This window comes from Pseudomonas sp. Irchel 3E19 (assembly GCF_900187585.1).
In the GTDB taxonomy this organism is placed as follows: domain Bacteria; phylum Pseudomonadota; class Gammaproteobacteria; order Pseudomonadales; family Pseudomonadaceae; genus Aquipseudomonas; species Aquipseudomonas baetica.
The window spans coordinates 1-50,165 of the sequence record NZ_FYDT01000047.1; the positions used below are offsets into that span (position 1 = coordinate 1).

At 57.9% G+C, this 50,165-nt stretch carries 42 protein-coding genes, 1 tRNA gene and 8 pseudogenes; 24 read left to right on the top strand and 27 right to left on the bottom strand.

Annotation, left to right across the window (positions count from 1 at the left end; all coding sequences use genetic code 11):
* Positions 1-222, top strand: a 222-nt coding sequence (locus tag CKW18_RS30675) for a hypothetical protein (protein ID WP_170947309.1), incomplete at its 5' end; no start/stop codon positions are given.
* A 6-nt stretch (positions 223-228) separates the two neighbouring features.
* Positions 229-722, top strand: a pseudogene (locus tag CKW18_RS23215) (IS5 family transposase); the annotation flags it as partial.
* Here CKW18_RS23215 and CKW18_RS23220 read toward each other — a convergent pair.
* The 4 genes and pseudogenes from CKW18_RS23220 to CKW18_RS23235 form a co-directional block, all read right to left on the bottom strand.
* On the bottom strand, positions 712-1,893 hold the full coding sequence (locus CKW18_RS23220; protein WP_141233145.1) for a hypothetical protein: 1,182 nt from the start codon (positions 1,891-1,893) through the stop codon (positions 712-714). The pseudogene CKW18_RS23215 and the gene CKW18_RS23220 sit on opposite strands and share 11 nt — an antisense overlap.
* A 703-nt stretch (positions 1,894-2,596) precedes the next feature.
* A pseudogene (locus CKW18_RS23225) lies at positions 2,597-2,809 on the bottom strand (transposase); the annotation flags it as partial.
* A 15-nt stretch (positions 2,810-2,824) separates the two neighbouring features.
* A protein-coding gene (locus CKW18_RS23230; protein WP_095190936.1) for an IS5 family transposase occupies positions 2,825-3,681 on the bottom strand; the annotation gives its coding sequence in 2 pieces (ribosomal slippage) (positions 2,825-3,337 and positions 3,340-3,681; 855 coding nt in all).
* Positions 3,682-3,776: 95 nt separating this feature from the next.
* A pseudogene (locus CKW18_RS23235) lies at positions 3,777-4,445 on the bottom strand (transposase); the annotation flags it as partial.
* An 11-nt stretch (positions 4,446-4,456) separates the two neighbouring features.
* Here CKW18_RS23235 and CKW18_RS23240 point away from each other — a divergent pair.
* From CKW18_RS23240 to CKW18_RS23250, 3 genes and pseudogenes are all read left to right on the top strand, one after another.
* Positions 4,457-4,840 (top strand): annotated as a pseudogene (locus CKW18_RS23240) (transposase); the annotation flags it as partial.
* 428 nt (positions 4,841-5,268) lie between these two features.
* Positions 5,269-6,285 (top strand): LecA/PA-IL family lectin, encoded by a 1,017-nt coding sequence (locus tag CKW18_RS23245; protein ID WP_095190937.1) that lies wholly within the window; start codon positions 5,269-5,271, stop codon positions 6,283-6,285.
* A gap of 100 nt (positions 6,286-6,385) precedes the next feature.
* Positions 6,386-7,270, top strand: a complete 885-nt coding sequence (locus CKW18_RS23250; protein ID WP_095190938.1) for a LysR family transcriptional regulator — start codon at positions 6,386-6,388, stop codon at positions 7,268-7,270.
* Positions 7,271-7,317: 47 nt separating this feature from the next.
* On the opposite strand, the gene CKW18_RS23255 is transcribed toward CKW18_RS23250, so the two are convergent.
* Positions 7,318-8,421, bottom strand: coding sequence for an alkene reductase (locus tag CKW18_RS23255; protein WP_256587079.1), 1,104 nt, complete (start codon positions 8,419-8,421; stop codon positions 7,318-7,320).
* Positions 8,422-8,653: 232 nt separating this feature from the next.
* Between CKW18_RS23255 and CKW18_RS23260 the strand changes: the two are divergent.
* Both CKW18_RS23260 and CKW18_RS31160 read left to right on the top strand, forming a co-directional pair.
* A pseudogene (locus tag CKW18_RS23260) lies at positions 8,654-8,884 on the top strand (helix-turn-helix domain-containing protein); the annotation flags it as partial.
* Positions 8,885-8,921: 37 nt separating this feature from the next.
* Positions 8,922-9,035 (top strand): annotated as a pseudogene (locus CKW18_RS31160) (alpha/beta hydrolase); the annotation flags it as partial.
* 23 nt (positions 9,036-9,058) lie between these two features.
* Here CKW18_RS31160 and CKW18_RS23270 read toward each other — a convergent pair.
* The 4 genes from CKW18_RS23270 to CKW18_RS23285 form a co-directional block, all read right to left on the bottom strand.
* Complete coding sequence (locus tag CKW18_RS23270; protein ID WP_095190940.1) at positions 9,059-12,358, bottom strand: hypothetical protein; 3,300 nt, start codon at positions 12,356-12,358, stop codon at positions 9,059-9,061.
* A gap of 231 nt (positions 12,359-12,589) precedes the next feature.
* The gene (locus CKW18_RS23275; protein WP_256587080.1) at positions 12,590-12,958 is read right to left on the bottom strand and encodes a cupin domain-containing protein; all 369 of its coding nucleotides are present in this window, start codon (positions 12,956-12,958) and stop codon (positions 12,590-12,592) included.
* A gap of 388 nt (positions 12,959-13,346) precedes the next feature.
* Complete coding sequence (locus CKW18_RS23280) at positions 13,347-14,855, bottom strand: hypothetical protein (protein ID WP_095190942.1); 1,509 nt, start codon at positions 14,853-14,855, stop codon at positions 13,347-13,349.
* 3 nt (positions 14,856-14,858) lie between these two features.
* A complete protein-coding gene (locus CKW18_RS23285) occupies positions 14,859-15,665 on the bottom strand; it encodes a GNAT family N-acetyltransferase (RefSeq protein ID WP_170947310.1) in 807 nt (268 codons plus the stop codon).
* A gap of 139 nt (positions 15,666-15,804) precedes the next feature.
* On the opposite strand from CKW18_RS23285, the gene CKW18_RS23290 reads away from it, so the two are divergent.
* The gene (locus CKW18_RS23290; RefSeq protein WP_095190944.1) at positions 15,805-16,185 is read left to right on the top strand and encodes a RidA family protein; all 381 of its coding nucleotides are present in this window, start codon (positions 15,805-15,807) and stop codon (positions 16,183-16,185) included.
* Between the two features lie 211 nt (positions 16,186-16,396).
* A complete protein-coding gene (locus CKW18_RS23295; RefSeq protein WP_095190945.1) occupies positions 16,397-18,385 on the top strand; it encodes a U32 family peptidase in 1,989 nt (662 codons plus the stop codon).
* 114 nt (positions 18,386-18,499) lie between these two features.
* On the opposite strand, the gene CKW18_RS23300 is transcribed toward CKW18_RS23295, so the two are convergent.
* Positions 18,500-18,574, bottom strand: a tRNA-Gln gene (locus CKW18_RS23300).
* A gap of 318 nt (positions 18,575-18,892) precedes the next feature.
* On the opposite strand from CKW18_RS23300, the gene CKW18_RS23305 reads away from it, so the two are divergent.
* Positions 18,893-19,921 (top strand): alpha/beta fold hydrolase, encoded by a 1,029-nt coding sequence (locus CKW18_RS23305; protein ID WP_095190946.1) that lies wholly within the window; start codon positions 18,893-18,895, stop codon positions 19,919-19,921.
* 56 nt (positions 19,922-19,977) lie between these two features.
* Here CKW18_RS23305 and CKW18_RS23310 read toward each other — a convergent pair whose 3' ends face one another.
* The 6 genes and pseudogenes from CKW18_RS23310 to CKW18_RS23335 all read right to left on the bottom strand — a co-directional run.
* Positions 19,978-20,334 (bottom strand): DUF6124 family protein, encoded by a 357-nt coding sequence (locus tag CKW18_RS23310; protein ID WP_095190947.1) that lies wholly within the window; start codon positions 20,332-20,334, stop codon positions 19,978-19,980.
* 119 nt (positions 20,335-20,453) lie between these two features.
* Positions 20,454-20,819 carry a DUF6124 family protein gene (locus CKW18_RS23315; protein WP_007919069.1) on the bottom strand — a complete coding sequence of 122 codons (366 nt, stop codon included), beginning with the start codon at positions 20,817-20,819 and terminating at the stop codon, positions 20,454-20,456.
* 481 nt (positions 20,820-21,300) lie between these two features.
* A complete protein-coding gene (locus CKW18_RS23320) occupies positions 21,301-22,464 on the bottom strand; it encodes a hypothetical protein (RefSeq protein WP_095190948.1) in 1,164 nt (387 codons plus the stop codon).
* Between the two features lie 152 nt (positions 22,465-22,616).
* The gene (locus tag CKW18_RS23325; RefSeq protein WP_095190949.1) at positions 22,617-23,639 is read right to left on the bottom strand and encodes a GlxA family transcriptional regulator; all 1,023 of its coding nucleotides are present in this window, start codon (positions 23,637-23,639) and stop codon (positions 22,617-22,619) included.
* A 135-nt stretch (positions 23,640-23,774) separates the two neighbouring features.
* Positions 23,775-24,830 (bottom strand): radical SAM protein, encoded by a 1,056-nt coding sequence (locus CKW18_RS23330; protein WP_256587077.1) that lies wholly within the window; start codon positions 24,828-24,830, stop codon positions 23,775-23,777.
* A gap of 165 nt (positions 24,831-24,995) precedes the next feature.
* A pseudogene (locus CKW18_RS23335) lies at positions 24,996-25,445 on the bottom strand (LysR substrate-binding domain-containing protein); the annotation flags it as partial.
* A 176-nt stretch (positions 25,446-25,621) separates the two neighbouring features.
* Between CKW18_RS23335 and CKW18_RS23340 the strand changes: the two are divergent.
* The 6 genes from CKW18_RS23340 (at position 25,622) to CKW18_RS23365 (ending at position 31,370) form a co-directional block, all read left to right on the top strand.
* The gene (locus CKW18_RS23340; protein WP_095190950.1) at positions 25,622-26,023 is read left to right on the top strand and encodes a RidA family protein; all 402 of its coding nucleotides are present in this window, start codon (positions 25,622-25,624) and stop codon (positions 26,021-26,023) included.
* A gap of 234 nt (positions 26,024-26,257) precedes the next feature.
* Complete coding sequence (locus tag CKW18_RS23345) at positions 26,258-27,121, top strand: putative selenate ABC transporter substrate-binding protein (protein WP_095190951.1); 864 nt, start codon at positions 26,258-26,260, stop codon at positions 27,119-27,121.
* On the top strand, positions 27,118-27,915 hold the full coding sequence (locus CKW18_RS23350) for a phosphonate ABC transporter ATP-binding protein (RefSeq protein ID WP_095190952.1): 798 nt from the start codon (positions 27,118-27,120) through the stop codon (positions 27,913-27,915). Before CKW18_RS23345 ends, CKW18_RS23350 begins: the two co-directional genes overlap by 4 nt.
* On the top strand, positions 27,909-28,733 hold the full coding sequence (locus CKW18_RS23355; RefSeq protein WP_095190953.1) for an ABC transporter permease: 825 nt from the start codon (positions 27,909-27,911) through the stop codon (positions 28,731-28,733). The genes CKW18_RS23350 and CKW18_RS23355 overlap by 7 nt, the downstream gene beginning before the upstream one ends.
* Positions 28,730-29,497 carry a phosphonate ABC transporter, permease protein PhnE gene (phnE, locus tag CKW18_RS23360; protein ID WP_095190954.1) on the top strand — a complete coding sequence of 256 codons (768 nt, stop codon included), beginning with the start codon at positions 28,730-28,732 and terminating at the stop codon, positions 29,495-29,497. Before CKW18_RS23355 ends, phnE begins: the two co-directional genes overlap by 4 nt.
* 193 nt (positions 29,498-29,690) lie before the next feature.
* Positions 29,691-31,370: an MFS transporter gene (locus CKW18_RS23365; protein ID WP_095190955.1), complete on the top strand. Its 1,680-nt coding sequence runs from the start codon at positions 29,691-29,693 to the stop codon at positions 31,368-31,370.
* Positions 31,371-31,413: 43 nt separating this feature from the next.
* On the opposite strand, the gene CKW18_RS23370 is transcribed toward CKW18_RS23365, so the two are convergent.
* From CKW18_RS23370 to CKW18_RS23390, 5 genes are all read right to left on the bottom strand, one after another.
* Positions 31,414-31,644 carry a hypothetical protein gene (locus CKW18_RS23370; RefSeq protein WP_047302112.1) on the bottom strand — a complete coding sequence of 77 codons (231 nt, stop codon included), beginning with the start codon at positions 31,642-31,644 and terminating at the stop codon, positions 31,414-31,416.
* Positions 31,641-32,570, bottom strand: a complete 930-nt coding sequence (locus tag CKW18_RS23375) for a catalase family peroxidase (RefSeq protein WP_256587078.1) — start codon at positions 32,568-32,570, stop codon at positions 31,641-31,643. The genes CKW18_RS23370 and CKW18_RS23375 overlap by 4 nt, the downstream gene beginning before the upstream one ends.
* A gap of 98 nt (positions 32,571-32,668) precedes the next feature.
* Positions 32,669-34,126: an aldehyde dehydrogenase family protein gene (locus CKW18_RS23380; protein ID WP_095190970.1), complete on the bottom strand. Its 1,458-nt coding sequence runs from the start codon at positions 34,124-34,126 to the stop codon at positions 32,669-32,671.
* A gap of 19 nt (positions 34,127-34,145) precedes the next feature.
* Positions 34,146-35,657 (bottom strand): GMC family oxidoreductase, encoded by a 1,512-nt coding sequence (locus CKW18_RS23385; protein WP_095190957.1) that lies wholly within the window; start codon positions 35,655-35,657, stop codon positions 34,146-34,148.
* Between the two features lie 116 nt (positions 35,658-35,773).
* Positions 35,774-36,703 carry a LysR family transcriptional regulator gene (locus CKW18_RS23390; protein WP_095190971.1) on the bottom strand — a complete coding sequence of 310 codons (930 nt, stop codon included), beginning with the start codon at positions 36,701-36,703 and terminating at the stop codon, positions 35,774-35,776.
* 206 nt (positions 36,704-36,909) lie between these two features.
* Here CKW18_RS23390 and CKW18_RS23395 point away from each other — a divergent pair, with 206 nt between their 5' ends.
* Both CKW18_RS23395 and CKW18_RS23400 read left to right on the top strand, forming a co-directional pair.
* A complete protein-coding gene (locus CKW18_RS23395; RefSeq protein ID WP_095190958.1) occupies positions 36,910-37,845 on the top strand; it encodes a LysR substrate-binding domain-containing protein in 936 nt (311 codons plus the stop codon).
* Between the two features lie 86 nt (positions 37,846-37,931).
* Entirely contained in the window at positions 37,932-38,150 is a 219-nt protein-coding gene (locus tag CKW18_RS23400; RefSeq protein WP_095190959.1) for a hypothetical protein, read from the top strand.
* A 92-nt stretch (positions 38,151-38,242) separates the two neighbouring features.
* Here the strand turns inward: CKW18_RS23400 and CKW18_RS23405 are convergent.
* Both CKW18_RS23405 and CKW18_RS23410 read right to left on the bottom strand, forming a co-directional pair.
* Positions 38,243-38,709 (bottom strand): annotated as a pseudogene (locus CKW18_RS23405) (DUF72 domain-containing protein).
* Between the two features lie 67 nt (positions 38,710-38,776).
* Positions 38,777-40,564 (bottom strand): thiamine pyrophosphate-requiring protein, encoded by a 1,788-nt coding sequence (locus CKW18_RS23410; protein WP_095190960.1) that lies wholly within the window; start codon positions 40,562-40,564, stop codon positions 38,777-38,779.
* Positions 40,565-40,762: 198 nt separating this feature from the next.
* Here CKW18_RS23410 and CKW18_RS23415 point away from each other — a divergent pair, with 198 nt between their 5' ends.
* Positions 40,763-41,533, top strand: coding sequence for an APH(3')-II family aminoglycoside O-phosphotransferase (locus CKW18_RS23415; RefSeq protein WP_095190961.1), 771 nt, complete (start codon positions 40,763-40,765; stop codon positions 41,531-41,533).
* A 22-nt stretch (positions 41,534-41,555) separates the two neighbouring features.
* Here the strand turns inward: CKW18_RS23415 and CKW18_RS23420 are convergent, their stop codons facing one another.
* Positions 41,556-41,831 carry a DUF2798 domain-containing protein gene (locus CKW18_RS23420; RefSeq protein ID WP_095190962.1) on the bottom strand — a complete coding sequence of 92 codons (276 nt, stop codon included), beginning with the start codon at positions 41,829-41,831 and terminating at the stop codon, positions 41,556-41,558.
* A gap of 127 nt (positions 41,832-41,958) precedes the next feature.
* Between CKW18_RS23420 and CKW18_RS23425 the strand changes: the two genes are divergently transcribed.
* The 5 genes from CKW18_RS23425 to CKW18_RS23445 all read left to right on the top strand — a co-directional run bounded on the left by CKW18_RS23425 (position 41,959) and on the right by CKW18_RS23445 (position 47,937).
* Positions 41,959-42,927, top strand: coding sequence for a LysR family transcriptional regulator (locus CKW18_RS23425; protein WP_095190963.1), 969 nt, complete (start codon positions 41,959-41,961; stop codon positions 42,925-42,927).
* A gap of 105 nt (positions 42,928-43,032) precedes the next feature.
* The gene (locus tag CKW18_RS23430) at positions 43,033-44,076 is read left to right on the top strand and encodes an alpha/beta fold hydrolase (protein ID WP_095190964.1); all 1,044 of its coding nucleotides are present in this window, start codon (positions 43,033-43,035) and stop codon (positions 44,074-44,076) included.
* A gap of 49 nt (positions 44,077-44,125) precedes the next feature.
* Positions 44,126-44,509 carry a hypothetical protein gene (locus CKW18_RS23435; protein ID WP_095190965.1) on the top strand — a complete coding sequence of 128 codons (384 nt, stop codon included), beginning with the start codon at positions 44,126-44,128 and terminating at the stop codon, positions 44,507-44,509.
* Positions 44,510-44,645: 136 nt separating this feature from the next.
* Positions 44,646-45,485, top strand: coding sequence for a glutathione-dependent disulfide-bond oxidoreductase (gene yghU, locus CKW18_RS23440; RefSeq protein WP_095190966.1), 840 nt, complete (start codon positions 44,646-44,648; stop codon positions 45,483-45,485).
* A 280-nt stretch (positions 45,486-45,765) separates the two neighbouring features.
* Positions 45,766-47,937, top strand: a complete 2,172-nt coding sequence (locus CKW18_RS23445; RefSeq protein ID WP_095190967.1) for a TonB-dependent siderophore receptor — start codon at positions 45,766-45,768, stop codon at positions 47,935-47,937.
* Positions 47,938-48,164: 227 nt separating this feature from the next.
* Here the strand turns inward: CKW18_RS23445 and CKW18_RS23450 are convergent, their stop codons facing one another.
* The 3 genes from CKW18_RS23450 to CKW18_RS30680 form a co-directional block, all read right to left on the bottom strand.
* A complete protein-coding gene (locus CKW18_RS23450) occupies positions 48,165-48,656 on the bottom strand; it encodes a DUF2269 domain-containing protein (RefSeq protein ID WP_095190968.1) in 492 nt (163 codons plus the stop codon).
* Position 48,657: 1 nt separating this feature from the next.
* A complete protein-coding gene (locus CKW18_RS23455) occupies positions 48,658-49,785 on the bottom strand; it encodes a saccharopine dehydrogenase family protein (protein WP_095190969.1) in 1,128 nt (375 codons plus the stop codon).
* Between the two features lie 158 nt (positions 49,786-49,943).
* The coding region (locus CKW18_RS30680) for a hypothetical protein (protein WP_218274340.1) at positions 49,944-50,165 on the bottom strand (222 nt) is incomplete at its 5' end.

Here is a 50,165-nt window from a genome sequence, read left to right on the forward strand (position 1 = left end):
TTGGCACCCACCACAGGAAGGGAATCGGGTGGCGAGGGGTGTCAGATCGATCTGGAGGGCATCACCATCAGGCTTGATCGTGACGACAGAAAAGCCCTCCCAAAAAGGAAGGAAAGTATTAATATCGCGCATAAGAACGCCGGTTTGTTAGATGTGTTTGCTCGCACGAACATCATCAATCAAATCGGCGTTCTTGTTTCTGTGTTTCCCGGGATTCCGTGAAGAACCGAAAAAAGGGGGCCTGAAGAAGCGCAAGACCATGCGCTCGGGCGTAGCCGGGGCGGCCTGACGACGAAGACCCACATGTTATGCGACGCCAATGGCGTACCGCTAAACGTTCTACTGCCAGGTGGGCAAACCAGCGACATCAACTATGCGCAACCGCTGCTGGATAACGCTTACATGCCGAGTTTGCACGGTCGCCCCCGCAAGCACTGTAGTTGGTTGCTGGCCGAAAAGGGCTATGACGCCTAAGCGTTGCGTCGCTACTGCGACCACTATTGGATGCAGCCGGTAATCCCGCTAAGCACGATGAAGCGCAAACCCAAGCCGGGATTACCGAGACTGCTTGATCGCCCATGTACCGGCAGCGCAACATCATCGAGCGCATGTTCGGCGGGATGAAGGAGAACCGCCGCATTGTTACGCGCTTCGACAAACTTTCAAAAAGTTATGCGGCGATGGTCTCACTAGCTTGCACCATGCAGTATTTTAGACAGTAATTTTCGTACAACGCCTAGACTCAGCAAGGGTTGCAAGTTTGATTTTTTTGTTTCTCATGAAAGATAAATCCGTCACTAGTGGTTTCATGGCTGAACTACCGAAGCAATGCCGCTTAAATCCCAATCGTTCTAAAGCCATCAGAGCCTCGGCATCTTTTAACACATGTAAATACATATCAGGGAGATTGCCTTTGCCCGAAGACTCTTCAATATCTTGAGATCTTTTCGACACCATTGCGCGATCAGTTGCCCCCCAGCATCTGCCTCGAATTTCATTCAAACCCGCTGATAACAATGATAGAAAAACCTCCTCCAAAATTAACGACTTCGATGGCATGGCCTCTGTGCATGCTTGCATTTGCACAATCGTTTTTCCGTAATTGGTCGATATGCATTTCGAAAAACTCACCAGGACTACTTCATCTCCATCACCCACCCAGCGCATCACAAAATTATTTGAATCCAGTTGTCCGTGTAGTTCCATTGTATGCATTTCGACAACATGCACGTCATTTTTCCGAATGAAGTTCTCTGCATCCACGATTTTAAGAACAGCACTATCAGCAGCTATACCGACAACACTACCAAAATGATCGCACAGATCTTTCATCTTCTTGTTTGTCAGACAAATTTCACCCCGAATAAACTTTGGCGTATAACCAAAAACGGAACTGCTCTTTGATGACATAAACTCAACTAATTCCATCATAAAAAACTCCCCAAATTTCATATCCTTTGGAAAGCTCTTATTAACCGGCGTCGTATGAATTAATTTTTTTACGCCCGCCGAAATAATCGCAATATCCTCACTATAAACTGCCCGAACCGACTCTAATCCACTCTCGCCTCTTACTATACAAGCCGCTCTAAAAAAAATCCAAACACCTATAATAACTGGATGATCAATATCCCACGCAGCTTCTAGAATCATTGCTTGAGCATCACCACTAAAGAGGTTTCTAATCGATAAGTCGACGCTGTCATCGGTTGCGAAATCGTGTTTGGCTGCAACTACTTTGACGGCATCTTGCAGTGCTGTTTGAAGAGCCACTGGATGTTCCTCGCTTGTTCTATCAAAATATGAGACTCCAATAGTTAGGCCGGACGGCAGCACTCGACGAACCAACTCAAACACTCCATGTTTCATATAAACCCCTGCACTACTATTCATTGAGAAATGGTTAAGACCGAAAGTTGAAGCTTAAAGTGATACTGGTAAGTGCCCGGACAGAAATTTTCGCACTTAACTGTTCAAAGGATTAGAGCTTAAGACCTTGTGCAGCATGGCCTCCGCCAAAAACACTCACAGAGAAAACATGAAGACTTTTCTTCAGATACTTAGAGAGCTAGATACCTACATGAAATTTATCTTTATCGGCACCGTCAATTATTTCGCCTAGGAGAGTCAGTTTTGCTTGAATAGTCTCTAACTTTGAATCTAAGGCAGTATTGGTGTATGCGGTTAAGGCAAAGTATGTGGCTGACGTAACTATGGTTTTTTCTAGCGTTAAATTGATTCATTACCACTTCCTTGTAATTAGGTTCAAATTAGTTTGTAGCTAATTTCTAAGGTTAGACATTTCGACACGTTTAGGGAACTGTCATAAATGACAGGTAATAATAATATTTTTGATGGTTTTAGTGGTCAAACAGAAGAAAAAGGCATAAGCAGTTTTCGGGCACTTAGGGATTATCTGAAGTAGGCCGCTATTTTTCGACTGCTGAGCCATAGGTGCTTTCAAAAAACGGCAGCCGTTCAAAACCGATCAAGTCTGCTGCCTATTTCATCCATTTTTTCCGCTGAATGCTCCTCGCCAGACTGTGTGAAAACACGCTGATTGCTTTTGTGCTCACAGCCGACGAAAAAAGGCTTTTTAGCCCATCAACGCCATCAACTGACGTGCGCCAAGTACATTAATCGCTCTTTTCAGGTTGTAGGCGTTTACCGCCAAGGCCATTTCAGCCCTCGTGCCCTCAAGCTGTTGCAGCAAGAAGCGGGCGTTGCCAAATAACCACTGTTTAAGATTGCCGAAGGGATGCTCGACGATGGATCTTCTCCTGACCATCATTTCGGGATGCGCCTGCATTCACTGTTCTATTCGCTAGGCTCTGTACGAAAAGAGATGTCGCAAACACCGCATGGAACAAGCCAGCGAGACCATAGCGGCATAGCTTTTCGCGAGCTTGTCGAAGCGTGTCACGATCCGGCGGTTCTCTTTCAGCCAGCCAAACATGCGCTCGATGATGTTGCGCTGTCGGTACTTGGGCCGATCAAACAGTCTTGGTAAGCCCGGCTTGGGTTTGCGCTTCATCGAGCGCAGCGGGATGACGGGTTGCATTCGGTATTGGTCGCAGTAGCGGCGTAGCGCTTCGGCGTCATAGCCCTTGTCGGCAAGCAACCATCTACAGCGTTTACGCGGGCGGCCACGTTGGCTCGATGGAATGCTGACCTCGTTTAACAGGGGGTGGGCGTAGCTGATGTCACTGGCATGACCGCCAGAGAGGAGGAAGCGCAACGGTGTTCCGTTGGCGTCGCAGAGCATGTGGATTTTGGTTGTCAGGGCACCACGACTGCGGCCTAGAGCGTGATCGGCAGGCTCGTCAGGCCCCCTTTTTTCCCGGCGCCAGAGGAGGCTTGGGTTGCGCGTACTGCGGTTGAGTCGATCATCCAGGTTTGCAAATCGATCAAGCCTTGCTCATTCAATCTCAGGTGCAAGCGTTTGAGCATCTGATCGAATGTCCCCTGGTTTCGCCAGCCCCTAAATCGTTGATAGACCGTTGACCACGGGCCGAAGCGTTCCGGCATATCTCGCCACGCAGCACCTGAGCAGAGCACCCAGAGCACGCCATCGAGCATCAGGCGATCGCTCAGACGGGGTCGCCCCCGGCCATGTGTTTCGGTGAAGAGATCAGCAACCACAGCCCAGGCTTCATCCGAGAGTTCGTAACGCTTTGCCATCACAGGATTCCTTTCCGTAGATAGCTGGAAACTCTACAAAATTTCAGCTTCCGAGGGACGCCGATTGGGTTTCTCGGGATTTCGTACAGAACCTAGAAAGCCTTTTCGTGCAGATGGCGTGAGATATATCGGCGTTGGGCGTCGGTGCATTGCGCTTTTAACGGGCAGCTTGAGCAGTCGCTCACCGCCGCCTGGTAGATCCGGCCTTTCTGGCTGATCTGCTTAAAGATCAGCCAATTTCCGGCAGGGCATTGATATCGATCTTGCGACGCATCGTAGGCAAATGCTGTTCGATCAAAAAATGCCTGTTCCTTGCCGCAGGAGTTGAGTGATCGCGCCACAGGTACATAAGCCGTGATGTTCTCATCCTCACATGCCTGGAACTGCTTGCCATTGGAGAAGCCCGCATCCGCGGTGACCGTCAGTTCATCTTGTGAGAGTTGCTCCTTGGCGGCCTTGGCCATCGGTTCAAGTTGCTTGCGATCATCACTGTCCTGAGTCACTTCATGATGCACGATCATGCAGGTTTCAGCGTCCACGGCCGTCTGCACGTTGTACCCGACCCGAGGCCCTTTGTGCGTTCGTAGCATTCGTGCATCGCTTTCGTGGGTATTGAATTGCTCAAGCTCCATCGATTTCATCAGCGCCTGACAAGTCAGGTTATTGGAGTGCCTGACCTCAAGTTGCGCCAAAGTCGCTTTGATTGCGTTGCGGTCAATCTTCTCGCCGGCTTCAGTTCTATCTGCCTCATCCAGCTCTGCCAACTAGGGGGCTAGAGCCTGCCGATCACGCTCTAGGCCGCAGTCGCGGTGGCCTGACAACCAAAATCCACATGCTCTGCGACGCCAACGGGACACCGTTGCGCTTCCTCCTCTCTGGCGGTCATGCCAGTGACATCAGCTACGCCCACCCCCTGTTAAAAGAGGTCAGCATTCCATCGAGCCAACCGGGCCGCCTGCGTAAACGCTGTAGATGGTTGCTTGCCGACAAGGGCTACGACGCCGAAGCGCTACGCCGCTACTGCGTGCGACCAAGATCAATGCAACCCGTCATCCCGCTGCGCTCGATGAAGCGCAAACCCAAGCCTGGCTTACCAAGACTGTTTGATCGGCCCAAATACCGACAGCGCAACATCATCAAGCGCATGATTTGGCTGCGAAGCGCAGCCGGGCAACAGCCATTTGATACTCATGATCACCGTCCTTAGTCGTAAAAATGGCGTTGCGAGTTATCCGTAGAGACACGTTTTATTGCGCGTCAGTTCGCGTCGAGATTTAACTGCCCGGCGGGTCACGACGACAGCGACGTGGCAGGAAAACACCACAAAGGTGATCGTCTCCTTGCCGCCAGAAACGGACAATTGTTAACGATACAGCCTGATTTTTTGACAGCTCAAAATCAGCCCCTATATTCAGTTCGCGACCTGCGGGAAGGGATCCCAAACTGTCAGTATGAGCATGGAGCTAGCCAGTTCGTACCTTTGAAACGAGGGTTCCTTTACTAGTGAATACGCAGGTCACAACGCGGAAAAACGTTGTTGCCTCCCGGCCAATGCCACGGGAATCACTATAGAAAAGGAGCTTCACCATGTCTCAACCCGATATCTGGTCCGGCACGGTCGATGCGAAGCTGGAGAGCGGCAAAAAGACCGGTTTCAAGGTCAAGAAGGGAGACGTCATTACGATTATCGCCGCGGGCTGGGTGGAGCGAGGTTCAGGCAGGGCCTACGGCCCTCAAGGGGATGAGAGCCTCGTGGGTTCGTACAAGCCAGCCGGGTTGGTTTATCCGGACGGACTTGTCGGTGCGCTCTTGATGAAGATCGGCGATGACTGTCTCACCCCGATCAATAACGGAGTGTTCCGCTGGACAGTACCGACCGACGGAGAACTCACCTTTCTCATCAATGATTTGGCCGCAGATTACGGGAACAACAGCGGCTCATTCAACGTCAGCGTCGAGAAGAAAACGCTCAACACTGAGCCCAAGGCCGATGTCCTCAAATATGGTGACAAAGTCCGCTTTCTCAACGGTTATGCGGATTGGAACGGCGGCTATCTCTCGGTCTATGACGAGTCCAAGGAAGCCGGGGCCAAGTACGATGTTGTGTCCGTTCTATCACCAGAAAAAGAAGGCCCTATCGACACTTGGTTGATCGGATCCGCAACGGGTAAGCCAGACGGTGACAGGGTGCGCTCTGGCGACACCATCAGACTATTGAATCTGTACGGAGACGGTCCGGGATACAGCGACAAAAACGGCGGCGGTTACCTCGACACGAACAATTACGCCGCTGCACCAGAGCTTTACAACGTCTCCACCGCCGAAAAGGCGAATCGCGGAGTGGAAAAAACCGGTCACAAAACTCTCGATTGGGTCATTTTGTTCGGCGCTGTCGGCTCACAGATCTACATCGGAGACGCGGTCAGCCTCCGCAACGAATACAACAATTCTCAAGGTGGATACCTGGATACCTGTAATCATTTCGCAGGAAGAAAAAGTGCGGGTTATCAAGTCTATACAAACCGCTCTCCGAACAGGGCCGGCGTCGGTACCGGGAGCTGGAAGGTCTTGAGGGCCCTGACATCTGGCCCTACGGCACGATAGGCCTTGGTCGTGTCTCCCCTCAAGGTGCTTTGAGAAACGATTTCCCTGAATAATCTGGCGTAGAATCCAGCGCGCAATCCTGTTCAGGGAAATCCGAAACATGCTCATTGAAAACCTGGCGCTGTTTTTGTTGATTGTCGAGAAAGGCGGGTTGTCGGCGGCAGGCCGAGAGGCAGGGTTATCACCCACCTCGGTTTCGGAACGGCTCGCCGCTCTGGAGAAGCATTACGCAGCGACCCTTCTGACTCGCACGACGCGTTCCATCAGTTTGACCGATGAAGGGCGGTTGCTACTGGAGGGCGCGCGCCGACTGCTGGCAGACGCTGAACACATTGAGAGCAGTATCAAGCTGGGCACGGACCACATTTCAGGTCTGATACGGCTGAGTGCGCCCGTTGACTTGGGCCGAAACCACATCGTGCCGATTCTCGATCAATTTCTGGAGGAGAATCCTGAAGTCAGCGTTGACTTGAATCTGACTGACGGCGTCCTTGATCTCGCGGGTCAAGGCATCGACTTTGCCATTCGTTACGGGGCGTTGCCCGACAGTACGCTGCGCGTCAGAAAGCTCAGTGAGGGGCGCCGGGTCGTGTGCGCATCGCCTGCCTATCTCACGGCCCATGGCGAGCCTCAGCACCCGGCAGAACTGGCACAGCACCCGTGCATCCTGATGCGCTTCGGCAACAACATCCACCGTGAATGGCAGTTCCGCAGCGACGGTCGCTCTTTTAAGGTGTCGGTTTCGGGCAGGCGCATCGCCAACGACGGCGATCAGGTGCGGCAATGGTGTCTTGCCGGGCATGGCCTGTGTATCAAGTCGTACATCGATGTGCGCGAAGACTTGAACACCGGGCGGTTGATCGAGGTGCTGCAGGCCTATTCCTTACCGGGTGTGGACTTGCAAATTGTCTACCCGTCCGGCCACGCACTGCCACGTCGAGTCAAATTGCTGATGGACGAAATCGCCTTGAAACTGACGAACTGAGCCCGTTTCAAGGCGAGTTTCATTTATATCTGGCCGGGCCTGAGCTCTCAGGCCTGCCGAGACCAGGCGGGAAAATCAGAGTAACCCCGTTCGGTACCGCCAAATAACTCAGCGCCCTCCAGACCGGCCAGTGGATAGCCCTTTTCCAGACGCAGTGGCAGATCGGGATTGGCGACAAATTTTCGGCCGAAGGCGACAAAGTCTGCGTAGCCCTTGGTCAACACCCACTCTGCGCGATCCAGGTCGTACTTCCCGGCCACCACGATGGCGTTGCGAAAACGCTCGCGCACGGCCTGGCGAAACTCTTCTGGAAACGTCGGTGCATCGTCCCAGTCCGCTTCCACCAGATGCAGGTACGCAATGCCTTTATCCTGCAAATAAGTCGCCGCTTCCAATATCGTCGGCAGAATGTCCGGGCACGCCATGCCTCGCGCCGTCAGAAATGGCGCCAGCCGAATCGCTGTGCGCTCGGCACCCACTTCTTCGATCACGGCATCCATGACATCTTTGAGAAAGCGCAGGCGGTTTTCTCGCGAGCCGCCGTACTCATCCGTGCGCACGTTGGAGGTGGTGCGCAGGAACTGGTCGATCAGGTAGCCGTTCGCCCCGTGTACTTCGACCCCGTCAAAACCTGCCTTCAGGGCATTACGAGCAGCCTTGCGGAAATCATCGATGATGGCGTCTATGCCTTCACGACTCAGGGCTTGAGGCGTTGGACATTCAGCCATGCTGCCCACGCCGGTCTCGGGGTCGACTTTCCAGATGCTGCCCTCGAACGGGATAGCAGAAGGCGCAACCGGCAGCGCTCCATTGTGGAAGTCGGGGTGCGACATCCGCCCTACGTGCCACAGTTGCAGGAAAATACGACCGCCCGCGGCATGCACGGCGTCGGTCACCAAGCGCCAGCCTGCAACCTGTTCGTCGCTGTAAATACCCGGCGTATAGGAATAGCCTTTGCCCTGCGGCGAAATTTGCGTGGCTTCCGTGACGATGAATGCGGCCGATGCGCGCTGCGCGTAGTAGACCGCGTTCATGGCGTTAGGCACATCGCCAGGCTGAGTGCTTCGCGAGCGTGTCATCGGGGCCATGACCACGCGATTGGGAGTGCGCAGGTTACCAACAGCGCCAGGCGTAAAAAGTGTGGACATCAGCGTTTCCTCGGCAAGTTTGAATGGATCTTCTGCACGCCAGACTATTGCCAATGAGGATTTCTGATAATCGACCCGGTCGCGAAAACATATTGCGCTCAATCCGCATAATCGATACGCAAGCGTGCCGATGAGCTCCTCGCGCAAGATCGATGCCCGGTCAGACTACGCGACGGCGCAACCACCCGAACTGCAGGTGCCCTGCCCCCAAAACGATCGCCACCAGCACCAGCAGATGAGCAGGCGGACATTTACTCGGTATTTTCGATTGCACACCGGGGTCAGCTATATCGAATGGCGGCAACAGGCCTGTTTGCTCGCTGCGGTAGTCATGCTGGGTAAGGGGCAGTCGGTCACTCATGTCGCCATGACGTTGGGGTACAGCAGTTCAAGTGCGTTTGCCACAGTGTTCAAGCAATTGCTGGGGGAAGTGCCGAGTCGCTATTTAGCCGAGCAACAGGGTTAGGATTTTTCATACAAGGTCACTGCGAATATCACTTAGGTTGCCCTCCTCTCCCCACGGTTTTATCCCTTTCCCGACTGCCGTCGCAGACCGCGTGCTTGCCTGCAGTCGCGAATGGATCACCCGGCGAATCAACGCCACAGAAGCCGGGTGAGCGCGACGCACAGAATCAGACAATCAAGCCACAGGTTGTTGCGTTCGTAGGGCATCGCCCGGCCAGATGGCGTAAACCTCGCTGACCTTTTCCTTGCCCTGCTCATAAGCGAAAAAGCTCGCGCCGACGTGCCGCGGATGCCTGCGCCAATGCTCCGGGCTTTCACTGAGGTCAGTGCCCGCTGCATGACCGAACCCGTTCACAGTCTTTTGTGTGTAACGCTTGACGATGTCCTTTTGTATCGCGTCCTGGTTGGAGAGCAAATCAGCGCCGCCGTATCCGGGAAAGGCGACAGCCGCCAGTGAATTCTCTTCGGCGATCTGAATGGCGACATTGAAAAATGCGTCGACAATCGATGAGGCGGTATGGGCCGCCAGCATGTCATCCATCGGGTTGATCGCTCTGATGATCAGACACTTTTTGTCCCGGTGCAGCGCAGGGATCAACTCGATGTACACCAGTGCCATGCCCGCCAGGCGCCGATGCGCCGGGTCGAAGACCACGAGGTGAGCGTGCCTGGCCTCTTTCCACATCAGCGTATTGGACCGCGTGCAGAGAGCCGCCGCGTGTTTGGCAAAAAACGCCGCCGGATGCTTTGACAATGTCGCCGTCAATGCCGTGGACAGATTCTCGGTCTTTTCCTTCGCAAACTTCGCCTGTTCTCTGGCGACCCATCGCAAACAGGTTTGCAGAACCCTCTCCCTCACCAGTCTGAAAGCAGCGTGCAATTGCTCCCGGCCGCTGCCGGACAAACCCTCGGCAGACGGCACAAGCCGGTTGGCAAAAGACAAGGCGTCCGCCTCGCTGAACCGGGCAAGGAAGCGCTCGGCGTGTTCATCCAGTGCATCCGGCAAGGTGCTGCCGAACAACTTGTTCAGTTGTTCGAACCGCTCGAAAGCTTGCCTGCCCTCCCCGGCCATCTGGGCGACCACGTCCAGGTCGTCGCTGATCCAGCGCGCCACCGCAGAATCTTCCCGCGCCGCCGCCAACAACACGCCCAGATGCGCCGCCAGCGACCAGGGATCACGAGCAGCCTGATTCAAGCGCTTGGGAAACAGTGGTTTGCAGGCGGTGGCAATACTCTCGTAGTTATGCGACTGAAAGTTTGCCGAGTACGCCGCGGCATAGGCCAGGCCATTGAGACTTTGCCGTTCAAGCTTGAACCCGACGCGAAGGCTGCGAAAGGCGTTGTCCCAGGACATCGCGTAGTGACCTTGCAACTTCAGCCCGCCGAGATCGTGCTCTTGCCCGACGACTTCGGGCCACGTCTGCTGCACCACGTCGACCGCAGTCCGGTAAAGCATGGACACCGCGTCGGCTTCCAGTTCAGTCAATTGCGCGCCCGAAGGCCCTCGACCGGCGACCAGATCGTCGATCAACGGATTGATCGCGGCGAGCTTTTCATCGAGTACGTGCGCTGGCTCCCATGCAGCACGCAGAACGCTCTTGAGCACCACACCAGCGGTCTCGTCGAGAATCTTCGGCAACACCGGCATCAACAGGCCCAGTTCTTTGGCAAACAGTGCTGCCTTGGCCTGGTCATAGGCGACCCTGGCGGCATCGTCGGCACAGGACAGCCGACTGCCCAACACGTCAAGGCAACGGGCCTCGACAACCGCCCTGACACAACTCTGGTTCGCCTCGACCGGACTGAAATTGTTGCGGCCGTAAGCATCCTCCAGCAGCAGGAAATACACATCATCAGCCTTACCCCACCAGCGAAAGCCTTGAATGCCTTTGACCACCTTGAAATACCAGTGGCGTATCGCGTGGACGCTACTCATGCCTTTACGCTCGACCAGAAATTGCAGCAACTGGCGACCGAGTACGCAGATCGGCAGCACCTGTTGCAGATGCTTGAAATCCGGTAAAGGCACAGCGCCTTCCAGATAGTCGTAAACCTCTGCATCGGCACTTTTGCTCGCCTGCAAAACCCAATCGACCACATCGGCCAGCTCGCCGTCACGGCGAGTGCCGAGCACCTTCATCCACCGCTCCAGCGACCAGGCAGAACTGTTTGCATAGCATTTCTGGAATGCCAATACGCTCGCCGCGGAGCCGTACCCGAATCTGGCCAGGACTTGCAGATACTCAGGCAGTTTCTCGGGGTAGGACAGGTACGCAAGGCACTGCGTCAACTGTTGGATACTCAGCAGGTGCGGCGCGCCAGCCAGCAGATTGAGACCGACAACTGCCGGCGCAGCCTGGTCCTTGTTGCTGACGTGCAGAATCAGCGACTGACATTCGGCCAGTTCGTTGATACCGGCGCCGAGGCTTTTCAGGAACGTGACGCACTCGACCGACAGTTGCTGACGGCTGTCGATCAGACGCTTGAATGACTGCACTTGCGCGACGCTGCAAGCGCCAATGGTGTCTGTTACAAACGCCCAGCTCGCCGGCAATGACCGCCACAACGCCTCGCCGCAGCCATCGTATAAAGCCGTCAGATCTCCTATACCGGCGCGTTGCACAACCGCCAGATTCGCTTCGCATCGTTTGCCGTCAAAACTGGTGATGCAATACTCGAAAATCGTTGCGATGCGCTGGCGCTCAATGCCGTGAGTTCGCAACACACGTACCAACCGACGGGATTTCGCCAGCAGATGTTCACGGCTGTGATCCTGCAGCGAGCGCCACTCATAGCTCGCCTTGATCCAGGCAAACTCTTCCTTGCGGGCAATTACACCTTCTTCCACCAGCATCAAGGCCAACTCACCGGCCAACGAATAATTTCCGTTACGCGAATAGGGCTCCATTTCCGCCACGCTGCGCACGCCGACGCGAAAACAGACCTGCACCCATTCCGGGTCCAGCGACCGCAACGTCCGCAACTGATCGAAAGACGGTGCCGGCAACCGACGCAGAGCAAGATCAATTCCTGAATTGAACAACCCGAGATCGGCACTCAGCATGCGTTCGAGTCGAGAATCGAACAGATACTCACGCCCTTCGTAAGTGCGGACCTGATTCGCCAACGCCTGCACCGCTGGCCAGGTGAGGAACAGCGGCACAAAGCTCTGGCCAAAGTGGCGGATACACGACCATCGCTCGACGATCAAAGGAATCTCGGCGGGAATGCCCAGCGCCCGTCGAATCAACGGCTCATGACCGGGACTGTCCTGCATCAACTGGCGGACACTACGGCGCACCTGTTCGCGGAACTCGCGCACCCTCTTGCGCAACGTCTGATAACGATGGGGGGACTCGTCGGCGTCGTATTCATACCAGGATGGACTGGCGTCGCGACAGGACGGGCAGTCGTGCAGGATTCGCTGACGGAAAGTGCGGTAATCAACGTCGATAAAAGCCTCTGAATCCTTCAAACATTCTCCTTTGCCGAGGTGCAAACAGACCCCGAAAACTCTTTATTGATCGAAATTGAAGACAGGCGCCAGCGCTTCCTGACACTGCAACCACACGCGTGGCGGATGGCGAATCACTTTGCAGGAAGCGCACTTTTATGGAGTTGCATACGTGCCGTCAAATCCCGGCGCAAGGTCGCCCGTACCTCGGCATCGCACTCGTCGCAGCAATTTTTCTGCACTGAGGCAACCTCACGGCTGCAGAACCAGCAGCGGCTCCCCCTTCCTGACAACATAAGTGGCCAACTCCGAAGCCATGCCTGCGCCGACGTTACGGGCAATGTGCGCCACGCCTTGCGGAATCAGCAACGACTCTCCGGCCTTGAGCGTCACTGGCGCCCGGCCTTGCAGTTGATACTCCAAGGTGCCACTGATCACGTAAGCCACCTCGCCCCCCGGATGTGCATGCCGGGGTGCGGCGACGCCCGGCTCGAAGTCAACGCGGGCCTGAATGACTTCACGGTCGGCAGCGCCGAGGTCCTCGCGCACCAGGTCCGTGCGGCTCAGCCCTTTTTGCCAGCTCATGGCCTGAGCATCGTCGGCGTGAGCAAAACCGCTCATTGCGAAGAGAATGCCGGCAGTGGCGATCAGTCGATTACGTTGCATGATGCAGCCCTCAATCAGTAGTGGTGTGATGGCCTCCACTGTGAGCGCAAGATGTACACGGGATGTGTCAAAAGATCGGGGTTTGTTGATCACGTGTGTATGGCCGGGCGGTGCATACACGCCGGTACAAACCCCGCCCCCGCCGGGTCAGTTGGAAACTCATATGGCGAGCAGCCGATTCAAATACTCTCAGTCCATTGAGGGAAGGAGTTCTGGCGACCATAAGAACCGCTAACGCTCATGAGATTTTGATCGTTTGAAGGCCAGGTGCGAAAAAGCCCTGAACTCGATGAGTGTCAGGGCTTCTTTTATGGACCGGCATTTGCGCTGGATTAGTAGGCACTCAACTGAACCAGGGCGTTATGTATTTTTTAAAGTCTTCCGCGTCCGTTTTGCTCAACGTTTCGGCTATTTTTTTTGCTTTCAACCCGGCACAGATTTCCGTCAATAGCAGGTACATCGCAGAGTCCTGCATTTTGACCGCGTCCCATCGGTTGAGGAAACCCTTGCTGGTGCTTAGGCGCGCCCAATCTATCGGGTAGCTGTTGTTCCCCAGCGATTTGTATCGGTCACACTTGACGATGCCACCTATTTCTTTGTCCTTCACGCCAGTGAATGAGTCTGGGACATTTGCATAGGGAGGATTCTTGGCATCGAACTCAACCCGAAAATGAAACGGGAAATTTGCCTTGCCTTCAACCTCCGACCCAACCGCAATCATTCCTGTGTCCAGCCCCACGCGCCATTTTCCAGCAAATAGCCGCAGCATTTCACAATAACGAGCGAGCGCTTTGTCTTCTTTCGAGGCTATGAAATATTTCGGAAAAGCAACTTTGGCTGTCTCACTCGTTTTGGGGTTGATGATCGTGAGGATGTTCAATTCGCCTTTGGGACCGACGCCGCTGATCCAGGGAAGTTGCTTCTCCAGATCACCGATATCCTGAAGGTAATCGAGCGTGACGGGATAGTCGAACCCTTCGTAACTATAAAAAAGATTCCGGGTTCGATCATCGGCCATGAAACAAAGGCGATCGAGCCTTTCTGCGACACGCACGCCCGCCGCTCGCCCACACCCTATGCCAAAACCATCGTACCCAACGAGCGTTACACCGACGTCCTCTAAATCCCGGTAATCGGAAATATCCTCATTTGAAACGAGGAACACAACCGGCACCTGTCCAGCGAATCGATACCACCAGAACTCTTCGGGTTTGTCCTTGACAGTTTCCAGCCAGGACCGCTGCCTGCCGCCTGAGGGAATCAGGATGGCGGGCAAGGTCGGAAACTTTTCCACCAGCGCTGTGAAGTCAGGCAACTCAAGCGGATCAAATGAACAACATTGCTCGCGTTGGCTTTGCAGGAGGTCGAAAAGTTTCATGTATTCAACCAGCCCTCCCCCACAGACCTTGGGCTGGATCTGGCGAACATCCGGGTATTTGATATTGGAGTTCAAAGTGTAATAGTCACTCCAGTCCAGATCCTCAAACTGAATACACATATCCGCGCATCCATCGAGTGTTTCCTTATCCCGCAATTTGCGCGCTTGATTGCGGATCGCGCGGGCCTTTCCACGGGCTTCATCGCGAAGGGCACAAGCCTCTTCATAGAGGATCTTCTGCTTCTCACGCAGCGCGTCGAGCCGCTTGGCATTCGCCGACTTATCGGGGCAAGTTTCGATAGCGATGGAAATTTGTTTGCTGACAGGCAAGGCGCCTTCATCGGCGGCATCTTTCATCTGCTTGAACAGCGCTTTCAGTTGGCTCGAATGGGGATCAATATCTTTTTTGCCCCAGTATTTACCAACGAGAGCAGCGATATCATCCGTGAGGGTCGTATCAACGCTTCTATCCATTTTTCAAGCCACGAACGTGAGTGAACCGGTTTGCTGAAAGCCACAGTGAGTGGCGACTTTAACTGACGGGGCGTTGCCGGGATCGATGGTCAGCATCAACTTTTCATTGCTCCTTGCAGCCTGAAGTTGCATCAGCGCCTGACTGGCGATGCCCTGCCCCCATGCCGGGCGGGCGACCCAGTAGGAAATGGCAATGGCCGCCTCCCCGGTCCCCGCGAAGATGGCGCCCAACAATCGACCCTCACCATCTACGATGGCAAAGCCTGTCGTTGCGTTTGCCTCGAGGCCTCGAATCTTTTGCAGCACATCGTCGGCAGCGATCATCGGTTTCATCCGGCCGAGACGCCAGACATCAGGATGCAGCGCATGGCGACAGTAAGCCTCGGCGTGACACTCTTGCAGGGGCGTTAGCGACACATCCACCCGCCCCGGCAGTTTCCGGTAGCGGCTGACGATGTCGAACTGGCTGGCGTTGTTCCAGTCCCCGGCGCTGGCCAGAGAAAACAACGCGGGAATGCGGCTCTGGCTGTCATGACTGGCCAGCGTTTTTTTGAACGGCGGGTACTCGTCGAAATGCGGTCCAACGATCAGCGAAACGCGTATGAACGCTTCGATATCATCACGGGCGTCAAGTTGCTGCAAGACGGAGCGGGAGACTGCGGTATCGAGTCGATCATCGATTTCGACCGGCGATAGCCCGGCCACGGCGTGAGGCGTCGAACAACGCAACTCGGCGAGGACAGACTGGGCGATTTGGCGACGACAGCCCTGTTCAAGGACCGATAGTTGACGGGAGCGAATCACAAGCATTGATGTTCTGCCTGAGCCAAATGAATTGAAAAGACGTTCCTTGTGCCCAGGAGTATGGAACCGAATGGGCAAACGGGCCATGTGCGCAGGGAATCTGTAAACTGGCGCGATCTTTTACTTGAGCAAACAAGGGATCAGCATGGCCAACCAAGACATCATCTTCACTCCCGATCCGGACGCGGACTCGATTTCTTCCGACGTCAGCACTTTCAACGGCATCATGGTTTCTACTCAGATCCCGACCCGTGCCGACGGCAGCCTGGAACTGGGCAGCATCACCGAACAAAGCGAATGCACGCTGCAAGCACTGAAAGTGGCCCTGGAACGTGCCGGCAGTTCGATGGACCGCGTGATGCACCTGACCATCTACCTCACCGATATGGCGGATCGCGCTGCGTTCAACGAGGTTTACAAGCGCTTCTTCGCCAAGCCTTGGCCAGTGCGTGCAGCCGTGGGCGTGGCCTCCCTGGCTGTCGAAGGCATGCGTGTGGAAGTTACCGCGATGGCCGCCAAGGCCTGACCGGACAACATAAATCTCTGTAGGAGCTGTCGAGTGGAACGAGGCTGCGATCTTTTGATCTTTGAAATCAAGATCAAAAGATCGCAGCGTGCCGCAGCTCCTGCAAAAGCGAGACCAGGTCTGCAATAGCCATCGGGCAGCACAGGCGTGCCGGGCGCGCGTTTCGCGGGTAGAATGCGCGCCTAACCGTGACAGCCTGACTAAAAAAACTATGTCCTTGCCCAAGCATCACCTGGAATTGCTCAGCCCTGCCCGCGATGTGGCCATCGCCCGTGAGGCCATCCTGCACGGCGCCGACGCCGTGTACATCGGCGGCCCGAGCTTCGGCGCGCGCCACAACGCCTGCAACGAAGTCGGCGAAATCGCCGAACTGGTGGAGTTCGCCCGCAAGTATCACGCGCGCATCTTCACCACCATCAACACCATCCTGCACGACAACGAACTGGAGCCGGCGCGCAAGCTGATCCATCAATTGTACGACGCTGGTGTCGATGCGCTGATCGTTCAGGATCTGGGCGTGATGGAGCTGGACATTCCGCCGATCGAGCTGCACGCCTCGACCCAGACCGACATCCGCACGCTGGAGCGGGCGAAGTTCCTCGACCAGGCCGGTTTCTCGCAACTGGTACTGGCCCGTGAGCTGAACCTGCAAGAAATCCGCGCCATCGCCGATGAAACCGATGCTGCTATCGAGTTCTTCATCCATGGCGCGTTGTGCGTGGCGTTCTCCGGCCAGTGCAACATTTCCCACGCGCAGACCGGGCGCAGCGCCAACCGTGGCGACTGCTCCCAGGCCTGCCGCTTGCCGTACACCCTCAAAGATGAAAAGGGTGGCGTGATCGCCTACGAAAAACACCTGCTGTCGATGAAAGACAACAACCAGAGCGCCAACATCCGCGCCCTGGTTGAAGCCGGCGTGCGTTCGTTCAAGATCGAAGGTCGCTACAAGGACATGGGCTATGTGAAGAACATCACCGCCTACTACCGCCAGCGCCTCGACGACGTGCTCGAAGATCGTCCGGATCTGGCCCGCGCCTCCAGCGGCCGCACCGCGCACTTCTTCCTGCCGGACCCGGAAAAGACGTTCCACCGTGGCAGCACCGATTACTTCGTCACCGATCGCAAGATCGACATCGGCGCGTTCGATTCGCCGACCTTCACCGGTCTGCCGGTGGGTACGGTCGAAAAAGTCGGCAAGCGAGACATGCAGGTCGTGACCCGGGAGCCGCTGTCCAACGGCGACGGCTTGAACGTGCTGGTCAAGCGTGAAGTGGTCGGTTTCCGCGCCAACATTGCCGAGCCGAAAGGTGAGTTCGAAGAAGACGGCGAGAAGCGCTACCGCTATCGCGTCGAGCCTAACGAAATGCCCGAAGGCCTGTTCAAGCTGCGCCCGAACCACCCGTTGAATCGTAACCTCGACCACAACTGGCAACAGGCGCTGCAAAAGACTTCCTCCGAACGCCGTGTAGCGTTGAGCTGGTTCGCACGCTTGCGTGAAGAGCAGCTGGAAATCACCGCCACCAGCGAAGAAGGCATCAGCGCCAGCGTCACCCTCAACGGCCCGTTCGGCGTTGCCAACAAGCCGGAGCAGGCGCTGGAGCAACTGCGCGATCTGCTCGGCCAGCTCGGCACCACGCAGTACCACGCCACCGACATCAAACTGGATGCGCCGCAGGCCTTCTTCATCCCTAACTCGCAGCTCAAATCCCTGCGCCGTGAAGTGATCGAAGCGCTGACTGCCGCCCGTGTTGCCGCGCATCCGCGTGGCAGCCGTAAAGCCGAGACCAGCCCACCGCCGGTGTACCCGGATTCGCACCTGACGTTCTTGGCCAACGTGTACAACCAGAAGGCCCGCGATTTCTACCACCGTCACGGCGTGAAGTTGATCGACGCGGCGTACGAAGCGCACGAAGAGCCAGGCGAAGTGCCGGTGATGATCACCAAGCACTGCCTGCGCTTCTCCTTCAACCTGTGCCCGAAACAGGCCAAAGGCGTGACCGGCGTGCGCACCAAAGTGGCGCCGATGCAGTTGATCCACGGCGATGAAGTGCTGACGCTGAAGTTCGACTGCAAGCCGTGCGAGATGCACATCATCGGCAAGATGAAGGGCCACATCCTCAACCTGCCGCAACCGGGCAGCGTGGTCGGCCACATCAGCCCCGAAGACCTGATGAAAACCATCCCGCGCGCACCGCATTGATTGGTTAGCGAGTACGGTGCTGCGGCGCCGTACTCGCCCGCCCTTCTGCGCAGAAGCCAAATTGCAGGCATAAAAAAACGCCAACTTCTTGCGAAGTTGGCGTTTTTTCGAATATGGCAGGGGCGGCTGGATTCGAACCAACGCATGGCAGGATCAAAACCTGCTGCCTTACCGCTTGGCGACGCCCCTACTGCTCTGTCCAGCGCCTCTGTGAGGTTCGCTGTGAGAACGGGGCGAAATTTACCAACATTCCTTTCGTTTGTGAAGCACGAAATGAAATATTTTTTGTTTTAAAACAGCGACTTATTATTTTTGACCGATTCAGGCCAAGGATCAGCCTGTTTCGCGGTGTGTATCACACTGTGTACGAAGCCCGCCGCGACACAGCGCCTTTCAACAAAGCCTCGATTCGACACAGGCCAGATACGTCCCTGCGCTCAAATGCACCCAAGGTTTGAAGGGTTCATTCCCAACCCTTGGCCAAAGGTTCGCACAGGAGACGTCACCATGAAGATGGCACTGCACACCCGCAAAAGCGCTTTCGGACTTTCGATTCTGGCGCTGTCGCTGTTCGGCACTTTTGGCGTGGCTCAGGCACAAACCACTGAACCTGCGGCGCTCAGCTATTCTGCGCCCTCGCCCTTCGGCCCGCTCAAGCATGTGAAGGCCGGCGTGCTGGATGTCGCCTACGCTGAAACCGGCCCCGTCGATGGCCCGGTGGTGATTCTGTTGCACGGTTGGCCCTACGACATCCACAGCTACGACGAAGTCGCGCCGTTGCTGACGGCCAAGGGTTATCGCGTATTAATGCCGTATGCGCGCGGTTATGGCGATACGCAGTTCCTCTCCAAAGACACCCTGCGCAATGGCCAACCCGCGGCGCTGGCCAGCGACGTCATCGATTTCATGGATGCGCTGAAGATCAAGCAAGCGGTGCTTGGCGGCTATGACTGGGGCGCACGCTCGGCGGACATTGTTTCGGCGTTGTGGCCAGAACGCGTGAAGGCACTGGTGTCGGTCAGCGGCTATTTGATCGGCAATCAGGCCGCCGGCCAGAACCCGCTGCCACCCAAGGCGGAATTGCAGTGGTGGTATCAGTTCTACTTCGCCACCGACCGTGGCCGCGCCGGTTACGCGAAGAACACCCACGACTTCGCCAAGCTGATCTGGCAAACGGCGTCACCGCAGTGGAAATTCGATGACGCCACGTTCGACCGCTCCGCCAAAGCGCTGCAGAACCCCGATCACGTCGACATCACCGTGTTCAACTACCGCTGGCGCCTGGGCCTGGTGCAGGGCGAAGCGAAATACGCGGCGCTGGAGCAGAAACTGGCCACCGCGCCGTCGATCAGCGTGCCGACCATTACTCTGGAAGGCGATGCCAACGGCGCACCGCACCCGGCGCCTGAAGACTACGCCAAGCGCTTCACCGGCAAGTACCAGTTCCGCTTGATCAACGGCGGGATTGGCCACAACTTGCCGCAGGAAGATCCGCAGGCGTTTGCCAAGGCTGTGATCGACGCCGATCACCTGTAGAAACAAAAAAAGCAGTCAGCCGCGAAGGCTGACTGCTTGATCATTAACGTGAGCGACTACTCGGTTGGCACAACAAGATCCAACGCCTTATTGACTGCCAACTCTCCCAACATGACCACTTGCGCAATACCCAGAAGCGTATGGCGGTTTGATCCCTCCAGTACGCTGGCAAAATTGCCGAGCATGACCGACGCGGACGCCAACGACCCGCAAGCATTGGTCAGCAACGACTCGGTGTCTGCTTGCGGGTTGGCCATGAACAGAGCGTTTGGGGTATAGGGTTCGGCCATGATCGCGGCAGGCAACAGGTAATGGTCGAGCGCACGTTCTGCCGCTTCGTGCAGTTTTCTTGAATTGGGCGATGCGTACGGGGACACCAGGTCGGTGACCGGTGTTTCGGGTGGCTGAGACATCAGCTGAAACTCCAGACAAGAACCGCTTCAGGTTCTTTGATAGAAGGCGTGAAGCGTCGCGATCGCGGACGCTTCCGTGCAAATGAGGGAGCAAGCCCCCTCACCCATCTGCATCGCGACTAGTGCGGCAAGCGCTGGTTATCCAGGACTCGGCCGACTACCAACTCACTGAGCATGATCACCTGTTGCAGGATCAGCATCTTTTTGCGCTGTGAAGGGTCAATCGAATCGGCGAGTTCCCGGGCCATGTCAGTGGCGGAGGACAATGTTTCAGTGGCTTCGACGAGCAGGGTTTCGTTATCTACTGTGGGGTCGATCAGGTAGATCTTGCCGGTCTTGCGGGTGGGTATTGAAGTCTTCAGCGCGGAAGGATTGAGGTAGAAGTTGATCGCGCGGTCGGTGGCCTCTTTGATGTTTTGAGGTTCGAGCGCGGCGTCGTAGGGGATCGGATCGGTTTCTGGTGGGTTCGGCGTAATTTTGAACATAGATGACACTCGCTTAGCAAAAAATAAGGAGCCATCACTCGCGCTACCAAACGAGGGTGGTGACCATTGCGCGGGTTGGTAGACCGGTCTAAGCGAGTAAACCCCGGCGCTCCCGAAAGAGCCCCACGCATGGCCACCATATAAAACCGAGCCCCGAAAAGAGACTGCATATAGCGGCGCATTACGCTTAGAAGACGGGCTACCAAACCCGATCACTGTTTTGCAGTGACAGGGAAACGATACAGCCCGCCTCAAGGCGCGTAAGCCGGCGGATTCTGGCGTACGCGTAGGCAACGGCGCAAGGTGTTGTAGCCGTTATGGCGTAACAGTGCGTGTAAGTTAAACGTGTGTGCGGAATGATGTTTAAGCACTGTGACCGAAGTACTGAATCACTCGTAAAGGGCCGCGCAGTCGCCTAATCAAAGGTGTTTCCCAAGCCCCCGAAAAGGCTTGGGTACCCGCGCTTACGAGCGGCCGAGGATCAGGGCACAGGTTGAGTCTCGAGGGGTTTCAGCAGGTCGCCTGACAGGATCTCAAAGATGCAAAACTCATCAGGGTCCCGGGAGGTGTCGGCCTTGATCCTCGCAAGACGTTTCGCAATGTTCGCCGCCTGTACCTCGCCGACCTCAAATTCCTCGACGAGTATATATTCGAGCGGAGTTTGCCCATCAGACCTATAGGCATGCTCGACAGCCGTTTCGAAAAGCATCATATCTGGCTGCCGCTTGATTTCCTCACAGACTGCGTCCAAAGGATAATCATCCAGAGATCTGATGAGGTGGCTATAGATATCCACTAGCTCACCCAGCAACGCAATCGATTGAGGATAGCTAGCGTTATACCAGGGTCTGTCTGTATCCAGGGAATAGGTAATTCCGTTACAGATAATCTGTAGCGGGTCCTTTCGATGCAAGCCTGCGTTATGAACTGTGTTCCGGCAGGCACCCAAGAATTGGATGATGTTCTTATCGTGGTTGATGTTCCGCCCGTACTTCTGCTCGTCGACCATCTTGTAAAGCGCATTGATCTTGTCCGGGATAGATCGGTGAGGACCTCGCACCTCCAGAATTTCGTTCAGGTACTTCGACCTATCCTCGTCCGAGTTCGATTCGCCATGTCGCTTGAGCAGCTTGCTGACTTTATCCTTCCGGCTTTTTTCGTAATCCGCCTCAAGCGTCTCGGCATAGCCGCCGTAGAGCTTCGTAATCCAGTGTTCGAAGCAGGAAAACGCCGAAACCGTGAAGTCCAGCATCAAGCTCCCCACCATTCCATTGATACGATCGGAGAAAAGCGCACTGATATCGGACAACGACGCTTTGAAATCCTCATGCTCCAGAGCGGCCCCCTTGCCATCGACCTGTACACGAGGTGTCAAATGTTGCTCCTCCAGCATCTCAACCACCAATTCGGGGCACAAGTGTCTCGCAGCGGTGTTGGACAATTCCTCATTCATCATGAAAACGATCGGCAGGTCGCATACATCCCTGAGGTGCGAGTAGTAGTTGTGCACCATAAAGAACGGCAGGCGGTTCTTGTTGATCTGGTAATTGCCGCGCAGCGTGTGCTTTTCCAAAATAATGGCCTTGTTTTTCAAGGCCAAGAAGGCAGCAATTATCAGTTTATGATTGCTATCGAAGGTACTCATCTGAACTCCTGTTCTAGATTGCTCATGGTTGACTTATTGCGTGGATCAGGCGACCCGCAATCAGCCAAGGCATTGTGACATCACTTTTGGGATGTACGCCACCGACTGCGTCAGCTGTCCCTCCGGTAAAGGCCCCCAACACGGCATTAAAGCTATTTGACCAGCCGTTTTTCTTTGGAAGGTCTGTAGCCGAAATATGAGCTGTAGCATTTGCTGAAATGGCTTGGGGAAACGAAGCCGCACGCTACGAGCACTTCCACTTGTGACAGCTCCGTGTGTTGCAGCAAACGCCGTGCTTCGGTGATGCGCAGTTCCAGGTAATAGCGCTGCGGCGTGGTGCCCAGTTGTTCCTTGAACAAGCGCTCCAACTGGCGACGTGACCGTCCGGCGTACACCGCCAGTTGCTCCAGCTCCAGCGGTTCCTCCAGATTGGCATCCATCAGCTTCACCACTTCACGCAACGGCGCACTGACGCAGATGTTTTCATCCGGTTTGATCCGTCGATACCGCGACTCTTCAAACGCCAGAATATCTTCGATGCCCTCGACCAACGCCTTGCCGTGCAAGCCTTTGATCCAGTCCAGCGCCATGTGGAACGCCCCGGACGGACTCGACGCCGTGAGCCGGTCGCGATCAATCACATAAGGCTCGCTGCTGACTTGCGTGGATTTGGCAATTTCGGTGAGCGCCGGACGATGTTCCGGGTGGATCGCGCAGCGATAGCCATCGAGTAATCCGGCGCGCCCGAGAAACCAAGCGCCATTCCACAAACCGGCGAGCGACACGCCCCGCTCCGCCGCCGTGCGCAACAAGCTGATCAACTCATCCGTCGCCTTCAGTTCGGTGCGATAACCGCCACACACCACCAGCAGATCCAAATCGTGGAGCGCAGCCGGATCAATCCGTGCATCCGGGCGAATGACCAGGCCCAAATCGCTGACGACCTCATCGTCACCCAAGCCGAACGTACGCGAAGCAAACAGCTCTGCACGCAACAGATTGGCGGTGATGATCGTGTCCAGCGCTTGGGTGAAGGCCGGCAGTGAAAAGTGTTCGAGCAGCAGGAAACCGGTGCGGGTCACGCGGCTGTCAGTGGATTGCTCATTCAGATAGCGGAGGTTTTTCCCCTTCATGCCTCCGCTGAATTGGCGTCGTTCGATCAAGGTCGGGTCCATCGGTCATGTTGTTATCCGCCGATAGTTGGCCTGTTCTGCGCCAGAGTCAATCGCGCTGCTGACATTGAAAATGATCCGATGGCCAAATGTTCTGACACTTGGCTATCGAACCCTCTGCAGTCATGCCGAGATCGTTCAAACCTCTGAAAACACACCAGCGCCCAATCGCCCTTCCAGACGGCCGAACAGCACATAGTGATGATAGGCACTGGCGAAGGCGCCGGTGGAAACAGCAGCGCGGACGTCTTCGTTCAATTGAAAATACTGCTCTTCATCGAAGTTTTCCGCACTGACTTCGCCGGCCCGGCCAAGTCGCTCGCTCTCGATGGGCTGATCAAGAATGATGCGTCGCTGGAAATCAATGATGCGATTGACCGCATGCTTTTCCAGCACCCCTTGGTTGGGGTACATCGCGTAGACATGCAGGCCCTTGCTGGCGCAACGGTCGCACATGTCGGCGCAGTTTTCCTGTGTGGATTTTCGCCGGGTCAGTTCATCGAGCGGCATATCGAGGTATTTGCCCACCTGATATTCGGATTGATTGAACACTGCGCAGCACAGAACCGTATTGCCGCTGCAGTCAATCACCAGCCAGTTGTCTTTGAGCGTGCACGCCTCTCGGGGGAAGTGCTGGACCATGTTGATCAGGTCCGCGTAAGGCGGTAACGCGAGCCTTTTCAAGGTTTCGTGGTCAGTGTCCGTCACCGATGGGTCGTGCTCGACAATGGCCAGGGTCTTTTCCAGCGGCATCATCACCGAGTAACCGGTGCTGAACTTGAAGCCGAGGCGCTCGCTGAACTCGCGCATCAAGCCTTCTTCTTCCATGTTGTCGAGGTAGCGGTGATAGTAAACGTCGACCTCTGTCTGCAAATTAAACTGCTGCTTAATTTCATACAGTTTGATCATGTTCTGTTTGACAACTTCAATGTCACCACCGGCATGCCCCTTCGCGTAGGTTTCCTGATAAAACCCTGACAGCGAAACACGGAAGTAACCTGGCTGGGCCATCAAGGCCTTTTCCATGTTCTTGGCGAGATTGAGGTTAGTGCTGATGCCGCTCTTCATGCCGGCCGCATTGATAATCTCGATGAACTCGCCAATCTTTGGATGCACCAGTGGCTCAGTCCAGTTGTAGAGATAAATCTCGCGCACGCCTTCGCCTTTGGCTTTCTCGACGATCTGCCTGAACATGTCGATCTGCATGGACTATTTGAAATTCAGATTCTCCGAGTTACCCATCGGGCAGGATGGGCAACTCAAATTGCAGGCGCCAACGATATCGATGTACATATTCATGACGAGAGAAGCTCCTTGAGCGCTACGCTCTTCTGATCAACGCCGCAGGCCTTCGGGTTGTCAGGGGTGTTGGTTATTTGACGGCTTTGCATCCGTGCTAGCAATAACTCCACCAATCGCGCGGGCCGTCATCAACTCGACAATCCAATCGATAAACACTCGCAACTTCAGGCTGACATGCCGGTTCGGCGGGTAAGCCACATAGAGCGGCATCGGCTCAAGCTGCCAATCCTCGAACAACGGCATCAGCTCGCCCCTGGCTACGTGCGCATCGGACATGTAACGGGGTAGCCAAAGCACACCCATACCGGCCAGACCCGCCGCAAGGTAGGCATTGCCGTCATCGACCGCCAGCACATGGCGGCCCTTGATTTGCAGATGTTCGCTGTTGTTATGCAAGGCGTAAGGCACGGGCTTGCCGGTGCGTGCCCACAAGAAGCCGACCACCCGATGATGCGAGTCTTCCAGCGCTTGCGGATGCACCGGCGTGCCGGCGCGGGCCAGGCGGCTTTGGTAAAACTGCCGGCCTCGACTACCCGGGCAAATGCCTGCATTGCATCAAAACGGTCCATTACCCGGCTTCCGATTGTTTGGAATTTGCAAACAGTTAACGCCAAGCTTGCGCGTTTATCGCGCGCCTGCAAATCCCTAAAGTTGCTCCATCAACTCACTGATGGAGACACCCCATGACGCAGCGCGACGTTGTTTTCCCACCCGAACGCCGAACTCTTTACGAGCGCCATCGCTACTCGCCGGCGATCCGCTCCAACGGTTTTCTGTTTGTCTCGGGCCAGGTCGGCAGTACTGAGGACGGCACGCCGGAGCCAGATCTGCAGAACCAGGTGCGTCAGGCTTTCAATAACCTGAATACGATTCTCGACGAGGCCGGTTGCACGTTCGAGGATGTGGTCGACGTCACCCTTTTCATGGTTGATCCGCAATCGAAGTTCGAGACGATCTGGAATATCGTCGTCTCCGAATTCTGGGGCAACGCTCCCCACCCGACCGCGACGGCCATAGGCGTGACCTGGCTGTATGGTTTCGACTTCGAGATCAAGGTGATCGCCAAACTCCCCGAACAACACTGATTGCCCCTTGTAGGAGCTGCCGCAGGCTGCGATCTTTTGACTTTTAAAAACAAGATCAAAAGATCGCAGCCTGCGGCAGCTCCTACAGGTGAAACCTAACGCAAATATCGTGTGCTGGCCTTTAAACCCTCAAATGCGTATAACCTCGCCGTTTCGTCTAACCTGACTTTGCGCCCAGCCTCGACTGCACAACGGCGGCGCTTCGACTTTGACGCTCACGAAACGGAGAATTCCATGCTCAAACGAACCCTGGCACTGACGGCCGGCCTGGCCCTGTCCCTTTCCGCGCTGGCAGCGCAAGCCGCTGATGTGTTGCGGGTCAGCGCCATTCCCGATGAAGCCCCGACCGAACTGCTGCGCAAGTTCGAGCCATTGGGTGCTTATCTGGAGCAGCAATTGGGCATGAAGGTGCAGTTCGTCCCGGTGGCCGATTACCCGGCGGTGGTTGAAGCGCTGGCCACCGACCGTCTCGACATGGCCTGGCTGGGCGGTTTCACCTTCGTACAGGCGCGCCTGAAGACCGACGCCACTACCCCGGTGATCCCGCTGGTGCAGCGTGAGCAGGATGCACAGTTCACCAGCAAATTCATCACCGCCGACCCGAACGTCAAAAGCCTCGCCGACCTCAAAGGCAAGACTTTTGCCTTCGGTTCGGTATCGTCTACCTCCGGCAGTCTGATGCCGCGTTACTTCATGCTGAAAAATGACGGCATCAAGCCTGAAGCGTATTTCAGCCGCGTGGCCTATTCCGGCGCCCACGATGCCACCGTTGCCTGGGTGCAGGCCGGCAAGGTCGATGCAGGGGTTCTGAACGCCAGTGTCTGGCAGAAACTGGTGGATGCCGGCAAGGTCGACACCAACAAGGTCAAAGTCTTCGCCACCACCCCGACCTACTTCGATTACAACTGGACCGTGCGCGGCACGCTCGATCCAGCCCTGGCGGCGAAGATCAAGAAAGCCTTCCTTGATCTCGACCCGGCCAACCCTGAGCAGAAGAAGATCCTTGATCTGCAAGCCGCCAGCAAATTCATCGACACCAAGCCTGAGAACTACAAGGGCATCGAGGAAGCCGCCCGCGCTGCCGAACTGCTGAAATGACGCTACGCCTCACTCAAGGCAGCCTGCGCCACGCCAATGGAGTCGATGCCCTGCGCGGCGTCGACTTGCAGATTGGCGTCGGCGAACAAGTCGCGATCATCGGCCCGTCCGGGGCCGGTAAATCGAGTTTGCTCAACCTGCTGGCCACCGCACTGCGGCCCAGCAGCGGCGAGATCGAAGTGCTCGGCGAGCGCGCCTGGCATTTGTCTTCGCGACAACGACAACGGCTGCGTGCACGGATCGGTCTGGTGCATCAGGCGCCGCCGCTGCCATTGCGGCAGCGCGTGGTGACGGCGGTGCTGGCCGGCAAACTCGGGCAATGGAGCCTGCTGAAAAGCCTGATTAATTTGCTGCACCCACTGGATGTACCCGGCGCTCGGGCAGCATTGGCACGCCTGGATCTGGCCGACAAATTGTTCGCCCATTGCCAGCAACTGTCGGGCGGCCAATTGCAGCGCGTCGGCATTGCCCGCGTGCTGTATCAGGCACCGGAGATTCTGCTGGCTGACGAGCCGGTATCGGCGATGGACCCGGTCATGGCCGGGCACACGCTGTCGGTACTGTCACGCCATGCCCGCGAGCACAGCGTCACGCTGGTGGCGAGCCTGCATGCGGTGGACCTCGCGCTGTCGCACTTCCCGCGCATCATCGGCTTGCGTGACGGGCAGATTCTGTTCGACAGCCCTGCCGATCAAGTCAGCCACGACATGCTCGACGCACTGTACGCCAATGAACATCTGCAATCGCCACCCTCGGCAGTTGCGCCTTTGCCTGTGCAGATCCCACGATGCTGAAAGCCGATTCACGCGATCCTGCGGCGTGGCCGCGTCTGCTGCTGACGGTTTTGGCGATTGCGGTGCTGTGGCCGGGAATCCAACTCAGTGAGTTGAATTTGAGCGTGCTGTTGCCCGATAGCCAGAATGAAATGGGCCGGTTTGTCGCACAGTTCTGGCCGCCGGCACACGATGAAGCGTTTATGCAGTTGTTGTTCAAAGCCACGCTGCAAACCCTGGCGATAGCCACCGCCGGCATGGCGTTGGCATTGCTGTTGGCGGTACCTGCCGGCCTCCTGGCCAGTCGCGCCTTGTCGCTGTCTGCGGCTTCCCGGGGTGGCGTGCCGAATCGGCTCGGGCGTTTGTTGCGCTGGCCGATTCGCGGATTACTGATCTTCCTGCGCAGCGTGCCGGAGATTGTCTGGGCGTTGCTGTTTGTGCGTGCAGTCGGCCTCGGCCCGGCGGCGGGCGTGCTGGCGATTGCGATCACTTACAGCGGCATGCTCGGCAAGGTCTACGCAGAGATTTTCGAATCCACCAACCAACGCCCGGCGCATGCCCTGTTGCAATCGGGCAGTGGACGTCTGGCAGCTTTTGCCTACGGAATTTTGCCCAATGTCGGTGCAGAACTGCTCTCGTACACGGTCTATCGCTGGGAGTGCGCGATCCGCGCTTCGGTAGTGATGGGGTTTGTTGGTGCCGGTGGCCTGGGCCAGCAGATCGACCTGTCGATCCGCATGTTCGCGGGCGGTGAAGTCGCCAGCATTCTGCTGACCTTCCTGCTGCTGGTGCTGGTAGCCGATCAACTCAGCCGCTTGCTGCGCTGGAGGCTGACATGAACCGCCTGATCAATCTGTTGCTGATTGCTGGCATCGGCGTGGCCGTCGTCGCTTCGTTCATTTACTTAGGGCTCGACCTCGGAGAACTGGGCACTGCCACCAGCCTGAAACAGATGGGCGCGTACGTGCAGCGCTTTCTCAGCCCGGATCTGAGCGCCGATTACTTGAAAGCGATCCTCCATGGCTCGCTGGAAACCCTGGCCATGTCGGCCCTCGGCACCCTGCTGGCGGCAGTCTTCGGCATCGTCCTTGCCCTGCCCGCCGCCGGGCGTTTCGGCTGGCCGCTGCGTAGCGCCTCGCGCCTGCTGCTCAATGGCCTGCGGGCAATTCCGGAACTGGTCTGGGCCGCGCTGATGGTGCTCGCAGCCGGGCTCGGCCCGAACGCCGGCACCCTCGCCCTCGCCCTGCACACCACCGGCGTACTCGGCCGCCTGTTTGCCGAAGCGCTGGAAAACACCCCGCCGCAACCGGCCGAAGCGATCCGCTTGCAGGGTGGCAACCCTGTCCTCGCCTTCTGCTACGGCACCCTGCCCAACCTCGCCCCGCAACTGCTCGCCTACATCCTCTATCGTTGGGAAAACAACATTCGCATGGCCAGCGTGCTGGGTTTCGTCGGCGCGGGCGGTTTGGGCCAGATGTTGTATGTGAGCCTGAGCCTGTTTCAGGAGGCGCAGGCCAGTACGGTGATTCTGGCGATGCTGGTGCTGGTGTTTGCGGTGGACTGGTTGAGTGCGTGGAGCCGCCAGCGCTGGGTCAAGGCGTAGGTGCCAGTGCTGGCGAGTGGATATCTGCCAGAAGCTGATTATGCTTCAGGAAACCTCGCACACCGGCGAGGCGGTCAGACTGTGCAGGTTTCACGCGACAGCAATTGCGGCATACGCCACAAGGCCAGGGTGCAATAAAGCGGTATTGGGGGGACTCCGGCCTACAAAAAAACAAGCACGACGGAGTACACCCATGGCCACAATCGACACGACATCCTCAGGCAGTCCACCCCGTAGCGGCGGCATCACCAAGGAGGAGCGCAAGGTCATCTTCGCTTCGTCCCTCGGTACGGTATTCGAGTGGTACGACTTTTACCTCTATGGCTCACTGGCGGCGATCATCGCCAAACACTTTTTCGCCGGCGTCAACGAGACCACCGCGTTCATCTTTGCCCTGCTCGCCTTCGCTGCTGGATTCGCGGTACGGCCGTTCGGCGCCATCGTGTTTGGCCGGCTCGGCGACATGATCGGACGCAAACACACGTTCCTGATCACCATTGTGATCATGGGTGTGTCCACGGCCATCGTCGGTCTGCTGCCCGGCTACGCGACTATCGGTGTCGCCGCGCCTGTGATTCTGATCACTCTGCGGCTACTGCAAGGTCTGGCGCTGGGCGGTGAGTACGGCGGTGCAGCGACTTACGTGGCCGAACACGCGCCGCCGGGCAGACGTGGTTTCTTCACTTCATGGATTCAAACCACCGCCACCCTCGGCCTGTTCCTCTCGCTGCTGGTGATTCTGGCCTGCCGCACCGCGCTGGGCACCGAAGCGTTTGAAGCCTGGGGCTGGCGGATACCGTTCCTGCTGTCGATCCTGCTGCTGATTGTCTCGGTGTACATCCGCCTGCAACTGAGCGAGTCGCCGGTGTTCCAGAAAATGAAGGCTGAAGGCAAGGCGTCGAAGGCGCCGCTGACCGAGTCCTTCGCGCGCTGGGACAACCTCAAAGTGGTGATCATGTCGCTGCTCGGCGGCACCGCCGGGCAGGCGGTGGTCTGGTACACCGGGCAGTTCTATGCGCTGTTCTTTCTGTTGCAGACACTGAAAATCGACCCGCAAACCGCCAACCTGCTGATCGCCGGTTCGCTGCTGATCGGCACGCCGTTCTTCGTGATTTTCGGCAGCCTGTCCGACCGTATTGGCCGCAAGCCGATCATCATGGTCGGCTGCATTCTGGCGGCGCTGACCTACTTTCCGATCTTCCATGCGTTGACCCAGTACGGTAACCCCGACGTGTTCATCGCCCAGGAGAAAAACCCGGTCAAGGTGATCGCCAATTCCGATCAGTGCTCGTTCCAGTTCGACCCGGTGGGCAAGGCCAAATTCACCAGCTCCTGCGACGTGGCCAAGACCCTGCTGGCGAAACGGGCGATCCCGTATGAGAACGTAGAGGCCGAACCGGGCACCGTCGCGCAAGTGCGCATCGGCGACAAAGTCATCGAAAGTTTCGAGGGCAGCACCCTGCCCGCCGCTGACTTCAAGGCGCGTAACGATGCGTTTACCGCCAACCTGAGTGGCGCACTGAAGGAAGCGGGCTATCCAGAGAAAGCCGATCCGGCCAAAACCAATTACCCGATGGTCTTGCTCCTGCTGACCATTCTGGTGATCTACGTGACCATGGTGTACGGCCCGATTGCGGCGTGGCTGGTCGAGCTGTTCCCGACCCGCATCCGCTACACCTCGATGTCGCTGCCCTATCACATCGGCAATGGCTGGTTCGGCGGCTTCCTGCCGACCGTGGCCTTCGCGATGGTCGCGGCCACCGGGGATATTTATTACGGGCTGTGGTACCCGATCGTGATTGCGGTGATGACCGCGATACTCGGCACGTTCTTCCTGCCGGAAACCAAGGATCGCGACATTCTTAAGGACTGAGTCCAGTGCTCCGCCCTCTTGAACGGAGGGCGGAGCACAGACCCTAACGCAGCATCCAGCGTGACAGCAGTCGCGCACTCAACGGCAGCATCCAGTAGACCATGTTGAAAGAGATCAACCCGGCCACCACCACTTTGAACAGCCAACCCGGCCATTCCAGGTCTGCCAGTTCCAGCAGCGTCGCCAATCCCCATGGCATGCTCACCGTCAGCGGCAAGACGACCAACCATGACAACACCCACTGCTTCCAGCGAGCGCCTGTATTGCTACTCATGGTTGCTGTCGCCTGAATACCGCCCGTTGATAAATACGATCACGCGCCAGCGTCATCGGGTCGGCACTGAGGCTGATGCCGTCGAGCAAGCGCCCCGGGCTGAACGCCAGACGTTGCTGGGCGAGTTGCTGCGTTTCGGCCGGTTCCAGGGCATCAAGGCTGAAAATCCCCAGCTCAAGCTCCTCGTTCTGACGTGACCACGGGATTGAGCCATCTTCGACAACGTCTCCCGACGCTGCCAATTGCAGCACCAAGCGCATCTTCAACGAACCCTTGCTCAGTCGCGCGCTGATTTCCTCCTGCAGGTAATCAGCGGGCATCGCCGCCGCTTGGGCGTCACTCAATGATGGCAGCATGAGCAGTGGTTCGATGCGGTAACGGCCAATCAGCTGATCGCCATTGCGGTTGATGAACACCAACGCGTTAACACCGAAGTACTCGAGTGCCACATAGCTACGGGGTGCCGGTTTGGGCGCTTTCAGGAAATGCTCAGCCCGTGGATGGTTCGCCAGAAAGGTTTGCAGTGGCTGGGGATCCGGCGGTGTCGCGCCATTGGCGGCAATGCCTTGCAGAAAACTCAGAAAGTCTTCTGGCGTGGCCACCGGAAAGCCGTCGAACGAGTGCGCCACGATATCGGTGAACGCGCCGTTCGGCAGGGCAAAACGCACCGCCACCCCCTTAGGGCTCGCCATCGGATCGCCGTCAGCGGTAGCCGGTACGCCACTGAAGTTGGAGAACCGCAGCACCACCGGCACCGTTTGCCCTTGCAAGTGGGCTGCCCGGCTGATCGAGCCGGCGATGCGTGAAGCGGTGAATGTGCCGTTCACCAGCAGACCCTTGGCATGGGTTGCCCTGAATCCGGGGTGACGGCCGAACGTCGCAGTGAGCGCATCGAGCAACGCATCGTACAACCGCTCCTGGGGCATAGCGTTTTTCCTTGTTTCAGTGGCGAGCAGGACCGAGGACGTTGTCAGCGTCCCGGCCAGCACCGCCCCGATCATTAAGCGCTGCAATCGCATGGCGGTCATACCTGGCGCAGACCGGGATTGAGCGCGATGTGTTTGTACTCAATGAAGTCGTCCATGGCCGCCACCCCATTGAGCCGCCCCTGCCCCGATTGCTTGAAACCGCCCTCCTCGAACTCGTCGAACACCATGGCCCAGTCGTTGACCCAGACAGTGCCGGCCTCCAGCTCGCGTGCGACTCGCAGGGCGCGATCGACATCACGGGTCCAGACGCTGGCGGCCAGGCCGAACTCGCTGTTGTTGGCCAGTTCAATCGCCTCGGCCTCAGTGTCGAACACTTGCAATGTCAGCACCGGGCCGAAGGTTTCGCGCTGGACAATTGCCATGTGCTGATCACTGACGCGCAACAGCGTCGGCCGATAAAACGCGCCTTTGGCCAGCGGCCCCTCAGTGACCGGCCCGCCGCGCACGATGACTTGCGCACCGGCAGCCATCGCCTCCTCGACCACTTGGTTGACGCGTTGCACATTGGCTTTGTCGATCAACGGCCCCATCTCACTGACCGGATCCGCCGCCGGCCCCACGCGCACGGCCTCAAGGCGTGCAGCCAGACGTTCGATCAGCGCGGGCGCAATATCGCGCTGGACCAATAGCCGTGAACCGGTCATGCAGAACTGCCCGGCGAACACCGTCAGGGCCTTGAGCAAGACCGGCACCGTGACTTCAAGATCGGCATCGTTGAATACCAGCATCGGGGTCTTCCCGCCCAGCTCCAGACCGAAGCGTTTGAGGTGTTGCGCCCCCGCCGCCGAGATCGCCCGGCCGGTACCGGTGCTGCCGGTAAAGCTGATCACCGGCACCTTGGGGGACTCGACCAGATGGATGGAACCCGCCGCCCCCAGTTCGCTGAACAGATTGATGACCCCGCGAGGCAAAGACCGCGCCTCGCTCATGATTCGTGCCAATAGCGCGTTGGTCTGGGCGGTCTGCCCCGGCATTTTGACGATCGTGGTGCAACCGGCGGCCAGCGCCGGCGCCAACGATCGAATCATCAATACCACCGGTGAATTCCACGGCACGATGATGCCCGCCACACCCACGGCCTGGCGCAATACCATGGAAATCCTGCCGGGTTTCGGCTCTGCCGCTCGCCCATACTCGGCCCGCGTCATTGCCGCGTAATAGCGCAACTTGGACGGCACCATCCGCACTTCAAATTCGGCTTCAGGGCGGATCTTGCCGTTTTCCAGTGCCAACGTGTCGATCAGTTCTTCGGCATTGCGCTCGAAAGCGTCCGCCAACTCCAACAGCACCGTGGCGCGCAGGGTGCGGTCATCTTTCCACGATGTTTGTGCGAACGAGCGTAACGCCGCTTCAATGCCCTGCTGCGCTTCATGGGCACCGCCCTCGGCGTATCGCCCGATCCGCTCAGACGTCGCAGGGTCGATGGAGTCTTTGTAAATACCCGAATCGAGCCACAGGCCATCGATCCAGTTCAAAACCGGTGTGTTGTTCATAGTCATTAGAGACCTCAAGTCAGGCGTAGAGCGCGGCGATTTTTTCCGCAACGGCAATCACAGTGATGTTGGTGGCGACCGACGGCACATCCGGGAAGATCGATGCGTCGACCACGCGCAGCCCTTGCAGGCCAATGACACGAGCCTGTAAATCGACCACTGCGGCGGTATCACCGGGCTTGCCCATGGGCGCGGTTGAGGTCGGGTGGTGATACGTGTCCAGGCTCGCCCGCACGCTCGCCAACAGCGCTTCATCCGACTCATGGACCGCCCCCGGATTGAGCTCCGAGTGGATAAACGCGTTCAACGGCGCTGTGGCGCCGATTTTGCGCGCCAGGCGAATACCCTCCAGCAGACGCAGACGATCCTCAGGTTCGGCGAGGAAGTTCAGGTCAATATTGGGCGCCACCAGCGGATCACGACTCGCCAGCGTGACGCTGCCGCGCGATTGTGGCCGGGTGAGTGCGACCGCGAGCACGAAGCCGACACCGGTCGGACTCTGCTCGTGAGGAAACAGGTGCGTGGCGGTGATATGCAGATCAAGCTCACCTTTCTCGGCGCTGCGGCTGTGTGTCCACAGCTTGGCCCCGATGGCCGGTGATTGCCGACCGATCAAATCCGCACGGGTGGCATAGGCGTTGTAGTAGAACGGGTGATCCATCAAACGCTGACCCACCGGCAGATCCGCAACCAGCGGAATCTGCAAAGCGTCCAGATCAGCGGCAGGGCCAATGCCGGAGCGCAGCAGAATCGCCGCACTGCCATAACTGCCCGCGCACAGGATCACCTCACTGGCCAACCGTTGCGTGCCATCACTCATTTGTACGCCTATGGCACGCGGGCCCTCGAACAGCACTTTGTCGACCACACGGCTCGCCTGGATCTGCAGGTTGCTGCGCGCTCGCACCTGTTCAGTGAGATAGGCCATGCCGGTGTTGATGCGCACGCCGTCGACGATATTCATCGGATAGGGGCCGACGCCGTTGGCATCCGCGCCGTCAAAGTCATCAATGATCTTGTAGCCGTAAGCAAACGTGGCCTGAATAAACGCCCGCTGCATCGGTGTGACGTCCAGATTGCTCAGTTGCTTGACCGGCAGTGGCCCATCATGGCCATGCAAGTCGCTGGCACCACGGCTATGGCTCTCCAGTTTCTTGAAGGCGGGCAGTACGTCTTCATAACTCCACCCTGGCAGATCCCAGCGCTGAAAATCACTGGCACGGGCGCGGATCGCTACGGCACCGTTGATCGCCGAACTGCCCCCCAATACCTTGCCGCGCAAGGCACCGATGGGATGGTCGATGTAGCCGGGGCGGGTTTTGAAACCCCATTCGAACGCTGGGTCTGCGTTGGCTCCGACAATGTCGCTGCTGGCCACGAAGTCCGGATACTCGTTGGGTAAAAAGCTTTTGCCTGCCTCCAGCAGCAACACTTGACGCTGGTTGTTCTCACTGAGTCGGCGCGCCAGTACCGCGCCAGCCGAACCGCCGCCGACTATCACCACGTCGACTTTATCAAGGGTGTTATTCATGCATGTCTTCCCTGTCAGGCGCTCGAGATGGCGCCTTTCAGGGAAAGCTTAAGGAACGGCACGAAGGCCCATAAGCAGGCAAAAAGCGAATCGGCGTTTCGTTAATTCCGAACGACTCAGCCTGCTTGCCGCGCATGCGTGGCAAGCATCTGCTCCCACTCTGGCGGACTGCCGATCTGCTCAGTCAGAAAGCTCACCAAGGCGTGCAGCTTGGGCGATGCGCGCAGTGATTGCCGGTACACCGCCGAGATATTGCCACCGCGCGGAGCATAAGGCGCCAGCACCTCCTGCAACTCGCCGGCGACGATCGATTGTGCGGCCAGGAACGTTGGCAGAATCGCCAGGCCCATGCCTGCCTTGGCCGCTTCCATGAGTTGGTGAGCATTGTTGGTACGCAGTCGACAACGGACACGAAACGATTCCAGCGCATTGTTCACGGGCAAGGTCCACATGCCGTGCGGCTCGCGGTTCACGTAAAGCATCGCGAAGTGTCGGGACAGTTCCTGAGGGGTTTGCGGCGCGCCATGCGCCGCCAGATACTCAGGACTGGCGCAAATGATGTGGCGATTGGGCGTGATAGTTTTCGCCACCAGCGAGGAGTCTGGCAGTTCACCGATACGGATGGCCGCGTCGTAGCGCTCTTCGTGCAGATTGACATGGCGGTCGTCAAAATCGACGTCCAGTTGCAACTGCGGATAACGCACGGCGAACGACGACAGAATCGGCGTCAGATAACGAATACTGAACGCCATCGGCGCGGCGATTCGCAAGCTCCCGTGCAGGCTTGACTGGAACGTTTGAACGGCGCCTTCGGCGTCGTCGACATCCGCCAGGATACGCACACAGTACCGGTAGAACACCTCGCCCGATTCGGTCAGGCGCGCATGCCGGCCGCGCTCCAGCAAAATACTGCCCAAACGCTTTTCCAGTTGCTGAAGACGTTGACTGACCATCGATTTGGCAACGCCCATGCACCGCGCAGCTTCGGAAATACTGCCGGTGTCGACCACCGTCACGAAAGAATGCATCTCACAGAGTTTGTTCACGTTATAGATCCAGAGAAACAGCAAAAACTGCGCAGCCAGTGCGCAGGGCTGACGGTTCAGGCGGATGCCGAGGCGGTCATTCAAGGGCCGCAATTTAAAGCCCCGGCTGGCCGGCGCGGTAGTCGCAAAAAACGGGCTGCTGATTCCCATACAAGGGACGATCAGCCTTGTATAGTTGACGCCTTCTGACTGAATGGAATTCGACTGTGCTGGATCTCAATGACCTTCAGTACTTCGTTATGGTGGTGGACCACGGCGGTTTCGCGCCGACCGCACGTGCGCTGGGTATTCCCAAATCCAACCTGAGCCGGCGCATCGCGCACCTCGAAGAACGGCTGGGTGTGCGCCTGATCATCCGCAACACCCGAAACTTCTCGGTGACGGAACTGGGGCAGAGCTATTACGACCATTGCCGCGCCATGCTCAAAGAGGCCGAAGCCGCAGAAGCGGCAATCGCCATGACCCACTCCGAGCCGGGCGGCGTGCTGCGTGTCACCTGTCCGACTGCGCTGCTAGAGGAATGCGTTGGCGCAATCATCACGCGGTTCATGGCCATGCACCCGCGCATGGAAGTGCATCTGGAAGCCAGTGATCGTCAGGTCGATGTGGTTGCCGAAGGCGTAGATCTGGCGTTGAGGGTTCGCCCCTTGCCGCTTCAGGACTCCAATCTGGTCAGCCGCGTCATGTCGCAACGGCCACAGTGCCTGGTTGCCAGTCCAGCGCTTTTGAACCGTTTGGGCACACCCGACGGACCGGAAGATCTAGCGCGCTTTCCCAGCGTTCATCACGGCAGCCCACAACGCGATTACAGCTGGACGCTGTTCCATGAAGATGGCCGCGAATTCACCCTGCAACACCGACCGCAGCTCATTACCAAAGGCCTGCCGATGTTGCGTTGCGCGGCTATCGACAGCATCGGCGTCGCACAGATGCCCATGTCACTGGTACACGACTACATCGAACGCGGGGAACTGGCCGTGGTTTTGCCGCACTGGACACCCCGAACAGAAATGATTCACGCCGTATTTGCGACACGGCAAGGGATGCTGCCGTCAACGCGGTTACTGCTCGATTTCATGCTTGAGCAGTTTCGTCTGCTGGATGATCCGCTGCGAGGCATGAGAAACACGCCGCTGGCCTGAAATACCGCTCATTCACAGCCCCTGAAAAAAATCGAACGCTCGCCACAGTCCCTCCTCCAATGGTTACACCCACGGAGGTCAACGATATGAACAGTAACGACAACAAAACACCAAACGCCCCGCCTACCGATACGTCCGGTAAACCGGTGAACGTGGTCGAGCGCGATCTTCAGGATCGGGACGATGACACCAACGCGGTGGATGAGGTCATCACGCCGTCTTCCACCCGCGTCAAAGAGCAGGATGCCGAAACGTTACAGCGCAAGGTCGATGAGATTGAGCGCAAGGTGGCAGACGGAAATTAAGGCTTGTGCTGTCAGTTAGACTTAACCCCTCACCCCAGCCTTTTCTTTTGGCGAGAGGGTCGGGGTGACTCAACGGATACGGTGCAAAAACTCTAGTCGGCGATCAGGCCGGCGAGGCTCAACGCATTGCCAAGCGCAGCACCGCTGGCGGTATTGTCGAAGATGCACCAGGTCGCGGCACCTTCGGCAGCGGCGCTTCGCAACGCCTGAGCCAGTTGCTGCAGGTACGGCGATTCGTAGGCGCTGTGGTAGATACGCGCAGAACCGTGCAGGCGCCAATACTTCACTCCGTTCCAGCCACCCGGCAACGGATCGCTGCTGATACGCGAAGGATCGACCGCCGCATGGGTAATCTGCTGCGTGATCAGCAAAGGCTCGGCACTGATCCACGATTCATGGCGTGGTTCCAGCACCACGGCACCGGCGAAACGCAGAACGAACTGTTGATTTCAACGCTGTTGAATTGCGCGGCTTAGCGTTGCAGGTGCGTGCCGTCAGCCGGGAACGACGACCAATGTTCGCGCGCCAGATTCCAGCCTGCGCAGCCGATGTAAATCAAATCGATCCCCTCCAGATTTTGTGTCGCCCCCGTCCCCGTGCAGGAGCTGCCGTCAGTGGGTTTCGGGTTATTTTTTTCCGGGTAGAACGGAGCTCAGTACCTGCTTGGCGGTTTGCACAATGATTCCGGCTTCGTCCGGATCGCCCTTGAGCAACGTCGTGGTGAACTTCTTCGCTTGCTCAAGTTTGATGTGCGGAGGCAACGGCGCCACGTTCGGGTCGGTCTTGAACTCGATCAGCACCGGCACATCCGAAGCCAGTGCCTGCTCCCAGGCAGCGGCAACGTCTTCTTCGCGGTAGACGAAGATGCCTTTCAGGCCGATGGAGATGGCGAACAAGTGATAAGGCACGTCGGGGATGCTCTGCGACGCTTCGAATTTCGGATCGCCCTCCATCACTCGCTGCTCCCAGGTGACCTGATTGAGATCCTCGTTGTTGAACACCGCGCAGATCCATTTCGGACTCGCCCACTGCCGCCAGTATTTGGCGACGGTGATCAGTTCGGCCATGTTGTTCATCTGCATCGCGCCATCGCCCACCAAGGCGATCACCGAGCGCTCGGGATAAGCGAATTTGGCCGCGATGGCGTAAGGCACGGCGGCGCCCATCGAGGCGAGCCCGCCGGACAAGGAGCACTTCATGCCACGGCGAATCTTCAAGTCGCGGGCGTACCAGTTGGCGCACGAGCCCGAGTCACTGGTGATGATCGCCTGATCAGGCACGCGCGGCGACAACTCGTACACCACTCGCTGCGGATTGATCGGTTTGGCTTTGACCATGGCGCGTTTTTCCAGGGTTTTCTCCCAGCTGCCGCGCCAGCCTTCGACTTTCTTGCGCCATTTGCCCGAGGTTTTCTGTTCGAGCAGCGGCAGTAACGCCGCGAGTGTTTCAGCCGCGTCGCCCTGCAGATTGACCTCCATCGGGTAGCGCAGGCTGAGCATGTCGGGCTGCAGATCGATCTGCACACCACGCGCCTGGCCTTCCTTGGGCAAGAATTCGGAATATGGGAAACCCGAGCCGATCATCAGCAAGGTGTCGCACTCGCTCATCATCTTGTAACTCGGCTCAGTGCCGAGCAAGCCGATGCTGCCGGTGACCCAAGGCAGATCGTCGGGCAGCACGGCTTTACCGAGTAGTGCTTTGGCCACCCCGGCACCGAGTTTTTCCGCCACGGCGATCACTTCATCGGTCGCCTCCAGAGCACCGGCGCCGACGAGAATCGCGACCTTTTCCCCTGCGTTCAACACCTCGGCGGCGCGCTGCAAATCCGCCTCGTAGGGCAGCACTTTCGGCTTGCTGTAACCGACACCGGAATGCGCCGTGCCATGGGCTCGGGCCGGGGCTTCGTAAGGGAGATCCTGCAGGTCATTGGGCAGGATAATCGCGGTGACGCGACGTTCGCCGACTGCCGTGCGCACTGCGCGATCAAGCAAATGGCGGACCTGCGATGGCGCCGAAGCCTGCTGCACAAAAGCCCCGGCAACGTCCTTGAACATCGAGACCAGATCCAGCTCCTGCTGGTAATGACTGCCCAATGCCGTGCGCGCCTGCTGACCGACAATTGCCAGCACCGGCATGTGGTCCATCCGCGCATCGTAGAGCCCGGTGATCAGGTGCGACGCGCCTGGGCCTGAGGTGGCGATGCACACGCCCAGTTCGCCGGTGAATTTGGCATGGGCCGAGGCCATGAACGCCGCCATTTCTTCGTGGCGCGCCTGGATGAATTCGATCTTTCCCTTGGCCCGGTCGAGCGCGCCGAACACGCCGTTGATACCGTCACCCGGATAACCAAATATCCGCGTAACGCCCCATTGGCTGAGCCGCTCAACCAGAAAATCTCCCACTGTCATCGTCATCGTGTTCCTCGCCTTTCACCGGTGCATGGAGCCTTTCCGGCAGCGCATCTGCCGGAAGGTGTAAGGGTCTGGACAGTCAGGCGGATGACGAAGTGTCGATTGATTGCCGGCAGACAAGTCCCGGCGCAGCGTTTGCGCAGAACATCGCTGGCGCGGCACAATGCGCGCCTTCTACGTGACCGCAAGGGACGCATGAACATGGTGTTACCAGAGCAATGGCGCAAGCGGTTCGCCGACGCCCTCATCGAACAGCAAACGATCGGCGAATCCCGTGCCGACGTTCTGCGGATCACACCTGAAGGTTCAGTGCCGCTGTTTGTGAAGTCCGAGCAAGTGATGATCTGGGGCGAGTTGCCCGGGGAAGTGCAACGTTTGCGCTGGATGGCGAGCCAGGATCTGCCCGCGCCACGGGTACTGGAAACCGCCACCGAAGCGGATCGCAATTGGTTACTGATGACCGCCATACCGGGCCGGGACCTGGCCAGCAGCGCACACCTGGCGCCGCAGCAGATCGTCACTCTGGCCGCCAATGCCTTGCGATCGCTGCACGCGGTGGCCATCAATCGTTGCCCGTTCGATCATCGTCTTGATCAGAAAATCCCACTGGCTCGGGAGCACGTGCTCGCCGGGTTGATTGACGAACAGGATTTCGACGACGCGCGCATCGGCTGCACGGCCGAGAATGTGTTCCAGCAGATACTGGCCGAACGTCCTGATCATGAAGATCTGGTGGTGACCCATGGCGATGCCTGCCTGCCGAACCTGCTCGCTGAAAACGGCCAATTCAGCGGCTTTGTCGACTGCGGGCGGCTCGGCGTCGCCGATCGTTATCAGGATCTCGCCTTGGCCACACACAGCATTGGCTCCAACCTCGGCAAACAGTGGGTACCGATGTTTTTCGAGGTCTATGGCGTAGAACCCGATCAGCGATTGATCGCCTTTTATCAATTGCTCGACGAATTGTTTTGAGGCGCTCGGACGGTGCCCGCAATCAACGATGCGGATGCACCGTCAGCGCCACCAGTTTGATCACGATGGGCCGGACGACGAGGATGCACAGGAATGCCACCGGCATTGCCGTTTTGTAGGCGTGCAGCGCATTACTCAGGTAGTCGTTATCAATGCCGGAGTTGGCGGCGGTGATCACCAGCGACATCAGAAACGCCATGATCGTCGCCATGTACAACGCAAACACATAGGGTGTGGCACGTGCTGACAGCTTGCGGCGGCTGACATACAGAGCATCGGAACGGCTGGGTTGATTCATAGGGCTTTTCCATCCATCGACAGGGAGCGGGCACCTTAGCAAGGCGGATCCAGCTCAACTAGACGCCCCTTCGCTGGTGCTTTATAAAGAAAAACTTACGAATAACCTCCTACTCGGCAGGCCATGGATGAATCTGTTAGCGGCAATTGCCAGTTTTATCAAAGTGGTGGAGTCGGGCTCCATTGTCGGCGCCGCGAAAACCCTCGGCGTCAGTGCAGCGGCGGTCAGCCAGACGATCAATCGTCTGGAAGCGCACCTCGGCGTGCGGCTGCTGCAACGCACGACGCGGAGCATGGCGCTGACTGAAAACGGCGCGGTGTATTACGACAAGGTCAAGCGCATCGCAGCGGATCTGGAGTCGGCGCAGAGCTCGATCTGCAATGACGAAACCGAACTGCAAGGGCGGTTGAGCATCGCCTCGACTTCCGCCTTCGGCCGCCATGTCATCGCACCGCTGATCGCGGGTTTTGCGGCGCAACACCCGCGCCTGCTCCTTGAGCTGTCGACCACCAACGGCAAGATCAGCCATATCCAGGAGGGAATCGATGTAAGCCTGCGGATCGAACCGCAACTGGAGGATGGCATCATCGCGCGCAAGATCGTTTCCCTGCCCTTCGTCATGTGCGCCGCCCCTGTTTACCTGGAACGCGCCGGTTGGCCGCAATCGCCGGACGATTTGCAAAACCACGCGTGCCTGGCGTTTCGATACCCGTTGGACGGGCGTTTTCTGCGTTGGCGTTTTCTGCGTGACGGTCAGCGCTTTGATGCCAACCTCAACGTCACGGCCATCAGTAACGACATCGACGCACTGGCGCAGATGGCCGCCAGCGGTGCGGGTATTACGCGCCTGGCAGAGTTCGTCGCGGCGCCTTATCTGGCCAGCGGTCAACTGGTGCCGCTGTTTGCACAGCCCGACGGTGAGGCGCACGCAGTTGTCGAGCCGATGGACATTTATGCCTGCGTGCAGGAACGCTCGGCGATGACGCCGAAGGTCAAAGCCTTTCTGGATTACTTGGTCGAACACTTGAAAGTGCGCTGGCCACCCGCCTGTGCACCTGGTATCGATCAACACAGCGGAACTGGCAACGACACCTGACGTCAGCGCGATCGCCAACACAACGTTCACAACGGACTCGCTGAAACGCGCGGATTAAGGCAAAGTCCACTTCGCCAATCGGCACCCTCAAGGACGAAAACAACAATGAAAAAAGCTTTCGGCGCCCTTCTTCTGATCTGCCTGAGCACCCAGGTATTGGCTGACGACCATCCGATCGGTTTCCAGCGTTCGACGCTGCCGGACGCGAACAATGAGCGGCCGCTGGAGATGGTTGTCTGGTACCCCGCCCGGGCAAGCACTCGCCCAGCAACGTTGATTGCTGACAACCCGGCGTTTGTCGGCGTCATGGCCGTAGACAATGCACCACCGACCGAAGGCGAACATCCTTTGGTGGTGCTCTCTCACGGTTATCGCGGCAACTGGACTAACCAGGCATGGCTGGCCAGCGCACTGGCGCGCAAGGGCTACATCGTCGCAGCGGTCAATCACCCCGGCAGCACCACGCATGACCGTAGCCCCCAGGCGGCGGCACAGTTATGGCTGCGTCCTGCGGACATCGGCCGGGCTGTCGACGCGGTGACGGCACAGCCAAAACAATATGGCGCCGTCGCACCGCAGCGAGTGGCGGTGGTCGGCCATTCACTCGGCGGCTGGACGGCTTTGGAAATCGCCGGCGCGCGTTTCGACACCGAGCGGTTTGCCCGCGACTGCAGCGTTCATCTGAAGTTAGCCAGTTGTTCGGTTTACCAAACCATGAATCCCGCCAGTCACCCGGCAGCGAAAACCCGCCTGGGCGCCGATTTGCGCGACACGCGCGTCACGGCCGTGGTGGCGCTGGACCTGGGCCTGTCACGCGGTTTTACCGATACCGGTCTGGCGGCGTTGCCGGTACCGGTGCTGGTGATCGCAGCGGGCGTGCCGTCGCAAGATCTGCCCGCTGAACTGGAGTCCGCCGACCTGGCGAGGCGCCTGCCGAAAACGTCGAGTCAATATGTCGAGATCAAAGACGCCAGCCATTTCAGCTTTATGTCGCTGTGCAAGCCGGGAGCGATAGCCATGCTTGAAGAAGACGCGCCCGGCGACGGCATCATTTGCACAGATGGCGACGGCGGACGCCCGCGTGAGGTGATCCAGCAGCAGACGGTTTCGCTGATCAGCGAGTTTTTGCAGCGGTCATCTGACAAATGAAGAATAGAGATCAAACCGATATGCCCAGGTCGTTGGAATTGCACACCCTATGAACATCTCGAAAACCGCCGCATTGCCCGCTGTCGGGATCGCAGCCGCCGCCGTAATAACGCTGCAAGTGTTTCTGTACGACGGCGAAATCATCCTCGCCCAAGCGTCATCCGGCAGGACGCTCACTCAATTGGTCGCGCAATTGGTCATCACCATCGCGGTGCATCTGTTTGTCGTCCTGATGGTTCCGATGTTATTGATCGCGCGAAGGAAATTCCTCACTGGCTATGCTGCTCTTGCGTTGTCGCTGGCCGCCTACATCCAGATAACAACGGACCTGAGTCTGATCGGCGCGGCCGTCGCGCTCATTGCCTTTTCCGTGTTGGTTTTCTGTGGTGTCGTCAAGTTGATCGAATGGCTGCGCTATCTTCGCGCCGACTGACTGCAGCAGCCGTCGGTACTTCTGCCGGGACACTCGGTGATCACGGAATATCAAATAACCCGAGTTCCGTCTGGCACGCGAGGGGATTTTTCCTTACGGTGTCACTCTACTTTCAGCCAGTAACGATGAGGTCTTCATGAGCAATGCGTCTTACGTTCCGCCCAAGGTCTGGAAAAACGAAGCTGCGTCCGGCGGCCAGTTCGCCAGCATCAACCGCCCGATCGCCGGGCCGACGCATGACAAAACCTTGCCAGTCGGCAAGCATCCCTTGCAGCTCTACTCGCTGGCCACCCCCAATGGCGTGAAGGTCACCATCCTGCTTGAGGAGTTGCTGGCGCAGGGGCATACCGCTGCCGAATATGACGCGTGGTTGATCCGCATTGGTGAGGGCGATCAGTTCTCCAGCGGGTTTGTCGAGATCAATCCGAATTCGAAGATTCCTGCGTTGCTGGATCGCAGCGTCGAGCCGCCCCTTCGCGTATTCGAGTCGGGTTCGATCCTGCTTTATCTCGCCGAGAAGTTTGGCGCGTTCCTGCCCACCGATCCGGCGGGACGCACTGAGACCCTCAACTGGCTGTTCTGGCAGATGGGCTCGGCGCCCTATCTGGGCGGCGGTTTCGGGCATTTCTATGCCTATGCACCGGAAAAAATGGAGTACCCGATCAACCGCTTCACCATGGAAGCCAAGCGTCAGCTTGATGTGCTGGACCGACGCCTGGCCGAGAGCCGTTACCTGGCCGGCGACAGCTACACCATCGCCGACATCGCGGTGTGGCCGTGGTACGGGCAACTGGTGCGCAACAACGTGTATTCGGCGGCCGAGTTTCTGTCGGCGCAGGAATACACCCACGTGCAGCGCTGGGCCGAGGAGATCGCCAAGCGGCCGGCGGTGGTTCGCGGGATGCGCGTCAATCGCACATGGGGCGATGAGGAGAGCCAGGTCCCGGAGCGGCATCAGGCAGCCGATCTGGACTAACGTTTCAGTGCTTCAACCACGCGCTGGCAGCGTCGTCGATCAACGCCAATGATCGGCCGCTGCTGGCCATTCCTGCTCTGCGTTACCCGTTTTAATCCCGTTGATATCCAGACCTTCTGGAGAATCCCTCACGCCTCGGCCACCACCAAATATGAAAAATTCGTTAACTAACGGCTGAGTACGCCTTTCTTCAAGAGAATCAATCTGACAGACTAATGCGAATAATTCCTACACGCATATGCATCAGATTCTTTTTAGTAAACCTTGGGGAAGCAGATTGATGTCGTTTCAGACCATCCACCACCGTTCGAACCTCGCACCTAACCTGTTGGCACTGGCTATCTGCATGGCCAGCGTCGCACCGGCTGCGGCCGAAGACGCCACGCCAGAAAACACCGCCGCACCGGCGACGCTGGAGCTCGGCGCGACCGAAATCGGCGCCACACAGATGAGCAGCACCACCGAGGGTTCGCAGTCCTACACCACCGGCCCGATGCAGACCGCGACCAAGCTCTCTCTGACCATGCGCGAAACGCCCCAGGCGGTGACGGTGATCACCCGTCAGCGCATGGACGATCAAGGCATGACCAGCATCAACGATGTCGTGCGGGCCACGCCCGGTTTGTTTCTCAATCAGTCCAGCGGCCCCGGCCGGCAGGCTTATAGCGCTCGCGGTTTCGACATCGATAACATCATGTACGACGGCCTGCCCAGCTCTTACCAGCCGTACTCGATGGCGGTGCAACCGAATCTGGCCATGTTTGACCGGGTAGAAATCGTTCGCGGCGCGACCGGTCTTGTCACCGGTGCCGGCAACCCGTCGGCCGCCATCAACATGGTGCGCAAACGCCCGACCGCGACCCCGCAGGTGTCACTCACCGGTGCCGCTGGCAGCTGGGATGATTATCGCGGCGAGATCGACGCCTCCGGTCCGCTGAACGAAAACGGCACGTTGCGTGGCCGTGTGGTGGGCTCCTATCAGGGCGCCGACAGTTTCCGCGATAAAGAACAAAACGATCACGGCCTGTTCTACGCCATTGGTGAAGCTGACCTGAGCGAAGCAACTACCGCGACGCTGGGCTTCTCTCGTCAAAATGAGCAGACCAACTATTTCTGGGGCGGCTTGCCGATCGGTGCCGACGGCCACCACCTCGACCTGCCCCGCTCCACCTACCCCGGCAGCGACTGGGAAAACAAGAAACTGCAGATCGACACGGTCTTCGGTGAAGTCGAGCATCGCTTCGACAACGACTGGAAACTGCATGTCGCCGGTTCTTCATCGACACTCAACGGCGAGTTCTCCGGCACTTACCTGTCGCGTTACGCCGGCCCGCTGGAAACCACGGCTTACCAATCGCACAACACCGACAAGCAAACCGCAGTCGACGGTTTTGCCAGCGGCCCGTTCGAAGCCTTCGGCCGCACCCACGAACTGGTCGTCGGCGCCAGCAACCGTGTCTACGATGCTACGACCAAGGAATACGATCCCTACACCACCGCCTGGCCGATCGGTGCGCCCAAGCCCGACTTCGTGCGTGACGGCAAGACCCGCAACGTCACCACTCAGGATGCCGTCTACCTGACCACCCGCTTGAGCCTGACCGACCCGTTGACGCTGATCCTCGGCAGCCGTCTGGACTGGTACGACTACGATGACCGCACCGCCGATGGCGACTACAAGGTCACCCGCAACCTGACCCGTTACGCCGGCCTGATCTACAAGCTGGACGACCACCACTCCGTGTACGCCAGCTACACCGACATTTTCACCCCGCAAACCTCGAAGGACCTTTCCGGCAAAGTGCTGAAGCCGATCGTCGGTGAAAACTACGAGGTCGGCATCAAGGGCGAGTATTTCAACGGCGCGCTCAACACCAGCCTGGCCGTGTTCCAGATGGACCAGAGCAACCGCTCGACCCTGGCGCAAGATCAACGCGGTTGCCCGGTCATGACCTGCTACAACGCCTCCGGCAAAGTGCGCAGCCAAGGCGTTGACATGGAGCTGCAAGGCGCGCTGACCGAAAACTGGCAGCTCGGCGCTGGCTACACCTATACCCGCACGCACTACATCAAGGACGAAAACCCGGCCAACAATAATCAGCAATTCAAAACCGACACGCCTGAGCACCTGTTCAAGGTCTCGACCGTTTACCGCCTGCAGGGCCCGCTGGAAAAACTCCGCGTCGGCGGCAACGTTTATTGGCAGAGCCGCATGTACAACGACGTGGTACTCGCCAGCGGCGGCAGCTATCGCCTCCAGCAAGGCGGCTACGCAGTCACCGACCTGATGGCCGGCTACGAGGTCAACCAGCACCTGGACCTGCAGGTCAACGCAAACAATATCTTCGACCGCGTCTACTACTCCGCCATCGGCAGCAACGTGACCTGGGGTTCCAACGACAACTACGGCAACCCGCGCAGCTACATGCTCACCGCCAAATACAAGTTCTGACTGAGTGTTGTCGGCGTCATGGATGACGCCTTCGCCCCGTTTAACTCGCCTGGCGTCGCATCGTCAGAATCGCCGCACCCAAACCAATGAACGTCGTCGCTGATACCGTCCGGCAGCATCGGGCCCTTTTTGCACAACTGCTTGATACCGAGGTAGAACAAACAGGAAGCGATCCGGCTTAGCGCAACCGCCCGGCAACGCCGCCGCGAAAACCGGCAAAAACCGTTTCAGACCAACACCCCCAACAATTGCCACGGGGTCATTTTCGTCACCATCATCAGCACAATCACAAACATCCCCGAAAATCCGCAGACACCCAGCCAGAACCATTTGCGGTACAGCGACCGGTAGGTCTCATCCAGCGCCCTGCCCGCCTCGCTCGCGTTCAAAGCCAGAACCTGCAAGCGTTTCTGCAGCAACAGCACCGGTAGCCATAGAGCGCCCACACAGAAGAAGATCAGCAGCGACGTCAGCACCCACTCGGTGGTCAGCGCCAGGCCCGAGAGTCTCAGCAAAAAGTAACCCGACACGATCTGAATGAAACCCGCCGGTGTGGTGATCCAGGTGTCGAAGCGCACGACCATTCTGGCCACATGGGCAATCACTTGGGGATTACCCGAACGGCTGGCGGCGATCAGGTAAAGGTAGGAGCCCATGCCGAAGCCGAACAGAAAAATCGCCGCGATGACATGGATGTACTTGAGGCACAGATAGAGCATGTCAGCGTTGCCCGTCCGAAAACTTAACGGTCAGGCTGAGGTTACGCGGGTCGTTGATCGCAGCCATGTACTCAGCGACGCTGATTTCGCCCACACAAGGTCGGGCGCCGGCGGCGGGCACGTAGCCTTTGGTGACTTTCGCGGCGAGGGCAACGGCTGCACAGCTTGGAATCTGCGGACCTTTGTCATTAAGGGCGATCAACTGTGCCGTCATCGACAGTGGCTTACCGTCCACGCCGAGGCCTTGAATATCGATGTACATCGCACTTTTGCCATCGCCAAAACGCTCGAACCAGGTGCCCAGACGATGCAATCTTGCCGCCCAGCGAAGATGATCGCGGACCAGCCCGCTGCGCAACGCCTGAGCCAGCAGATAATTGGCGACACCGCCAAGCTTCAGGCCGGCCCCCGCTTTGAACCGCAGGGTTTGCGCGCCATAACGACTGGCGAAAATGTCCATATCCGGCACGTCGACATTGGCCAGCACTCGAAAGCCCAGATCCGGCATTTTGCGCAGCGTCAGGTCCTGCCAGCCGAGCACCTCATGTACGCGGCCGTTTCTGAGTTGTTTGATCGGTTTGCCGGCGTAGGCCAAGACGCCTTCGACGGTCGACAGCCCCGGCATTTTGGCCGAAGAAGAAATGCCGTGCTCGATCGAGTCAATGCGTGAAAAGCGCTGGCGCTGCTCATCGATGATGGCTGAGGACAGGGTCGGCACCGAACTGCAACCGCTGAGGATCACTACACCGGCCTGCTTCGCTCGGGCATCGAGTACGCCGATGCCGTTGACGAAGGTGCGGCAATCGGACAAGTCGCAATAGTTCACCCCGGCATCGATGCAGCTTTCGGCGACGGCATAGGATTGCCCCTGAAAGGGCCCGCCGGTGTGGATCACCCACTCAATGTTCATCGCCCGCAGCGCTGACGCGAGCCCGGCGCCCATGGCGTCGCCACACCAACTCCCGCAGTCAGTCGCCGATTGCTTTTTCAGCTCATCGACCTTGTGCCGCAGCTTGTGGGCGTCACGGCCCGAAATGAACAAATCGACGTCGCGCATCACTGCCAGATGCCGGCAGACAATGCTGCCAAAGTTTCCGTAACCGCCGACTACCAACACCCTTAACGTCATGCAATTCTTCCCTGGACCATGATCACGCACAATGGCGGCGAGCTTCCCTGATATCGCCAGGTCAGGCAAGTACGCTTGAGCCGACACGCGAACACTGGATTGAGCAAGGGGGGCCGATGGCAGTCATTGCGCTATCCGACAGGCAAAAAAAAGGTTCTTCACGGAATCCCGGGAAACACAGAAACAAGAACGCCGATTTGCTTGATGATGTTCGTGCGAGCAAACACATCTAACAAACCGGCGTTCTTATGCGCGATATTAATACTTTCCTTCCTTTTTGGGAGGGCTTTTCTGTCGTCACGATCAAGCCTGATGGTGATGCCCTCCAGATCGATCTGACGCCCCACGCCACCCGATTCCCTTCCTGTGGTGGGTGCCAA

Bases quoted from the DNA above. Each gene is read 5' to 3' on its own strand.
- CKW18_RS23290 (WP_095190944.1), top strand. From the start codon at position 15,805: ATGGCCAACCAAGACATCATCTTCACTCCCGATCCGGACGCGGACTCG.
- CKW18_RS23315 (WP_007919069.1), bottom strand. From the start codon at position 20,819: ATGTTCAAAATTACGCCGAACCCACCAGAAACCGATCCGATCCCCTAC.
- CKW18_RS23435 (WP_095190965.1), top strand. From the start codon at position 44,126: ATGAACATCTCGAAAACCGCCGCATTGCCCGCTGTCGGGATCGCAGCC.
- CKW18_RS23295 (WP_095190945.1), top strand. From the start codon at position 16,397: ATGTCCTTGCCCAAGCATCACCTGGAATTGCTCAGCCCTGCCCGCGAT.
- phnE (WP_095190954.1), top strand. From the start codon at position 28,730: ATGAACCGCCTGATCAATCTGTTGCTGATTGCTGGCATCGGCGTGGCC.
- CKW18_RS23310 (WP_095190947.1), bottom strand. From the start codon at position 20,334: ATGTCTCAGCCACCCGAAACACCGGTCACCGACCTGGTGTCCCCGTAC.
- CKW18_RS23380 (WP_095190970.1), bottom strand. From the start codon at position 34,126: ATGAACAACACACCGGTTTTGAACTGGATCGATGGCCTGTGGCTCGAT.
- CKW18_RS23450 (WP_095190968.1), bottom strand. From the start codon at position 48,656: ATGCTCTATCTGTGCCTCAAGTACATCCATGTCATCGCGGCGATTTTT.
- CKW18_RS23400 (WP_095190959.1), top strand. From the start codon at position 37,932: ATGAACAGTAACGACAACAAAACACCAAACGCCCCGCCTACCGATACG.
- CKW18_RS23430 (WP_095190964.1), top strand. From the start codon at position 43,033: ATGAAAAAAGCTTTCGGCGCCCTTCTTCTGATCTGCCTGAGCACCCAG.
- CKW18_RS23250 (WP_095190938.1), top strand. From the start codon at position 6,386: ATGCTCATTGAAAACCTGGCGCTGTTTTTGTTGATTGTCGAGAAAGGC.
- CKW18_RS23420 (WP_095190962.1), bottom strand. From the start codon at position 41,831: ATGAATCAACCCAGCCGTTCCGATGCTCTGTATGTCAGCCGCCGCAAG.
- CKW18_RS23345 (WP_095190951.1), top strand. From the start codon at position 26,258: ATGCTCAAACGAACCCTGGCACTGACGGCCGGCCTGGCCCTGTCCCTT.
- CKW18_RS23305 (WP_095190946.1), top strand. From the start codon at position 18,893: ATGAAGATGGCACTGCACACCCGCAAAAGCGCTTTCGGACTTTCGATT.
- CKW18_RS23285 (WP_170947310.1), bottom strand. From the start codon at position 15,665: ATGCTTGTGATTCGCTCCCGTCAACTATCGGTCCTTGAACAGGGCTGT.
- CKW18_RS23415 (WP_095190961.1), top strand. From the start codon at position 40,763: ATGGTGTTACCAGAGCAATGGCGCAAGCGGTTCGCCGACGCCCTCATC.
- CKW18_RS23455 (WP_095190969.1), bottom strand. From the start codon at position 49,785: ATGACGTTAAGGGTGTTGGTAGTCGGCGGTTACGGAAACTTTGGCAGC.
- CKW18_RS23385 (WP_095190957.1), bottom strand. From the start codon at position 35,657: ATGAATAACACCCTTGATAAAGTCGACGTGGTGATAGTCGGCGGCGGT.
- CKW18_RS23375 (WP_256587078.1), bottom strand. From the start codon at position 32,570: ATGCCCCAGGAGCGGTTGTACGATGCGTTGCTCGATGCGCTCACTGCG.
- CKW18_RS23425 (WP_095190963.1), top strand. From the start codon at position 41,959: ATGAATCTGTTAGCGGCAATTGCCAGTTTTATCAAAGTGGTGGAGTCG.
- CKW18_RS23325 (WP_095190949.1), bottom strand. From the start codon at position 23,639: ATGGACCCGACCTTGATCGAACGACGCCAATTCAGCGGAGGCATGAAG.
- CKW18_RS23445 (WP_095190967.1), top strand. From the start codon at position 45,766: ATGTCGTTTCAGACCATCCACCACCGTTCGAACCTCGCACCTAACCTG.
- CKW18_RS23365 (WP_095190955.1), top strand. From the start codon at position 29,691: ATGGCCACAATCGACACGACATCCTCAGGCAGTCCACCCCGTAGCGGC.
- CKW18_RS23410 (WP_095190960.1), bottom strand. From the start codon at position 40,564: ATGACGATGACAGTGGGAGATTTTCTGGTTGAGCGGCTCAGCCAATGG.
- CKW18_RS23320 (WP_095190948.1), bottom strand. From the start codon at position 22,464: ATGAGTACCTTCGATAGCAATCATAAACTGATAATTGCTGCCTTCTTG.
- CKW18_RS23275 (WP_256587080.1), bottom strand. From the start codon at position 12,958: ATGAGCGGTTTTGCTCACGCCGACGATGCTCAGGCCATGAGCTGGCAA.
- CKW18_RS23340 (WP_095190950.1), top strand. From the start codon at position 25,622: ATGACGCAGCGCGACGTTGTTTTCCCACCCGAACGCCGAACTCTTTAC.
- CKW18_RS23220 (WP_141233145.1), bottom strand. From the start codon at position 1,893: ATGAATAGTAGTGCAGGGGTTTATATGAAACATGGAGTGTTTGAGTTG.
- CKW18_RS23355 (WP_095190953.1), top strand. From the start codon at position 27,909: ATGCTGAAAGCCGATTCACGCGATCCTGCGGCGTGGCCGCGTCTGCTG.
- yghU (WP_095190966.1), top strand. From the start codon at position 44,646: ATGAGCAATGCGTCTTACGTTCCGCCCAAGGTCTGGAAAAACGAAGCT.
- CKW18_RS23280 (WP_095190942.1), bottom strand. From the start codon at position 14,855: ATGGATAGAAGCGTTGATACGACCCTCACGGATGATATCGCTGCTCTC.
- CKW18_RS23350 (WP_095190952.1), top strand. From the start codon at position 27,118: ATGACGCTACGCCTCACTCAAGGCAGCCTGCGCCACGCCAATGGAGTC.
- CKW18_RS23370 (WP_047302112.1), bottom strand. From the start codon at position 31,644: ATGAGTAGCAATACAGGCGCTCGCTGGAAGCAGTGGGTGTTGTCATGG.
- CKW18_RS23330 (WP_256587077.1), bottom strand. From the start codon at position 24,830: ATGTTCAGGCAGATCGTCGAGAAAGCCAAAGGCGAAGGCGTGCGCGAG.
- CKW18_RS23245 (WP_095190937.1), top strand. From the start codon at position 5,269: ATGTCTCAACCCGATATCTGGTCCGGCACGGTCGATGCGAAGCTGGAG.